The following is a 57,671-nucleotide window of genomic DNA, read 5'->3' as shown; positions in this document are numbered from 1 at the left end:
TTTGTTGATTTCAGCCAGCATAGCAGCTGCTTTTTTGGCTTTTACCTTTAAACGCTCGTTAAGCTGTTTAAGATTGGAAGGATTAGCTTCCACTGCGAATTTCTGAGGAATCAGATAATTACGTGCATAACCGTTTTTCACTGTTACCAGTTCATCCGGTGCACCCAGATTATCTACATCCTTGATTAAAACTACTTGCATTGTTGTTTGTTTAGTTCCGTAACCCAGTTTGGAAACTGTCTTCCTTTAAAAGGAGTTAGGGAAGGTGACTAAAATAAATTGACTATTTGAATAAGTCGGTAACATAAGGTAATAAAGCCATCTGGCGTGCTTTCTTAACAGCGTCAGATACTTTGCGCTGATATTTCAGGCTGTTACCAGTCAGACGACGAGGCAATAATTTACCTTGCTCGTTGATGAATTTTTTCAGAAACTCAACATCTTTATAATCGATGTAGCGAATACCGTATTTTTTGAAACGGCAGAATTTCTTTTTAGTTTTCTCCTGCTTGATCGCAGTAAGATACTTGATTTCGTTTGATTTTGCCATAACTTATGCTTCTGCTGCTTTTTCGTTACCGGTTGGTACGCCACTTCTCTTTTTCGCATTATACTCGACGGCGTATTTGTCGAGGCTAGTGATCATGTGACGCAATACTTGGTCGTCACGCAGAAACTGAATTTTAAGTTTCTCATTGAAGTCGGATGACGCACTGTACTCCAGAACCCAGTAAAGGGCAGTTGTTTTTTTCTGGATAGGATACGCCAGTGATTTAAGACCCCAGGGATTGCTGTGCGTTACAGTACCACCGTTTTCAGTAAGAAAATCAGTGTATTTTTTCTGAGCCGCTTTAAATTCGTCCTCAGAAAGCACAGGGGTTAAAATCACCATCAATTCGTAATTGTTCATTACCCTGAATTTGTTTTTGTTAAAAAATAAAATTAAGGGTGCAAAGGTAGTTATTTCGCCTAATACAGCAAAATAAAGATTATTCGTCTGCCTGCCAACGGTACTTGAAACAAAAAATAAACGCACCGTTTGAGGTGCGTTTATTTTTAATCATTCTTTATATAAAGATGATAATCAATTATTTACCTTTAGATAAAACTTCAGCTAAAGTTTTGCCGATATCAGCCGGGCTGGCGACAACCGTCACTCCGTTTTCTGCCAGAATCTTCATTTTGGCGGCAGCCGTATCATCAGCACCTCCGATAATGGCTCCGGCATGTCCCATCCTGCGGCCGGCAGGGGCAGTCTGACCGGCAATAAACCCGACGACTGGTTTACGGTTATTTTCTTTAATCCATTTAGCGGCATCAGCCTCCATGGATCCGCCGATTTCCCCAATCATAATGATCGCATCTGTTTCCGGATCATTCATTAAAAGTTCAACAGCTTCTTTGGTGGTGGTTCCGATGATAGGATCTCCACCAATACCAATGGCAGTTGAAATACCCAGACCGGCTTTTACTACCTGATCTGCAGCCTCATAGGTTAAAGTTCCGGATTTAGAAACAATCCCTACTCTACCTGCTTTAAAGATAAATCCAGGCATGATACCCACTTTTGCCTGTTCTGCAGTAATCACACCAGGACAGTTAGGGCCGATTAGACGAGCACTTTTCCCTTCCAGAAAGCTTTTCACTTTCACCATGTCTTGTACGGGAATACCTTCGGTAATACATACGATTAATTCAATACCAGCATTAGCAGCCTCAAAAACAGCATCAGCAGCAAAGGCCGGTGGCACAAAAATGATGCTTACATTCGCTCCAGTTGCCTTAACCGCATCCGCTACTGTATTAAAAACGGGGCGATCCAGATGGGTTTGTCCACCTTTCCCAGGGGTTACGCCACCTACGACCTGCGTACCGTATTCCAGCATCTGCGAAGCGTGGAATGTACCTTCTGTACCGGTGAAACCCTGTACAATTACTTTTGAATCCTTATTGACTAATACTGACATTGCAATATGTTTATTGTTTATGGATGTGCAAATTTAACGCAAAGACATTAGACCATCAAACCATTTCACGGGAATTTAGCGAATGACCAGACAGTTATCAGAAAAGTAATTTTCCATAAATTTTCAGAAAAGAAAAGCTGCAGATCAAACAGATGCTTATATTAAAATATTTTATATTATTTTACTTATAAGTATCCTTCAGATCTGCAGCTTATATAATTATCGCATAAAATACCCGGCAACGCTCGGGCCACTTTATCATTAATTACTTGGTTTTCCCTCTTTTATCTCGGGCCATCCTGGAATAGACGGACAGTCCGGGATCGAATAAAAACTTTAATAATAATATAGTATAGGACTTATGGGAACCCAGGCTTTCATAATACTCAGGAGCCTCTTTATGCAGTTTAGGCAGCTGATTCCAGGGCACAGACGGAAAATCATGATGTTCATTATGATATCCTACATTCAGGTTCACAACATTTAAAGGTCCGTAATAACTTTTGGTCTCCTGCTCGCCATGGGTTAAAAAATGTTCCTGGACCCAACGGGCACCTAATGGATGCAAACCCACCGAAAAGAAAAAGCTCACAAGCTGATACAAGATGGCCATCCAGCCCCAGAAATAAATTATCGCAGCCACATAAACAATCTGAATCAACCAATTAAGTATGGTTAAACCGTCAATGGCCTTAATTTCTTTGCTCATTCTAGCCAGACGAGTCGCCTGTACCACTGGATAAAAGAGCAGCCAGAGCCCCTTGCCTATTGTTGAATTGCCTACCAGTTTGGCCTCCCATTCTCCGGGCATATCCGCATCCAGATTCACAATCCCCTGAAAGGCATGATGCTTAAGATGATACTTTTTGAAGGATATGGAGCTCGCAAATACCAAGGGCAGGTTTGCAATCAAACTGGCCATCGTATTAAGGCCCCTGTTTTTGAAGATCAGATTATGGGAACATTCATGTACACATACGAACAGCGTATGATCTATAAAAGCCCCAAGACAATAAGCGGCCAACAGCATCCAATACCAGGCAACATCTTTGAGCCAGAAGGCCAGCATGGTCTGCAGTGCAACACAAAATAAAATTACAAGAAAAGTAATCCGGTTACGGCCAATCAGATTTCTGATTCCCGGGTGTTTTTGAATAATCTCTTTAGTCCTGAGCTTATGTGGCTCACATTCATCGGACCATGAAAACGCTTTTTTAGTCATTTTTTTAATATGGAGTTATGGAGTAAATTAGTTGGACAGGTACCTTACGTGATCTGTCTGATTTTTTGTGTTTTTTTGTTTTTGTTTTAATTGAATATTACAGGCACATTATATGTCTTAATTATTTATTATTTTAAATGGTTAAAAATCAAAATTTAATTTCTGCGCTTCAGCTAGGTTAGGTTGCCTAAATATTGTCAGGAATAAAATCCTTTTTTATTCTTTTTAGGCTTGCTAATGGTCTCTGCCGGCGATTTCTGTTGTTGTTTCCAGAGCTCATTAAATGTTTTTTGGCTGAAATTCAAATCCCCCCGGAATGTTGTCCAGTCAGTAAAAATACGGTTGACCATTTTATTTTTAAGGGTTCCATTACCCATATTCATTAAAGAACGGTGCATGCTGACTGTCTTCCAGGCTTTCCAGGCCATTTTCTCGGCCAGGGTATTGTCTCCTTCTTTTACAGCTTCATGGCGGTTTACCAGTAACAATTCATGCAAATCTATTCTGACAGGACATGCCTGTGTGCAACTACCACACAGAGAAGAGGCGTAACTTAAATGATTATATTGTTTCATCCCCTTTAAATGGGGTGTTATGACCGATCCTATCGGTCCGCTATAAGTGGCTTCATAAGCATGACCGCCAATATTTTTATAAATCGGACATGCATTCAGGCAAGAGCCGCACCGGATACAATAGAGCGCCTGCCTGGCTTCCGGCTTTTTCAGCATATTGGTCCGGCCATTATCCAGTAAAATAACATACATCTCATCAGGTCCATCTGTTTCACCGCTTTGTCTGGGCCCGGTAATCAGGGTATTATAAGAAGTCACTTTCTGCCCTGTACCATAAGTGGATAATAGTGGCCAGAATAAAGAAAGGTCCTGTAAAGTGGGAATCACCTTTTCTATTCCGACAATTACAATATGTGTTTTCGGGAAAGCCGTGGTTAGCCGCGCATTGCCCTCATTTTCCGTTATGGCAATTCCCCCGATATCTGCTATAATAAAATTAGCACCCGTGACGCCAACCTCAGCCTGCGTAAACTTCTCTCTTAACTGATGACGGGCAAAAATAGTTAATTGCTCTGGCGGCATATTGGCTGGAGCCCCTAATTTATCTGTAAACAGCCGGGCAATCTGTTCCTTATTCTTATGCATAGCCGGTGTGACAATATGATAAGGCGGTTCCTTGTCCAACTGCTGGATATATTCACCAAGGTCCGTTTCAATACTTTCTATTCCATTTTCTTCTAAAAAAGCATTCAAATGGACCTCTTCAGTAACCATGCTCTTACTCTTTACCACCGTCTTGCAGTTTTTTAGCTGACAAATTTCTCCAATAGCCGCCAGCGCCTGAGCCGCATCTTCCGCCCAGACAACCTTGGCGCCTCTGCCGGTTATCTGCTTTTCAAAATTCAGTAGTGATTCGTCCAAATGTTCAATAGCCTGCCATTTGGCATTCTTAGCTAATTGCCTGGCGCTCTCAATATCATGGAATTGCGTCTTGCCTTTAGGCACTGCCGCATTATATTTGGATATATTAAAATTTATTGTCTGGCGATGACTCAGATCGCCAGCCTTAACGGCCGCTTTGGCCAGAAAGGATGCTGCTTGTTCATTCATTGGGTTGATTATTCAAAATCAGGATGTTCTTTAAGTAAGATCTATAGAACTTCCTAAATTCAGGCTCAATATACAAAAATCTGAAAAAATCGGGCCTAAAACTCAATGAGAGTCAAAAAAATTTATTCCGGAACCTTCCCCTGTTTGGGACTCCGCATCAAAATTTTAATTAAAGAGCCAAATGCTCGCCTATAATATGTCATACAATTACACATATTTAGCCCTCTAAAAAGCAGTTATTACCTTCGAAAAAAAAACCTCAGTTTTCTCCCCAAAAACCATATCTTTTACCAATATTTACCCCATAACTATACGAAATTGACGAAACAACGGGTAAAATATGGCAATCCTTTAACAACGTACCCTACTTTTATCATAACAGAATCGTTTGCGCTTTAACACAGAATTCTTCTGAATTCAAGTAACTTTGCTCCGTCTTATTAAAATATATCACAATATTACAACTGATAAATTATGATTGAAATAGCCGTTGCTAAAGGAGATGGAATCGGCCCAGAGATTATGGAGGCAGTCCTTTCCATTTTTAAGGCTGCCGAGGCTCCGCTGCAGTACCATTTTGTAGAAATGGGTAAATGGGTTTTTGACAAAGGTATCGGGAACGGTATGACACCAGAAGCCAAAGCTACCATTGAAAAATTAGGTATTTTATTCAAAGGTCCGATGGAGACCCCTAAAGGAAAAGGCGTTAAAAGCATCAATGTCACCGCCAGAAAAACCTGGAATACCTATGCGAACAAAAGAACTTTCCAGACGCTTCATGGTGTAAATACCGTATTTAGTAAAGCGGGCATCCCTATCGATCTAACAGTTGTTCGTGAAAATATTGAAGACACTTATGGTGGTATTGAGCACCAGCTAACAGAAGACGTCGCCATTAGCCGGCGCATCATTACCCGTCCTGGAAGTGAACAGGTAATTCGTTACGCCTTTGAAATGGCCAAACAGAAAAAGGCACGCCGTGTAACCTGTGTACACAAAGCCAATATCATGAAGATTACAGACGGAATGTTCCTAAATACTTTCCGTAAAATAGCAGCCGAATACCCGGAATTAAACAGTGACGATATTATCGTTGACGATCTTTGTATGAAAATGGTTACGCGTCCTGAATCTTTTGACGTACTGGTATTAACCAATCTGCAAGGAGATATTGTGAGCGACCTTTGTGCGGGTCTGGTAGGTGGTCTGGGATTTGCGCCCAGCGCCAACATTGGAGATAATATCTGCATATTTGAAGCGGTGCATGGTACCGCACCAGATATCGCAGGCAAAAACATCGCCAATCCGACCGCCCTGCTTTTAAGTGGTATTGCGATGCTCCACCACTTAGGACTAACCGAAACAGCGGCTAAAATAGAAAATGCCTTATTGTATACCCTGGAACAGGGAATCCATACAGGGGACTTTGGAGATAAATCAACGGCATCCCTAAATACGACTGAATTTGCGTCTAAAATCATTGAAAACTTTGGTAGGCAACCCAAGCTAGGCGCTAAAACAGCGGAACCGGACCAACCCGTAACTGTTTCTGTACCTGAATTAAAAGAGAACCTGTTGATTCATTCAAAGGAACCTGCTACTAAAACCCTGGCAGGAGCAGACTTCTTTATTGACAGCATCCTGCAGCCTGATGCGATTGCGGCAATCGCTGAAAAGTTCAGCACCAAGGAGCTGCCATTAATTAATATCAGCAACCGCGGAACGCAGGTCTGGCCGACAGGCAGCAAATATACCGTACTGGTAGACAGCTATACCCTGCGATTTGAAGCACCTGCCAATGGAGCTATAACCCAGCAAAGCATCATTGATCTTTATTCCAGCCTGGCTACTGCATTCCAGATTACCTCTGTTGAAACTTTACTTGAGCTCAATGGACAAAAAGTTTATAGCCTGGCGCAAGGTCAATAATATTTATTTTAGGTTCCGATTTTTGTTTTTATAAGTGAAAGAAAGGCTGTCTGCAATCTCCCCTTCGGGAAATGCAGGCAGCCTTTCTACTTTATAAGAACTTAGCCGTTTTAAAATAATGTCTGAATATTTAATGGTAAGCAAGGTCAAGTCATTGCTTCAACCCTTAACCTTCCTGGTTATATCGCATTTTATCCGAAAGCTCAGTTAAGCGATCAATATCGCTTTTTTCAATTTTACCTACCAACTCCGGAACAGAGGCTAAAATATCCAGATGAGCAGCCTTGGTGGCACTGGATAGCGGCGCCCCCACCATAGGTGTAAAAAATAACCATGCTAATGCGATTGCTGCAGGCGTCACGCTATACTTAACAGACAGCTCCTTTAAAAGATCAATAATGGCAAGGCCTTCAGAGGTCAGGTATTTTTTAACATGTAATCCTCTGATGCTTTGACCCAGATCCTCTTTCGTATGGTATTTACCCGTTAAAAAACCGCCCGCCAGCGACCAGTAAGGGAACACAGTTAAATTATACTGGCTGGCCAGTTGTTGTAATTGCGCATCATATCCAGCCTTATCTACCAGATTATAATGGGGTTGTAAAGCCTGATAAGCAGGATAACTACCGGTAGACGCCAATTCCAGCGATGCTTTTAACCGGTCTGCCGGCACATTGGAAGCAGCAATATAACGAACCTTCCCCGCATCTATCAGCGATTTAAAAGCGCCCAGGGTTTCCTCTAGCGGTACCTCACCGGTATCAATATGATTGTAATATAGATCTATATAATCTACCTGCAATCTTCTTAAAGAATCCTCAGAAGCCTTTTGGATATAATCCGCTTTCAGCCCCTTTCTGCCATCCTTAAAATCCCACCCTACTTTGGTGGCAATTACCACCTTGTCTCTGTTGCCCCTGGCTTTCATCCATTTGCCAATAATGGTTTCTGATTCCCCACCTTTGTTTTCCGGGCCGCCCCAGACTGAATATACATCTGCTGTATCAATAAAATTAAAACCTCTATCCAGAAAACCGTCCAGAATCTTAAAGGATTCCGTTTCATTAAGTGTCCAGCCAAATACATTGCCACCCAAGTTGATCGGCATCACTTTTAAATCTGTATTTCCAATTTGAATGTTTTGCATAAAAAGAATTTTAAATGATTGCAAGTAAAATATTTTCACTGATAACCTAGAAGACATCCATGGCTTACCGGAAGCTTCTTTAGCAGGACTAAAGATAAGCAAGATACCCACCGGGGATTGTCAGAAAAATGTTAGTTTTTAAACTTTCCAAAATCAAGGCAACAACTTTAATCAATAAAATCACTTCAAAAGCCACTGTTTATTGAGTTATACAGTCAAATGGACATTAAAAAGCCCTTAGACATCCTAAAAATGCGCCTTACTTTCTGACAAGAAAGGCTCCATCAACTTCACAAAAAAACATCGGTGAACAGCTCGGTGAGTGTTTAGGTAAATGGTTTGACCCATCCAAAGATTTATCCAACCTTTGTTCCGGCATTATATCAGACACAAGATTCCTTAAATTCAAATTGTTCAGGTAAAATTCAAGATATGTTATCGCTATATGCCATTTTAAAAACAGTCCATATATTAATGGCCATTATCGCACTGGGAGCAAACTTAAGTTATCCACTGTGGTTATTTGTCGGGCACAAAAATCCGGCACATCTCAGCTTTGCCCTTAAGGGGATCCAGAAACTAGATGATGTAGTTGCCAATCCGGCATATATACTCAGCCTTTTGTCCGGCCTTGGATTATGCTGGTACCTCCATCTTAATCCGCTGCATATTACCTGGCTATGGGTTTCCCTCCTTTTGTTTATACTGGCTGCCGTAACAGGCATGGCCGTTTATAGCCCTCTTTTAAGAAAACAAATTGCCACACTTTCCAAGGAAGGCATGGGTAGCAAGAATTATCAGTCCCTGAATAAAAAGGGTTTATATACCGGTATTTTTATATTCCTCGTGGCTTTGGCAATCATATTTTTGATGGTAGCTAAACCTGCGTAAGAAAACTTCATGAAAGACAAGCAAAATATCAACTTTTTGATCTCTGTTCAAATGCCTATCTAATCAAAATGTACATAGATCAGTATCCCTAAAACGGGCTGACAGACTCCATCTGTTAGCCCGTTTCTATTATTTCAGAAAACGTGGCCTATCAGTTCTAATGCTTACCTTTTGGATTCAAAATCCACCCATTTTAAACTGGATGCCGCTTCTTTCAGGGAGCCTTTATACCTGTGAGATTCGTTGCGCTCAATTTTATGTCCAGGCCTGGTCCACTTTGGATTTTCACCCTTTGCATGAACGTTGGCATTTTCTTTTTCTATGACATTCCTTTTAGGATGCTTTTCGAAAGGGGCTTGCGGAACAATCCCTAACTCCTTAAATAATAATTTATCCTCATTGATATCCGGGTTTGGCGTAGTCAATAATTTATCGCCGGCAAATATTGAATTTGCACCCGCTAAAAAACAAAGGGTCTGCCCTTCCGCACTCATGCTGGTCCTGCCAGCCGACAATCTCACTTGTGTAGCTGCTATAACAATCCTTGTTGTAGCAACCATCCGTACCATTTCAAAAATGGAAACAGGCTTTTGATCTTCCATAGGGGTGCCCTCTACGGCCACCAGTGCATTAATGGGAACGCTTTCCGGCTGGGGATACATATTTGCCAGTATTCTGAGCATATCACAGCGGTCTTCAACAGACTCTCCCATACCAATAATACCGCCGGAACAAACAGTAATAGAGGTTTTACGCACATTTCCTATGGTTTCTAACCTGTCCTCAAAACCTCTGGTTGATATTACTTCCTTGTAATAATCTTCAGAGCTGTCAATATTATGATTGTAGGCATACAGACCCGCTTCTTCCAGTCTTTTTGCCTGGTTCTCCGTAAGCATTCCCAAAGTACAACAGACTTCCATATCAAGTTTGGTAACAGTCCGCACCATTTCCAATACCTGATCAAATTCTTCCCCATCCTTTACGTTACGCCATGCCGCTCCCAGACAGACCCTGGATATACCGTGTTGCTTGGCACGTAACGCCTGTGCTTTGACCTGATGTACCGGCAACAGCTCATGCATCTTTACTTCAGTATGATAGCGTGCCGCCTGCGGACAATATCCGCAATCTTCAGGACATCCGCCTGTCTTTATAGAAATCAAAGAACTAATCTGCACCTTATTGGGATCATGAAATTTACGGTGTACTACCGCAGCTTCATGCACTAATTCTAATAAAGGCTTATTATAAATAGAAAGAATTTCTTCTGTGGTCCACTTTTTTGTTTCCATAAAATTAGCTTTAAGAATATCGCCAAGATATTCCAATTGTTAAGCAACAAATGTAGGGTCTTTTGCATTCCATCCCATATAATTTTCAGAAAACTATATCACTCACTTTAATGCATTTACACCAGCTGTCTGGCATATTATTTATATTGCCTCTGTAACAGATCCCATTAAATCAGACATATTCAATAACTGAAATGTCCCAACGCTTTTTATTCAAATAGTACCTTTCTTTTAATTCAGCATATTTAGGTAGACGTAAAAATATATTTTTTTTATTTACTAAATATTTAATATTCAATTAATTAAATCAACTCAAAAGCCATTAGTCTACAATTTTAGTAGATTTATTTGGCTAGTAATCAGATGTCGCTTATTTTTGTATCCGCATCAAGAAGTTAAGCGATTACAATTAACGCCAACCGAGCGAGAAAAGCTACGGTGGTCAAACGATGAGGGTCAAACAAACCAAAAAAGTTGAATGTATCCAAAAGTTTTAAGCAGCATTCTTTGATGCAATATTTTTTAACTACAAAAAAATTATTGCAATGAATTACGAAGTTTTATTACAGGAACAAGCGCTATTGTTTAAAGCAGAATTTAATCATCTGCCGGATGAAGAATTAATCCACCGTTTCAACAAGCAGGTTAAGTGTCTGGGTGGAAACACCATTCGAAAAGTCTATCTCGCCGTTCTAAAAGACGAGTTATGCAAACGAAATTTTGATTGCAGTTTAATCATCAATAAATGTGGTCTGAGACTGCATCATAAAGTTAAGCTGCAAAACCAAAGGCTAGTTTATGCCTAATGTTCTTGAAATCGTCCATTAAGGAAGACGCAACCCCAATTTGGCGATTCCATTAAGTTTCATCCATTTGTATTGGAACCATTTTTCTTCAAGAATGGTTCCTTTTTTGTTCCATCCATTCCTTTAATCAATGAGCATCCCCGTTACCACTACTCTTTTTTCTCCGGCATATTGATCCGCTCTGGTGATATGCACATGCAGTATTTTAAAGGTAAAGAGTAAGGTATTTTCTTTAAACTGATCTCCTATAAGAATGGCAGGATAATTATCAGAGACAATATGCTGCAAAAATCGTCTGGCAAATCCTAGTCTGGGATGTTTAGGCACGCTTGGGTCTTCCTCTATTAGGACATCTTCCGCACGCACATCTCCTGATCTGGTCAGCGCAAATAATTGCAATTTTGCTTCCATTTGCAATAGGTTTAAAATTAAGACATATTCTTAAATGTATCCTTACCAAATATACGAAAATTTTCAAGGCAAAACTCAGTCAACTGATAGCTGATTCATTAAATCCCTTTCCCCAAAGCCATTAAAATTCCCGATATCGTTCCAATTTTTCCAGATATCGTTAACAAAATCGGCAGGAGCTAGTTCACCTTTGCATCAATTTTAAAAAAAGTCCATCACCATGTTTTATTCAAAAAAGAACAATCTCAAATTGTTCCTGTCTTTGTTATGCCTTCTATCCAGCCATATAGCTATCAGTCAAAAACAAATTTCAGGGCAAATTATTTCCGAAGAAGGTCACCCTATTGCCGCAGTATCGGTTCATCTTATTCATCAAAATATATATACCCTCAGCAACCAGCAGGGGTTGTTTAACCTGAAAATATTACATCCCTGTAAAGACACTTTAGTAATTAGTGCGGCTGGCTATAAACAAAACAGACACATATTACTACTCAATTCTTCAGAAGATAGCTTCCATTTAAACATCGTCCTTAAAGACACAACATCCCCACTAAAAACAGTTACCGTTCATACCAATTTACTACCCGACAATAAAAGTGTATTTGTTGCCCGCATGCCTCTAAAAAACCTTGAAAACCCACAAGTTTATAATGTAATAAGTCATACGCTTATTGACCAGCAACAAATCACAACTATTGACCAGGCTATGCAAAATGTTGCAGGCGTTGTTCCTAACAACAGCGCAGGAGGTTATTTCTCCATTACATCCAGAGGATTTACGACCTACGTTAATGCAAGAAACGGCACCAGTGTACCATCATATTTTACAAGTTATGAGCCTTCTAATCTGGAAAGGATTGAAGTGCTGAAAGGGCCGGCAGGCACCCTTTATCAGGGAGCCGCTTCATACGGAGGCGCAGTTAATCTGGTAACCAAAAGACCGGAAAGGGAGCCTGCAACCCGCCTTAGTTTTACAACCGGCTCCTGGGGGTTAAACAGGGCTACACTGGATTACAATCACCCCTTAGATTCCTCCAAAAGGTTCTTATTCCGGATGAACGCTGCTGCTGATCGTGAAAAAACCTTTCAGGATTTTGGGCATAGCAATATTTATAGTTTATCTCCAAGCTTCAGTTATACAGCCTCGGAAAAATGGCAGATTATAGCGGAATTTGAACTGTACAGCTCGGAGAAAACGCCCACCCCCTGGCAAAGTTTCGACAGCTACTACCAAAGTGTTAAAGATGTTCCTCTCTATAAAAAATCTTTTTATGATGATGATATGAAATCAAATCTCATCCGCCAGAATACCACCATTACCAGTGAATATCAACTAGATAAAAACTGGAAATCTTCCACAGTTATAGGTGCGCTCAATTCTTCTGTAGATCATAATTATTTTGCGTACAATTATTATCTTAGTAAGGACAGTATCAGGAGATTAGTGTATGATTATGATTACAATTACAGTTCAGTCAATATCCAGCAGAATTTTACAGGAAAGTTTAATTTGTTAGGTTTAAAAAATAAAATAGTAACAGGCATTGAATACGTATCCACTAGTTTCAATTATGCAGGTTATTCTACAAACTACGACACAGCCAATATCAATAATTTCACTCCTATAATGCGTAAAAAAGTTGATAAATTCATAGCGGAACGCCCAAGTTTCGCTGCAGCTAACACATGGACGGCCAGCAGATATGCAGCTTACGTTTCTGATTTAATGTACTTATCTGCTCAATGGATGGCCATGCTTAGCCTCCGGGCTGACCATTACCATTACACTTTAAATACCCCCTACAGTCAGACAGCCTTTTCTCCAAAACTAGGCATTGTGTATCAACCCATTAAAGACGAGTTCTCTATATTTGTTAACTATACAGATGGCTTTAGCAATCAAAACACCGCCAATAAAAGTGACGGATCCGTAGTCAAATTAGATCCAATTCATGCTACACAATACGAGGGAGGGATCAAGTGGGATGCCCCAGATCAACGTTATTCCGCCACTTTAAGCATTTATGATATAAAAATCCACAATGCCAACCTGTATGATGAACAAGGATTTTTCAATTCACAAGATGGGAAGCAACAAAGCAAGGGACTGGAATTGGAATTTAAAGCCTCCCCCACTGACAAACTCAACATATTATTGGGCTATGGCTATAATGAAAACAAATACACGAAATCCAGTAATTATCAGGGAAATTTAGCCGCCAATGCACCCAAAAACATTGGCAATCTCTGGATAAACTACACAATACCCTTCCATAAAAATCATTATTTTTCCGTTGGTACCGGGGGCAACTACGTAGACATGGCTTATACAGATGTATATAACCGTACTGAAATCCCGGCCTACTTACTGTTAAATGCAACAGCCGGCTACCATTTTGGCCAAACGCAGGTTGGCATTCGGCTCAATAATTTATCTAATCAAAAGTATTATTCCGGATCGGGAAATCCAATGCCACCAAGGAATTATACAGCCAGCATCAGCTTTTCCTTTTAGCATTAGTATTTGTTTATACACTTCTTTCATCCACCGCACATCGTTACATTTTTTGAATTTTTCAATAAGTAACCTTGAATGGTGGATTTTTTTTCTTTCATTTGCACGCTTTTGGATGTTAATCCCATTTTCAGTGCATAAAGGGCATTCAAAAAAATTACTTATATTTAAAGTGCAAAACAGATAACCCTTTTAATTGTTCATTATAATATGCGTCATCAAATTACTTTTATATTTCTGACATTCAGTTTTATACTGCTGGCAGGTTGTGGCCAGGCAGAACGGGAACAAAAGCTGGCAGCCCAGCAAAAACAGCTCATTCAACAACAACAAGAACTAGTTCTGAAAGCAAATGAATTGGCACTTAAAGAGGCGAAATTAAATGAACTGTCCAAGAGCATGGATAGCGCCCATATTAAAGAGGACTCTCTCAAGATCCAATTCCCGGAACTTACAGGAAAATGGGATGTCACCATGAACTGTACACAGGCGACCTGTTCCGGTTCAGCGGTAGGAGATACCAAGACCGAAAGCTGGACTTTTACGCTTACCGGAGGCTCGGTTATTGCACAAGCATACGCAAAAAACATTCTCAGCCGGGTGTATATTGGAAAATACCAGGATGGAATTTTACAATTATCCGCGCAGACCGCCGACATTACAGCGGACGTAGGTGCACAGATAAATGTCTATTTAAGACAGTCCAATGATTCATTATCCATGACAGGTAAAAGAACGATTATACGTCCGGATTGTCAGATAATATATAACATGACCCTTAAAAAGCACTAATCCTGAGCTAACCCTTTGACATTCATTGAAAAACAATGTTATGACCCTAATAACCGCATTAGATTTTACACTACCACTCACCAACCCGGTAATCATATTTTCCCTGGTATTATTTATCATTTTATTTGCACCGATACTACTGAACCGAATTAAAATCCCTCATATCATCGGACTTATCATAGCCGGCGTCATCGTAGGGCCTTACGGATTCAATTTATTACTACGAGACAGCAGCATTGTGTTGTTTGGAACCGTAGGATTACTATATATTATGTTTCTGGCAGGTCTGGAAATAGACCTGGTGGAATTTAATAAGAATAAATTCAGAAGTTTATTGTTTGGTCTTTTCACCTTCTGCCTCCCTATGATCCTGGGAACTATTGGCGGTTATTATATTCTGGGATATTCAATGACGACTTCCATATTATTTGCTTCCATGATGGCTTCACACACACTGCTGGCCTACCCTATTGCCAGCAGATACGGCATTAACACTGACCCATCCGTCACCATTACCATAGGCGGGACGATGATTACAGATATACTTGCCTTATTGGTCTTAGCAGTTATTGTGGGCATGTCTCAGGGGGAAATTGGTAGCAGTTTCTGGTTAAATCTGTCCATCTCCATGATTGTTTTTGCGTTTATCATCATTTTCATCTTCCCATTGATTGCCCGGTGGTTCTTTAAGCATTATGAAGACAGTATCGGTCAATACATATTTGTGCTGGCAATGGTATTCTTAGGTGGATTTCTGGCCGAAGCAGCCGGTATTGAAGCGATTGTCGGAGCATTCATCACAGGGCTTGCGCTCAATAAATTCATTCCGCATAATTCTGCCCTTATGAACCGTATCGGTTTTGTAGGGAATGCCATCTTTATACCTTTTTTTCTGGTAGGTGTCGGCATGCTGGTCAATGTGAAAGTATTATTCAGCAGCCTGGGAGGGTTGAAGGTGGGGGCTGTAATGATAGCCGTTGTCATTCTAGGTAAAATAGGTGCAGCCTGGTTTACACAAAAATCATTTAAATTAAGTAAAGACCAACGACGCATGATCGGAGGACTGAGCATGGCTCAGGCGGCTGCGACACTGGCTACCGTATTAGTGGGCTATAATGTTATTTTAGGGGAAGCCCCTGACGGCACCCCCATCCGCTTGCTTAATGAAGATATCTTAAACGGTAGCATCCTGACGATCCTTGTGACTTGTACCGTCAGTTCGCTGATTGTGGAAAAGGCCTCCAAAAGAATTGCAGATGCTGAACTAACGGCTAATACTGAAGAATCCACCGAAGATAAAGACAAGGTACTCATCTGTTTTGATGAACCGGACACCGTAAGCGATCTGGTCGATCTGGCACTCATGATGAATACCCGCAAAGAAGCACCCGAGCGCTTTGCCTTACATGTCGTGGAAGAACAAAACGATGATGAATCCAAGCGTAAAGAATCAGAAAAAATGATGAAAACCGCCTTGGAACAGGCGGCAGGGTCCGATACGGTCATCACCCCTATTATCCGCTATGACCAGAGTGTTTCCAAAGGCATTTTGTTTACCATCAAGGAACATTTAATTACGGATATTATTATTGGGGTGACGCAATCAGGGAGTAAAAAGAGCCAGATTGGGATAACTACCGATCAAATTTTAGGTCATACGGAACAAACCGTATTCGTACATCACTCTGTTCAGCCTTTCAATACGCTGGCCAGAATCGTAGTCGTCGTAAACAAACATGCGGAGTGGGAAGAAGGATTCAATCACTGGGTCAGTAAAGTGCTGACCATTTCTAAAGAAAGCGGATTGCCTTTGACCATATATTGCAACAGCACTATTAAAGACACTTTAGAGTCGATCAATCATGCTTCCGCCAAGCCGCTAACCATCAATTTTGAAAACTGGGAAGATTGGGATGACTTCTTAATTCTGAGTAGAGAGTTACAGCCTAATGACTTATTTATTGTTGTTATCTCCAGACCAGGTTATAGCTCTTACCATGCTAAATTGGCAAAAACCTCTTATTACCTGAATAAATATTTTGCAAAATTCAGTTATATCCTTTTATACCCGCAACAAAAAATCACCTATTCAAAACTCACGGATTTACATCATGAAGAAGGAACTATTCTGGATGTTTTCACGGAAGGTCGGAAGGTCGCAGAAAAAACGTCCAACCTCATTGGTAATCTGTTCAGAAAAGACGGCGCCAAACAAGAAGACAATCAACCAAAGGATTCGGACAAATAAATAAGCCAAGCCTATTCAATCCTGATATAAGGTTGGTTAAAGGCAGTTGGGACACCTGCATTTTCCTGATCAAGCTTTATATCGGGATTTACGCTGACGGCCTGACTTCTGAAAACAGTCCTGCCAACAGGCCATATATTTATTCCTTCACGGCTGAGCAGCTCTTCAAATAATGCGATATCTTCCCGTTTATTTCGTACCACTACCAGCAATCCTCCACTTGTCTGAGGGTCAGCCAGAATCTGCTTTTGTCTTTCAGTTATATTACCGATAAATCTGCCATAGCTATCCCAGTTACGCTTCGTCCCTCCCGGCACGGCTCCTTGTTCCAGATAAAAGTCCAGGTTATCAAGCACTGGAACATTCTCAAATTCAATGACAGCATTTATATTACTGGCCTGACAGACTTCTTTCAAATGTCCCAGCAGTCCAAAACCTGTAACATCGGTCATAGCCCTAACCGCTTCCATTTCCCCCAACAAAGCCCCTATTTTATTTAGACTTGTCATATTGCGTAATGCAGCTGCACTGTCCTGTGGGCGGACCAGTCCTTTTTTCTGCGCAGTGGATAAAATCCCCACCCCCAATGGCTTGGTTAAATATAAGCGACAGTCCGGTTCGGCAGTCTGGTTCATTTTTAAATGGCGTGTCTGGATAAGTCCATTTACTGCCAGCCCGAAAATGGGTTCTGGTGTATCTATACTATGGCCGCCGGCCAGCGTAATGCCAGCTTCTCTGCAGACTTCTCTGGCCCCATCCAACACCTTTCCTGCTAATTCAATAGGTAATAATTTTACAGGCCATCCCAAAATGGCAAGTGCCAAGACAGGACGCCCTCCCATAGCATAAACATCGCTGATCGCATTTGCCGCAGCCACTCTACCAAAATCAAAAGGGTCATCCACTATGGGCATAAAAAAATCCGTTGTGGCAATCAAGGATTGGCTTTCATCTATCTGCCAAACAGCAGCATCATCCCTTTGATGATTGCCAACAAGCAACCTGGCATCTTTTAATGCCGTCTTCTGATCTTTCGGCAATATAGCATCCAAAACTGCCGGGCTTATCTTGCAGCCACAACCCGCTCCATGCGAAAAAGCTGTAAGTCTGATTGGCGTGGAAGAGTCCTGAGTTTCATCAGTTGCCGTTTTACCAGTTATATTATCCCCTGGGTGTTTATTATCAGCTATTATCATTTTAGCCATTATTTATATAATTACACGGTTTCTCCTATCCTATCCAAACTGATTTCATTTCTCTGTTTGGTCTTTCTTAATCATTTTTGGCAACAACAGACTATTGTGATCAACCGCCGCCTCTAGAAGTAATTTAACAACCGTGGGTAAATCTTTGGGATTATCAATTTTCAGTACTTCTGCCCATTTCCTCTCTTGAAATGGTATTTTGCTCTTTTGATATGCTTTATCATAATAACCTAATACTCGACGAATAAAACTCCGCATTTCGCCGTTTTCGATATCTGCAATTGCGGCCCTGGTCTGATCCGGGCCCAATCTTTTTTTTATCTTCAAGGTTGCCTCCTTCAAAAACTGCTTATCCAGTAAACCATATTGAGGGTACAATACTTCCATGCGGCTCTCCAAAGGGACATCCAGTTCCAGAACTGGGGCGGAGCATAGTTTTAACCATAACGTCCGGGGGATGGCAACACGCCCAATGGTCATACTCTCATCTTCTACCCATACGGGAACATCTGATTCGAAATTATTTAAACAAATAGCCAGATTATTCTCAAATTGTTCCTGCGAGGGTTGTATCAGCATTCCCATGCTCCCATACGCTGACCCCTGATGGCAGGCCAAGGCCTCCAGATCCAGCACCTGATAGTGCTGATTAGCCATATAACGCAGCAAACCAGTCTTATTTGCTCCGGTTTTACCGGAAAGGGCGATCAAATTTATCGAGCTGCCAAAAATTCGATAACACCACCTTCGAAAACTTTTATAACCTCCTTTAATAACAAAGACATCAAATCCATATAAGTTTAACGCCCAGGCCAAAGCTTCACTGCGCATTCCACCACGCCAGCAATGCACAATTACCTTTTGATTCGGAGCTTCCTCCAGGGCAGATCTAATAAACCCTGACCATTTGGGTCCGGTAATATCAAACCCCTGCAAAATAGCGGCTTGTCTTCCCTGCTGATGATAGATCGTACCAACAACATTTCTTTGCTCATCCGTAAATAAAGGGAATGAAACTGCGCCTGGAAGATGTCCCTTTGCAAACTCTTTCGGGCTTCGTATATCCAGTATTGGAATCTCTTTAAAAGGGCTATCCTTCCTTAAAATGTCTTCAATATGAATTACCTGGATCATGGTAAATCAAAGATAGCAACTATCTGGGCAACTTTGAGGCCCCAATCCTAAATAATACCTTCGCTAATCTTATCAGGCCGGCTTATGAACATTAAGGCTGAACGAGAAGGTCTCTGTATTTTTTAAGTAATTTAAAAGTGCAGACAATATGGACAGCCAGCAATACATCGAAAACAATAAAGAAAATCATAATATTTTTCATACTAGCATATAAATTCTCAGGAGAATAAGCGCTTGCAGCTCCAGGCTGCATATCCTGCACCTGATTTAACAGCTCCTGAAAATTGGCCATTACCTGCTTTTTCATGGCCAGCAAATAAATCGCACTGACAATAACCTGCAAAACAAAGAAAATAGCCACAAAAGCATTTACACGGATCCAGTCCCTTACACTTGCCTTGGCAGGTATTCCCGGTTCAATATTACGTCTGTAAAACTGCGTAGATTTTACCATATATATGGTCACACAAATCAGAACAAAGGCAGCAAATAAAAAGGCAGGATTAGAAAAAGCAGCCATCAAAAACAACATGCCAAAAAAAGCCAGAATAAATACAATGGGCATTAATATAGCACTCAGTATACGATAAGTCTTTTCTAGTTTCATAATCTCTTGTCGGTCAAAGAATGTAAGGACCGTTTTCTTTAAATTTATGGATACTGATTTGATTAATTGGAGGTGTCCTGAATTTCAGTCTCCGTTTCAGTTTGCTTCATGAGATTCAGGAACAAATCCAGTGCTTTCATTTTATCTTCGGTTACCTGATAGCTTATCTTTTCCCTGTAATACGTTTCCAGATCAAAATAGCCGTAAGGATTCTCCTTTGATACGGCAGCTAAATTATCTAGTCCCACTTTATTGGCCAAATCAAAGTCGTGAATAAAAGCCGCTGGGAGGGGTTTATTGGCTATCCATGCAGCCATCATAAAAGGCAATCCGGTGAATGAAGTCCAGACTTCAGCCAGATCATAAATATATTTTTGAGGATGCAGACCATATTTTTGTTCAAAAACCCGGTCTCCGATAATCACTCCCGCAGTCGTACCTTTAATCTGATCAATATAACCAGGTGTCGCCTTTTGATAGGTCACCTTTTTTTTCCAGAAATGAGCAAAGATGACTTTGCACAGATTAATTGAACTAAAACTCTGGTAATCTAAAATAACGGTTTCAATTTGTTCGACCGGCACTTCACTGAACAGACAAACGGTTTCCACCGGGCCTACGGAGCCAATGCAATAATTGGATACTATTTTCCAGTCCTTCAGTTGAGGTATGTAAGCAACGGGAATCAACCCCAGATCTACCTCATTGTCTACCAACATCTTACCAATTTTTGAAGGAAAATCCTCAATCAATTCCATCTGGGACAACAAGGCTGGTGATCTTTTTACACCATATAATAAGGGCTTTGTATTCAAATAACTAACGGCTGCGACTTTAATCTTATCCAAATGCTGTAAATTTGTCCGCAAAGATAAGATTTATCAAAATAATCAAACGTTAGCAAAAACAAAATAGAATGGATCTCCACCAGCTCACCGCTATCTCTCCGGTAGATGGCCGTTATCATCCACAGGTTAGTTCACTTGAAGGATTTTTCTCAGAATATGCCCTTATTAAATACCGCGTGTATGTAGAAATACAATACTTTATTTTCCTGGCAGACAAGAAAATCTTCAAATTATCCGCTAAGGATAAAAACAAATTACTGGAAGCGGCTGATCAGTTTAGTCTGGAGGATGCCGTTCGTATTAAAGAGATTGAGAAAACAACCAATCATGATGTAAAAGCTGTAGAATATTTCTTAAAAGAAATTCTGGACTCTTTGGGTATCAGCGCTTTAAAAGAATGGATTCATTTTGGACTCACCTCCCAGGACATCAATAACACAGCCATTCCTCTGGGCTGGAAAGACGCCATTGAATCCCAGTATCTTCCAGCTTTATTAAATCTGCAGATGCATCTACACCAAATGGCCACAGACTGGAAAACAATACCGATGCTGGCAAAAACACATGGCCAGCCAGCCTCCCCTACTACCCTTGGAAAGGAATGGATGGTATTTGTAGAAAGAATCATCCATCAGATCGATTTGTTAAGCGCAGTACCCTATGCGGCTAAATTTGGCGGAGCTACAGGAAATTTCAATGCCCACCATGTTGCTTTCCCTAAAAAAGACTGGATTAAACTGGGTAATGAATTTGTAGAAGAACGCTTAGGTCTGCAAAGAATGCAGTTCACCACACAGATCGAGCATTACGATTTATTAGCAGCACAGTTTGATGGCATTAAAAGAATTAATAATATCCTCATTGATCTTTGCCGCGATATCTGGACTTACGTATCCATGGAATATTTTAAACAAAAAACCAAAAAAGGAGAAGTTGGTTCATCCGCGATGCCCCACAAAGTCAACCCTATTGATTTTGAAAACGCAGAAGGAAATCTAGGTATTGCCAATGCCTTACTGGAACATCTAAGTGCAAAACTACCCATCAGCCGTCTGCAAAGAGACCTGACGGATTCTACAGTATTGCGCAACCTGGGCGTTCCTGTTGCACATACGTTAATTGCCATTCGTTCTATCGAAAAGGGACTAGGCAAATTATTGCTCAATGAATCTAAGCTCAAGGCTGATTTGGAAAACAACTGGGCGGTCGTGGCAGAAGCCATACAAACCATCCTGAGGAGGGAAAATTATCCAAATCCTTACGAAGCATTAAAGGATCTTACACGCGGTAAAGCCTCCATTACCAAAAAGGACATTCAAAAATTTATTACCACCCTGAAAGTATCCAAGGAGATAAAAGATGAGTTAAGAGCCATTTCTCCGGAGAATTATGTGGGTATTACAGCTGCTTATTAAGTTCAAGAGGCGTATCATCACCTCATATGCGTGCTTAACCGCGGCAAAGTTAAAAATGGTATTAACCTAACAAAAAGGCCTCCTTCAAATACCTGCCAATGGCTGGTATTTGAAGGAGGCCTTTTTTATCACCTAAAAGACGATAGATCTTTTAACAAGCTCCTGAATTTAACCTTCCTGGAACTGTTTTGCGATTTCCTGAAGACAGGCCAGGTCACCGTCCTTTACGTTCCCAAAAAAAGAAACGCCGCCCGCTCCGTTTTGCAAAGCATACCGAATCCCGTCTTTTAAATCTCCGCTACTTTTAAAATCCGGCAAATATAAGCCTGCGTAAAGCGGCATTTTTCCATGAAGAAAATGAATTCCTTCGGCGACTGCGTCCCCGATCCATCTGGTATTCTCTTTATAAAAACCGTGGTAAATCATCGGACAGACACCGTCTATATTCCAATTTGTCCAGTCCTGCCGCACATTACGTCTGGCGACTTCGGGGGTCGGGAAAACGGCAGCTGTAATTTTTTTATTTACCTGGTGAGCAATGTCTGCCAATTGATTGACAATATGATTGATTTGATTATAACGAAACTGCCGCCAGGACAAACTGGCCTCAGGAAATTCGATGTCCTGCAGTTGCTCCCCCGCCCACTTGTTGAAACCCTCTTTACAATGATCGCAATAGCAAAAATCATAGTCAGGCAATTCCTTTGTCTGATCCAAATGATAATGACTCCATAGATTAACCGGCAAAATCACATCACAATAGCGAACATAATCTAAATGAATGCCATCTACATAATCCAGTGCCAGAATATCCGTAACCTGCTTTTTAAGATAAGCTAATGTCGTCTGCTTTGAAGGACAAAGCCACCGGTAATAATCTACATAGGGCGGCTCGGTTGAACAACTTTTACCCGATCTTGAAACGGCGTACCAATCAGGATGGGCAGCCAACAGTTCTTTTTCTCCCCGGTTCATGGTCCACATCCAGCGGTGTGTTTCCAGGCCCTGCTTTTTGGCGGCTCTAAAATGCTTTTCACTGTCTTGTTCAAAAAAGACACCGGTAATTCCCGCCTTTACATAACTGCTGTAAGTCGCTTCCATTTCTGAAGCTGTTTTTTTAGGATCAGGATTAATCCAGACCCAGTTTTTGAGTGTGCGTTTTGCAAGGCTTGTCTTATTTGCCCGAACAAAACCGTCTGCCTTATTACCCGTATTTGCTGCGACTAATAGAGGCGTTGCTGCCATTGCTGCAGATGCCATCATTGCTTTTCTCAGAAAATCTCTTCTGTCGTCCATTACATTGTTTTTTTTTAAGTAAGTGTATATTCAGCCAAGACTATTTTCTTTGAACGGATACATCTACAAGGCCATTTTGATCCAGGCTAAGTATCCTCCTGAAACCAGATGCAGGACTTAGCAGTGATAATCTGAACCAATCCTTTCCCGCTGTTAATTGCAAGGAATAAGAAAACTTACCTTTAGAAGCAGGATCTCTTAGTTCAACTGTTGCACTGACTCCAAGCTCTGCTAAAGTTAATGCAAATTTTCCATGTTGCATCCGGTAAATTTGCTGCCGGTAGTAAATGTCCCAAAGCGCTTTCTTTTGTATTTCTACTAGCGGTAATTCCGGTTTGGTAGTGCTGTCTGTTTCAAAAAATAAATACCCCCATCTATCGGGTGCATGCATATCGATAATGCCTTGCGGCGACCAAACCCAGTTATGTTCTCTGAGCAATTCACCATTTTCCCCTTTATTACGCTCCCATCCGGAAGTTCCATTATGGCCATCCCATTGCACCCTGGAAAAATTAATTCGCCAATAATCACCTGCTTTAGGGCTTTTTGCACCAAAGGGTAAAATACCCGTGTAAGGAATAGCCATTTCCACTGTCCAGCCGGTATCCTTGTCCTGGGCATTATTTAAGGATCCCTGTAAAGCAACGGCCAGTTTTAGTCCTTTTAAATCCCAGTGAATCAATGCATTTCCCCCACTTCTATAAGGCTTAGGCATCAAAAGATCCAGCAAAGTCCCAAGTTGATTTACTTCTAATTCATAATAAGTGTTTACCTCCGGGCTCGTTGTGAAAAATACCTCAAAATCATTATCATGATAAATAATCGTATCTCTTTTGTGCAGGGTTGCCTGCAAATTAGGATCCATTAACCTTGCGCCGATATATAAATAATGATGATCCCAACAGATTTTAACCTGGGTAGGCAAAATCCTGGAAACTGAATCTTTACGGGTTCCTTTGATAATGGAAAGGCCGGCAATATCTTCAAATAAGTCTGACCAGGGCGCTTTTTGCCAGGCTTTATCATTTAATTTCCCATCTATATCTAAAGGGTAATCAATTCGGGGTGCCACATATATTTTGCAAGATGCGAGTAGTCCGGCCGGTAAACTATCTGAAATCGAATTTGCGAGTACAGTATTCACTTGTGGCAGTCCTAATAATAAAAGGAGCAGCATTACATAAAATAAATTATGCATTACTTTTCGCAACCGGCCGCCCCCTGAATAAATATTAAAAAGACTTGAAAAAATCCGAGCTGTCTGTCCCATAGCAATACTTGATATTTATTAGTTAACTCCTTTTCTACAAAGTGTACTTACACCAAATATCTACTTCGAGTGTTTGTTCACCTGAAGATGCAAATTAAAATGAAGTTCAAAAAAAATAGCCGTAACGAATCGTTAACGGCTAGAATATATTTTTTCTGACAAATACCGTAGAACTGCCAGAAGCAATTCTGTCTTTCGAGCGGTATTTACTCTTTATTCCAGTTTACCCAATTGGCCTCTGCCTGGATAGCTAGCATAGGGTATCCATTTTGAATCCTGGCCCCATTTGCCTGACCGTTTTGTAAAAAACGGGTAAGCGGTGGATTATAAACCAGGTCGTATAAATAGTGTTGTTCCGTCAATAAATCATAGGCAATATCCGGAGCCTGCTCTTCCTTAGGATAGGTGCCCACCGGACTGCAATTAATGATGACGGTATACTGTTTTAATAATTCCGGCGATTTTATTTCCTCATAGGAAAATTGCTCATTGGAAGGGCTCCTTGAAACAAACTTATAGGCTAAGCCAAGCTTTTCCAAAACATAACAAACAGCTGAAGCCGCACCACCCGTGCCGAGAATTAAAGCATAATGATCATTTTTATTTAGTTGTGGCACAAAAGACTGTTCAAAACCAATCACATCTGTATTATAGCCTATCAATTTGCCTTTCTTAATCTGCACGCAGTTGCAGGCATCCATGGCCCGGACTGCGTCTGACATTTCTGTCAGATAAGGGATGATGGCTCTTTTATAGGGAATAGTAATACAAAAACCCTTCAAATCAGGATCTGAAATAAGCGTTTTTACCTGATCAATCGTTTCTAATTCATGATTTTCAAACACACAATCAGACAATGCTTCTTCAGCAAATTTATCCTCAAAATATTTTTTTGAAAATGAATGACCGAGCGGACGTCCGATAATTCCGTATTTTTTCATGCCTTATTAATTATAAATACTTACGACCAAGAGATTAATAAGCACTTTGCTGGTCCTTATCTAAATATAAATGGAAGGTATCACTTCTAAGGCCTATACGCATTGTCTCCAGAGGAATAATTTCAGTAGGAGCAATATTTCCTAAGTTAACATTACAGCCACACAGTTCCAGAAAATAAAGCTGCTGATTTTTCTGAGGAGCTTCCCAAATAATTTTTTCTTTTGGAATCTTAGTAAGTATCTCATTAACCAGACCTTGCCTTACTTCCCCGCTATCGCGGTACAATCCGACATTGCCCGCTTCTCTGGCTTCTGCAATTACATAAGAGGCTCCGGCAGAAAGTTCATCCTGCATCAGTTGTATCCATCTGTAAGGGGCCATGATATTGGTTGCATCTTTACTGCCCACTTCGCTCAATATTGTTGCGTGCTGGGTCAGTTTTTCAATATAACCACATTTTTCAGCGTGTGGAATAGAAATGGAACCATCACTTACTTCCATATACTCGATACCATAATCCTTGCAAATGGCAATATAATCCTCTATCTGATTACGAATTAAAAAAGCTTCAAACAAAGTACCTCCAAAATAAACAGCAATATTATTGGAACGATAAATATCAATTTTTTCTTTCAGATTCGGTGTTACCATTGAAGTCCCGAAACCTAGCTTTACAATATCAATATAAGGCTTACCTATACTTACAAAATTTTTTGCTTCTTCAAGACTCAGGCCTTTATCCATTACCATAGTCAGGCCGTATGTCCTTGGTGATATTGTTCGCTCAGGGATCTGGGATAATTTAAAATTCATCTAAGAAAGTTTTTACTTTGGGCGCAAAAATAAGCTTATTGATTGAATTCTACCTTCAAAATGATTAAATTCATGTCCTGCTTACTTCTTGGGCTTTTTAAATTGAGCCAATAAATTAACAACCCGGTGATTTTGTAAAATCGCAGGATTGAGTTCAAGTACTTTTTTAAATTGCTTTGGAGAGGACATCAGTGCAGATTCCAGGTTAATCAACGCATCAGCCACTCTGCCTTGTTCATACTGGGAAAAAGCCGTAAAATATAAAAATATTGCCTTGCCTCCGGTCACCTCATAGGCAATGGCCGCCTGTTCCTCCGCATCTTCATAGGCTCCTGCCAGGTACATGCATTTTATCAAATTTGACCAGCCCGTAATGCTCTTTCTGCGGTGTTTAACAACCGTTCCAAAAGAGAATATGGCTTCAGTATACTCTTCCATATTCATCAGACATTCACCTTTTGCCAGCTCATATTCATAAGCATCCTGATTGAAAGCCATGGCTGTGTCTAGCGATTTTAAGGCCTGCGACCATTTCATCTCATCCATATAAGTTAACGCTATTTTATAATAGAGTTTACTCTCTGTAGGACTCATATGAATAGCCTTCCTGAAATAAAACCTAGCATTTTCTCCATTGAGCAGCCGATGATAACAATAACCAATTGCCTCATACACCACACTATCGGGCTTGGATAATTCCAGTGTTTTTTTAAGCACCTCTATTGCTTCTTTATAACGGCGCATATGAATAAGCGCGTCTCCCATATTGCGATAGGCGTAATCAAATTTATCATTGATGGCTATGGCATATTCATAAGCATCCAGGGCTTTTTCATAACGCTTAATACATTGATAGGCTGCACCTAGGTTAAACCAGGCGAGATCATTATAAGGATAGGCATCAATAATTCGTTTATAAAGCTGAATGCCTTCATAATGGCGATTGGTAAAATCTGTCCAGAAACAAATTTTATAAAGAGCCTCTTCATTATTTGGATCTATTTCCAAAATAGAAGCCAGGCAATTAAATACGTCATTATACATCTCATAATCATCAAAAACATCCGCCAGTTCAAAAAGCAAATCGGCCAGTTCTTCACCTTCAAATAATTCCGCAGCAGTTTGAAGCACCTCTTTGGCCTCCATATTCTTTTTCATAGCCAATAAGGCTTCTGTCTTAAGAATATATATATTAACATCCTGGTTATCATACAAAATAGCCTCATCCAGAATGTCCATTGCTTCATCTAACTGCTTATAAACAATCAGATAATCTGCTTTTTTGACCAGTAATGGTGTTGAATGGGGATAATATTGTAAAGCGATATCTACGGCTTCCATGGCTTTTTTAACCTTATCCAATTCATCAAAGTATTCAATAACAGCTAAAAAGGCGTCTTCTTCCATAAATATCTGCTCAGTTCCACTACGAAGTTTTTCATAACTATGTAACCAATCTCCTAAATATTGTTCTTCATCTCTGAAATTATCTTCTCGCATAGACCCCTCCTTTTATAAAGTTCCTAAATTAGGGCGATTAGAATGCTCAAACCTAAAACCGGCAACATTCTTAAGTATGCCCCGTGGTTACTCTGGACAGCCCTAAAACCTGCAATATGTATCATAATCCTTAGGGTTGCGTACTTTTAAAATAATTTTATCAAAACATTCAACAACACTTGTTCATGTTAAATTCAATATTCACTGATAATCAAATAAATACAATCAATCTACCTCAAAGTATGATACTATTTTCAACCGTCTAAGGGCTTTTAAAGCCTATAAAACTCTATACATCTAATGTAGGGCAGGAAATTGAAATAACCAACATTAAAAAACCCAAATGTGAATATCTGGATAAGTTATAACTGATTGATAATTACCATTGAAAAAATCCACATTTGTTCATAATTTCTTAACGTAAAAAAGAAAAATAATTTTTGCAATCTTTAACAAAGGTCGTACCTTTGCGGTAATGTTAGGAAAGATATTAAATATTAAAGTCATTTTTACGCTGGTGTTCAGCACCATGGTAGCTATGTCTTTTGCCTCTTTCAGCAGCACAAACGCCTACAATCGGGATGACAAAGACAAGGATAAAAAGAAAGATAAAACGGAAAAACTGAGTCTCAAAGACTTGCAGAGTCCCGAACCTTTCTTCTCTCTATCCTCCATTTCTTCTGGTAGCGGTGATGTCACCAGTTTATCCAGTCTGGGTAAATTCAGGTTTGTAAGTCCTGGTGGTTCCTTTCCGGAAAACACCCAACAGGCAAATACCGGAAGCAGTGTTGAGGTCAACTCAAATATCAGAGTAAAAAATGGTAATCAGGTAGTTATATATCCATATAGCTATAAACTGAAATCGTCACCATTCTCTATATTCAAAACTCCAATGGATCGTTAAGCATAGGTTGGTAATTTTTGAGAAATTAGTCCGAATATTTTTTCTATTTGGGTAAAATGATTTACTTTTGCCCACCTTTCACAACAAAAGCAGTTAATGGTCGCTGTTTTGTTTTAGAGTAACTATATAGTCAAATTATTAAAAAAAAGAACTGATGAAACGTACATTTCAACCACATAACCGCCGCCGTAAATCTGTACACGGATTCCGTGAGCGCATGTCTACCGCCAATGGCCGCAAAGTATTGGCTTCACGTCGCGCTAAAGGCCGTAAAAAATTAACGGTTTCTGATGAAAGGAAATTAAAATAGTCGATTAAGAGCAATTCTCTTTTAGCAGCTAGAATAAATCACTAGCAACAATATTAATAAAGCGCTGTAAAATAATTTTTTATAGCGCTTTTTCTATATAAGTCCTTAAAAATTGAATCAGAGTAGGCCATTTAATTCAAATTACAAATAGGGATATCTTTGTAGGAGCGTCTAATTGCGCTATTTACTCTACACTATGCCCCCTATCCGAACAAACGATAAATTGGTTTCATGAAAAACACTTTGGGTAAACAGGAGAAATTAAAAAGCCGTAAACAGATTGATGAGCTGTTTAAGGCCAGAAAATTTGTCACCCACTCTCCCATCAGGCTTTTTTATCGGATCCAATTAGCACAACCGACCGGTCAGCATAGCCGCCCCCTGCAGGCAGGCTTTAGCTGCAGTAAGAAGTTTTTTAAACATGCCACAAAAAGAAATAGAGTCAAAAGGTTACTCAGAGAATCTTACCGCTTACAAAAGGCACCCTTACTGGATTTATGTAATCAATACCATATTCAATTATCATTATTTTGGTTGTATGGAGATAAGTCGCTACCTACGCAGGCAGATATTCATCAAAAGGTAGAGGCCATCCTGCATGATTTAATGGTCATTGTACAAAAAAAAGTGCACCATCCTTCCTAAGGTTTACAAATCTCTAAAAAAGCCGGTTTCTACTTTTCCACTAACTTAACCGTCGAGGACCAATACTGACATATCTTTTACACTTTCTTTCAGGAAGGTATATTACCTTTGATTATCATTTGAAGCGCAAGGGATTGGAACATAAGGAGTACATATCCTTGATGATTAGTTAGTGGAATCTAATCAGCAGCCATGTCGGCTATCTCTTTCTCTTGGCTACTAAATCAATTATTATTAAAGCAATACTTAAAATATTAGGCTATCCGTTTATTTTATTGATAAGGATTTATCAACTTGTCATATCTCCAACTTTGCCCGCTACCTGTCGGTTTACCCCTACCTGTTCTCAATACGGCATAGAGGCATTTAAAAAATATGGTCTATTTAAGGGAGGTTGGCTCACGATTAAACGAATTGCCAGATGTCATCCACACGGGGGCAGTGGATACGATCCGGTTCCCTAATGAATTAATAAGCATTGGTTTAATATCACTCTTTAAACAAAAAAAATGCGTATTGGAATTGTTTGTTACCCAACATTTGGCGGCAGCGGCGTACTGGCAACAGAGCTAGGCAAAGCGCTGGCTCAGGAAGGGCACGCTGTTCATTTTATTACTTATAGGCAGCCCGTCAGACTTAATGAATTTAATGCGAATATATTCTATCACGAGGTCAGAGTTCCTGAATATCCTTTATTTGAATATCCTCCCTATGAACTGGCTCTTTCCAGTACGTTGGTAGATGTTATCATCAAATATGACCTGGACCTGTTACATGTCCATTATGCTATCCCCCATGCGTCGGCAGCATATATGGCAAAACAGATTGTAAAAGAAAAAACGGGCCGTGATGTTCCTTTTATCACCACCTTGCACGGCACAGACATCACACTGGTGGGCAAGGATAAAACCTACGAACCCGTCGTCACCTTTTCCATTAATGAAAGCGATGCCATTACAGCTGTTTCTAATAATCTCAGAGAAGAGACTTACAAATACTTTAATATCAAAAAAGATATTCAGGTTATTTACAACTTCGTAGACATTAACCGTTTTGATAAAAAACCCATTGACGCTTTTAAAAAAGCCGTAGCACCTAAAGGGGAAAAGATTATGGTGCACGCCTCTAACTTCAGAAAGGTCAAAAGAGTTTGTGACGTTGTCAGAATTTTTGCAGCAACACAAAAAGAAGTTCCCTGTAAACTTTTAATGGTCGGCGACGGTCCGGAAAGGCCTGTATGTGAAGAGGCTATCAATAAATTAGGACTCGAAAATGAAGTCCGTTTTATGGGTAAACAGGAACAGATGGAAGAGATTCTGGCAATATCTGATTTATTTATCCTTCCTTCCGAATATGAGAGTTTTGGCCTGGCCGCTTTGGAAGCCATGGCCGCACATGTTCCGGTCCTCAGTTCCAATGCAGGTGGCTTACCTGAAGTAAATATAGATGCAAAAACCGGATTTTTATTTAATGTAGGTGATATTGATACAGCTGCTGAGAAAGCCATACTCTTATTTAAAGATGATCAATTACTTGAACAATTTAAGGAAGATGCTTATCAACATGCATTGACTTTCAATATCAATAATATCATTCCAATTTATGAAAAACTCTATAATAGATTTTGCAGATGTGGATGTCCGGAAGAAGAAGAATAACTAAAGAATTTTTTTTTATTTTTTTCCATAAAAAGTTTGCTAGTATAAAATTTTCTTTTATTTTTGCACTCCAATTAACCCAACAAGGTTACTGAAACACAGAAACTTAGAAGGGGAAAAAGGTAAGATTCCGTAGCTCAGTTGGTAGAGCAATACACTTTTAATGTATGGGCCCTGGGTTCGAGTCCCAGCGGGATCACAGAAGGCGCTAATAATAGCGCCTTTTTGCATTATTATAGCGCAAATACAGCGTATTTTATAAATAAATAGGTCATTTTTCATCAATTCTAATCAATCTGACTGGTGCCCAAACTGGTGCCCTATCAGAAGCCCTAAATTTAGGGCACCAGTATCTTTTAGAAAGTGGTTTGCGATACGATTTAAAGAGCAGTTAAATGTTCATTTAAAAATTGAAACGATGAAAAGTAATCAAAAATTGACGCTCTTATTATGGCAGCGCAAATCAAAAGCGACCGCAAACGGCTATGCTCCTATTTACTGCAGAATGAGTATCGACGGCAAAGAGGAAGAGCTAGCTACCGGAAGTAAAGCCCATTTAGACGAATGGGACAGCGCAACAAAAAAAGCAAAAGGATTCCCCGACAGCAAAAGAACGAACCTAAGGCTAAACCAAATAACAACGGATTTAGAGCGGCATTTTACTCTACTGCAATTAGAATACGATGAGGTAACACCCCTCATGCTTAAAAACGTATATAACGGCCTCCCTGCCATGCAAAAAAAAGGAGCCCCAAAGCCGGAAATAAAGGAAACACCAACTCTTTTGCAAGTAGCCGATATGAACATCAATTCATTGGAAAAAATGGTTAATAAAAACCTTAGGTCCAACGAAACATTGAAACAATGGAAGGCGACCAGAAAAAAAATTGCAGCTTTTATCAAAGAGGTCTACCGGGACATCCATCTAAGAATAGATGAGATTGACTATTCCTTTGCCACAAAATTCTATAACTACCTGACGATTGACAGGAACCCCATCCTAAGTGAAGCATCCGCAAAAAAGCAAATCAAAAACACCAAGCAGATACTTTCTTTTGCTGAGACTCACAACTATATTGACAAAAACCCCATTCAAAAATTTCGTTGCGGAGGCGATGATACTGATGTACCCCCATTAGAATTCCATGAAGTAAAAACCTTGTGGGAAAAGAATATATCTATTCAACGTCTGGCAGAAGTCAGGGATGCATTTATATTCCAGTGCTTCACCGGATTTGCCTTCCAGGATGTCTACGGACTTACCGGAGACAATATAATTAAAGTCGGGCTAAAAGGCGAACTCTGGCTAAGCAAAGAAAGAGGGAAAACCGGAGTTTCGGAAATAGTACCAATCATGCCCATTGCAGCTGAAATCATTGACAAATACGCCAACCACCCTTGCAGAGTCAACGACGGGCTTTTACTGCCAATAAACAGCAATGCCAGATACAATGGCTACCTGAAAGAGCTGGCTGCAATCGCCGGAATTAACAGAGACCTAAATACGCATCTTGCCCGACATACCTTTGCAGACATGATGCTCAACATCTTTGAGTTCTCATTAGAGGAAGTGAGCAAAATGCTCGGACATAAATCAATTAGGACCACCCAGCGGTATGCAAAGGTCAGAAAACATAAAATAAGCAAAACATGGTCAAGAGTTCGTAACAATGTTTTTACTAAATCAGGCAAATTACGTCAAGAGATAATATAAAAATAAAATCTGCTAATAAGGTTACACCCCGTTGTGAAGCTTTAATCAAAAGGATATTTGAAGTAGAAGAGATTCCGGAACTGGCCTATAGAACCTGTGATGGCCTTTTAAGCTTGCAAAAGAAAACAGATCCTAAAGTCTTTGAAATGGCCTGAACTGGTCGCAAATTGCGACCAGTTCATTTGGGATTGAACACAGCTCAATGATACTGATCGCCGTTACGATTATCGCGATTGGATTGACCAAGGCCAAACGACAGGAAGCGGATAGCGTACAATTCAAAACAATAGCCATTGGTACCTAATCCCCCTTTTAATTATACTATTTTCAATTCCCTAGCCGTTTTCGCCGCTCATAAGCCGTCCTTATTTACGGTAATTCCGTGAAGAGGCAGCATCTATGAACAAGCAGTTTCGCGATTGTTTATTGGTTAACTATCTGGATGAAGAACAAAAAGAAGTAAAGGCTATTCAGAGGAGTTGCAGGTGGCTTGAGGTCACAAATTGTGACTCCAAGTTGTCATATTTCTGATTGGTTAACCGAAAATGAAATTCTTCTCATTGATCCGTGATTCTACCACGGAATTTCACCTCCATCGGGGTTGGTTTCTTCACAAAAGAATTTTCCGGAAGGACCGTTGTGGTCAATCAAAACATATTTGGTGATCCGACGGCCAGCCGCTTCTAGTGTTCCTGTACCTCTGTTATGGTTAAAATCGGTTTTAGTGAAGCCGGGACTCACCGCATTTACTTTAAAGGGCGTTTCTCTTAGTTCATAAGCCAGGTTGATCGTGTACATGTTCAGGGCCGCTTTGGAGGAAAGATATATCGAGCCTTTGAAATCATAGTATTTATAGTTGGGATCAGAATGCAGCGTCAAAGAGCCCTGGCTCGAACTGACATTGACGATGCGCGGCTGTTGCGATTTTTGCAATAAATCAAAAAAGGCCTGTGTCACACGCACTACTCCATATACGTTCACTTCATAAGCAGCCTTAAATTGCTCGATACCCGCTTGCAAAGCAGACTGCGGCATGCCGCCGCTGATGCCCGAATTATTAATCAAAGCGTCCAGACTGGCCGTCTTCTCCCCCAGTTTTTGGCGTGCCGCCTTTACAGATGCTTCGCTGGTTACATCAATTAGAATCATCTCCACTTGATCTAGTCCCAGACGCTTTAACTTTTCGACGGCCTGGCTGCCAAGATGCTCATTTCGACTGCCCAAAAAAACATAATAGCCTGCCTGTAACAATTGTTTTGCCGTTTCAAAGCCGATACCTTTATTGGCTCCGGTAATTAGTGCTGTTTTCATCATCTTTGTTTTTTCTGATACAGCAAAAATAAACGACTTACCAGGCTTCCTCCCGGACAAATCTTTTGAAAAGCAGGACAAATTCTATTTTTCCGATAAAAATTCGCTGATGCTCCTGCCTGTATTTTTCTTAAAAAGCCTGGAAAAGTAATCGGGGTCATTAAAACCCAATTCATAAGCAACTTCTTTGACAGAAGTCCCTGAATATCGCAGTCGTCTTCCGGCTTCCGTCATCAGCCGGTGAATCATAAATTCTTTGGGTGACAGGCCGGAAAACCCTTTTACAATGCCATACAGACGATTAGTACTCACGGCTAACTGTTGCGCAACCTCTTGAACGGAGTTTTCAGCCGACAAATTGTTTTCTACCGCCAGCTTAAACGCGATGTACTTTGACCATTTGGCATTCCCGGCTCGCAAATTGGGACGGCTGGTCGCATAGGTACAGTTTATTTCGGTCAGTAAGACGTTTAAATGTGCCAGAATAATTTCAGGGGCTACCTGAGCAGTACTATAAAGTAGTTTATTCAGTGTCTGGAATATCGTGACCAGCCGAGTGCCTTGCTCCGGGTCAAACTGCACTTTCTGGCCTGCATCCGGCGTCATCAGAAAGGCAAAGGTCTCTGGTAAAAGCGCCAGCGTCTTTTCATCGAAACCCATTTTAAAATAGCGGCTATCACTTGGGGCACTGGCCGGAGGCGTAAAGATCTGGTTAGGCAACACGAAAAGCAACTGATTATCTGAAACGTCCATTTTATTCATATCCACTGTGTAGGTCAAAGATCCGGTCTGTACAAAAACTAAAAAAAAGAACCGCATCCGGTGCGGACGTAAAAGTAGCTGATACTCTTTTTCCGTAAGATGATGATTATCATCAGAACTAATCCTCACGCCCAGCCCGGATTCCCCGCCCTTATGTTGAAGAATCTCTTTGGAATCTTGCATAAATTACAACTACTGTCAATAAAAGTATAACGATATTAATGCCAATTTCGCCGATCTCATCTCTTAGGATATGGAACACCGTGGCTGAAATCATCAGTAAAGCTACCGATAAAGCGACATAAAGTGATAATTTGGCGCCGTTTTTAAATAAAGAAGGCACGATAATTCTGATTTCTCACATGAGGTCCGGAACGCCGGTGATGACCACCAGGCTGGGGTGTTCCGCGTTCCATGGTAACATTTTAGCCAAGTGGATTTTCGGCGTGCCTAATTTAGTATAGCCGGCCCATAGTATGGTTATGGACAAGAGCACTTGTATCAGCCATACTGCGCGGTATAAAATTTTTGATTTTATTTTTTGCTATTGTTATTATTGTTTTGAGTGAGCCGTACAAAAACAGCTATCTTTAGACCTTAAGTGACGCTACTAACATTGAGGATAGTTTATTATGCCTATTGCGGCGGACATTATTGATCGATACGCTGATTATCCTTGCCGCATCAAGTAAGGGCGTTTACTACCAATAAACAGCAATGCAAGCCACAACGGCTATCTCAAAGAATTAGTAGCAATCCCTGGAATTAGGACAAGACATAATGACCCGTCCTAATATAACTATACACTAAAAAATTAGTGTATATGGCAGAAAATTTGGGAATTGAGCAAAAAGATGGAAAACGTCCAAGGTTTAGTCAGCAAAAAATCATGGATATTGTTAAATCTATTGAACGAGGAGCAACCCGAAAAGAGATTATTGATCGATATGAGTTGTCGGCAAGTACGTTAAGTGGCTGGGTCAGAGATTATGCCAGTCCTGGTTATTTGGAAGGCATAGAGCCTTTGAGTGCTTCTCAGCGGCGATCACTTGTAAGAGCAGTATTGGAGAGAGGTATGAGCATTAAAGAGGCTCAATCAGCCTATGGATTGCCCAATGTTCAAGCTGTAAGAAGATATTTAGAGGCTGCTAAACGAGAAAAGGCCGAACTTAGTGAAATAACAATGAGTATGGCAAAGAATGAAACAAGAGCAGAGCCCATATCTCTGGAAGATGCAGCAGCGTTAAAGAAAGCCCTGGAAGAGGCTGAGCTCAAGATTAAGGCACTCAATACTCTTATAGATGTAGCTGAAGAACAATTTAAAATTCCAATCAGAAAAAAAGCTGGTGCCAAGCGGTCGAAAAAATGAAGCAGGACTATCCAGATATCAGTAAGGAAGCTCTGTGCCGACTGTTTGGCAAAACCCGGCATGCCTATTATGATCATCTATGGCGGGAGCAGGACAACAATTTAAAAGAGGATCTTATACTGCAATGCATACAAGAAATACGAAAAAGACTGCCACGTGTGGGTGTTCGTAAATTACATTACTTGTTACAGAACAAGCTAGGACATCATGAGTTTCATATTGGCAGAGATTACTTATTTGCGCTATTGCGCAGCCATAAAATGCTGATCAGACAGTATAAAAGAAAAGCAGTTACTACTGATTCCCGACATTGGATGCATAAATATGCGAACCTGATAGAAGGTTTAACTGTTACACGCCCTGAACAGGTTTGGGTAAGTGACATAACCTATATTAGAATTGGTAGTAGCTGGAGTTATTTGAGTTTGGTGACAGATGCTTACTCCCGTAAAATTATGGGTTTTTGTTTTCGGGGTGACCTGTCAGCCCAAGGCTGTGTAAATGCGCTTAAAATGGCGTTAGCCAATCGCTGTTACGAAGATCGTCTTATTCATCATTCAGATAGAGGGTCTCAATATTGCTGTAAAGAATATGTAGAATTACTGCAAAATTCAAACATAGCTATAAGTATGACGCAGTCGGGAGATCCTCTTGAAAATGCGCTGGCAGAAAGGGTTAACGGTATTATTAAAGAAGAATTTAATCTGCATTCATCCAGCTTTGGTTTTGAACAAACATATAAGCACATCAAGGAAAGCATATCCGCGTATAACTATTTTAGACCGCATAGCAGCTGTGATTATATGACTCCAGACCAGGCTCACGAGCAAGGAGTTCTTTTAAAAAGAAAATGGAAGAACTACCCAAGATATAAAGCCAGTATTTAAAGCAGTCAGCTCCCAAAAGAAGACATATAATTTACGGAATCACATACTTAAAAAGTGCCCGGCACCTAAAATGGTTTTAATGAGATGAAGCGAAGCGTAATCAAATTAAAACTATTTTAGGGGGGCACTAAATAAAAAATGTATCTTTATAATACTTCTTTAACATAAAATTTTTCCTGTAAAGTGTTTTTAGGATGAAAAAAGTCGGTTGTATAACATTTTCAGGATTTATCTATTCACCTGTATAGCTATATTAGGACGAGACATAATGTGCGATAATAACACAACCCTGTTCGGAAACGAACAAATCTAGAAATTCGAAAAAAATATTTATGACTGGTTATCAATGCAATATGAGACTGGCATAATGGTTGAAATCCATGTTCAATTATCATTCTCTATAATTATGTGGAAGTATTTTATTAAAAGCGTATTCACAAACATTAAGCGAAATAAAGTCTTCAGTTTCTTGAATATATCCGGTCTAGCTATTGGAATTGCTGCTGCTATGTTGATTCTACTCTGGGTTGAATCTCAATTTTCCTGGAATAAGCAATTTAATAATCTTTCGCAGATTTATCAGGTTGAACGCCATATCCCACAAAATGGCGAAATTAAAACTACATCCGTTGGTCCAGGTCCCCTAGCCGAGGAAATAAAAAATAAGATCCCTGAGATCACATTTGCAGCGCCAGTTGCTACGAGAGGGGGACTGTTGGTTAGCGATGGAAACAAGCATCTATATTTCGACGGAAAGGCGACGAATCAGGATTTCTTTTCCATCTTTAACTTCCATCTTCTCAAAGGAACACTAAAAAATATTTTTAGCCACCCTGATAAAATTGTAGTTACAGAAAAGGTAGCTAAAGCTTTTTTTGGGGAAGGGAACCCAATAGGCCAATCATTGAAATTGGATAATGAAACATCTTATACAGTACAGGCAGTTATTGAATCGCTTCCGGATAACATGGATTTTGACTTTGATATATTGTTGCCTTTTGATCTTAATGAACCGCGTTTTAGTTGGCTTAAAGATTGGGGGAACAGTAGCCCTAGAACCTTTGTCAGTATTGCACCTAATGCCAACGTCCTTAAAATTAATAAAGAACTCAGAAAAGCATTGAAAGGCAAGCAGGATCAGAATTTCTTCTCATTGTATCCGTTTAAGGATATGCACTTGTATGGAGAGTTTAATAGCATGGGACAACCTTCTGGCGCTGGAAAAATTACGATGGTCAGGTTGTTCTCATGTATCGCACTGGCCATTCTTTTGATCGCCTGTATCAATTTCATGAATTTGTCAACTGCGAGAGCTACCCAAAGAGCGAAAGAAGTTGGAATAAGAAAGGTGCTTGGTGCTAAACGTAGGATCCTTATCTTTCAATTCATGGGAGAAGCAATTGTGTATGCCACTATTTCGGTCCTGTTTGCGCTGGTAATTGTCCGGTTAGCACTGCCTTCATTCAGTCAGCTCATAGGCGTTCCTCTGCTCATGCAATTATTTGAGCCGGCACATCTATTTTTTATTGTTGGTATATGCCTTTTTTGCGGTCTGATTGCCGGAAGCTATCCGGCGCTTTTCCTATCTGGTTTTTTGCCCATCAATAATTTAAGGAAACAAAAGATAAATGGCGCTGGGTCAGCAGGTCTTTTGCGCAAAACTTTGGTAGTATTTCAATTTTCGTTGTCTATTATTCTTATAATAGCCACTTTCGTCATATACCGGCAGATCCAATTCACAAAGAATCGTTCTTTAGGGTTTAATCAAGACCAAGTATTATCTATTCCTCATGCAGAGGACATCGAAAAAAAATACCCCCATGTAAGACAAAGCTTATTAGCCATAAATGACGTGGAAAATGTAAGCATGTGTACATCAACACCATATTCAACTACCAGGACTACAACAAATCTGTACTGGAAAGGGCGCCCGGAATCAGTTAAAACAACCATTGCTGTTAACTTTGCAAGTGCGGATTTTCTGCGCACATTAAACATCCCTGTTGTATCGGGAACCCAATTTCAGCCAAGCAAAACAGACTCCACAGCAGTAATTATAAACGAAGCCATGGCTAGACAGATGGGAAAAGAGGGAAAGATTGGGTCACTTATTCAATGGGGAACTGAACCGACAAATGACAAATACAGGATTGTAGGCATTTGCAAGGATTTTGTCCACGATGATATTCACGCTCTTCAACCTGGGCCGATGGTTCTGATTGACGACGAGAATGGTGAAACGGGAAAATCATTGTACATCCGACTACGAAAAGAGACTAATATACCAGCTGCTCTGGGTCAGATAAAAACGATATTTAGCTCAGCCTCTCCTGACTATCCCTTTGAATACCATTTCTTAGATGAGGAGTTTGATGAACTATTCCAGGCACAAACGATCAAGGGAAACTTGTCTATGCTCTTTGGGGGCTTATCTATTTTTATTTCATGCCTGGGCCTTTTCGGCTTGACTGCTTTTATGGCAGAACAGCGAACCAAGGAAATTGGCATTCGAAAAATACTTGGAGCGTCCGTGTTTTCGATCCTAAGGATGCTATCGGGCAGTTTCCTGAAATTGGTCTTCCTGGCCGGTTTGATCAGTATTCCGGTGGCGTTATTGTTTACCCACAATTGGCTCCAGCAATACCCATACAGAATAACCGTTCGCTGGTGGCTTTATGGAAGTGCGATTTTATTAACTGTCATTATTGCCGCTACAACCATCTTCTTCCATGCTCTAAAGGCGGCAAAGGTAAATCCTGTAGAAAGCCTACACTCTGAATAGCCAACACAGATTTTTTCACTAATAAATTAATTTAGTAAACGATTTCAAGACCCGCCTCCAAGCGATAACTCAAAATCATGTTTCATTCCTTAAAAATTGCTACACGAAGCGCTTTCGGCCGCAAAGCTGATACCATTATCAATATGCTCGGATTAGTCCTAGGCATTACATTTAGCTTGTTCATTTTCTTATGGATCAGAAATGAACGACAAACTGATCATAATACGGTGGATAACAACCGCGTTTACATCATCTACGAAAGTTCATATGTTGGCGGACAAAGAAATGGAGAGTATTCAACACCAGGCATACTTGGCGCAGCACTCAAAAAAGAGATTCCAGAGATTCAATATGCCGCCAATGTCTCTTGGTTAAAAGATACACCTGACAAAGTACTATATAAAGCAGGTGACAAAAGTCTGATTTATGACACCTACTATGCAGATTCAGACTACTTTAAAATGATGAATTATCCCTTTATCATGGGCAATAAGGCCAACGCATTAGCATCTCCACAAAGCCTATGTATTTCTGAGACAATGGCTAAAGGTATGTTTGGTAGTGCAGAGACAGCTTTTGGAAAGTCAATTCAAACTGAGGACGGCAAGGAGTTGCAGGTAACGGGAATTTTCAAAGATCTACCGAGCAGTGCATCCGCAAAATATGATTGTATGGTTAACTGGTCAGTTTTCCTGGAAGAATCCCCTTATACTCAAGTGTGGAGCAATACTGGTCCCAATACGCTGATCATGTTGAAAGAAAATGCGGATCCACAACAAGTGGCAAAAAAGCTAGATCATTTTCTTTATAAATACACCGAGCATTCAGAGCAACATCATACAGAACTCGGCATGCAGCTTTTCAAAAACAGCTATCTTCAGGACCAATTTGATAACGGGCAATTGGCCGGTGGACGGATTGAATTGGTTCGCCTATTTAGTATAATTGCTATTTTTATTATCGCAATTGCCTGTGTAAACTTTATTAACCTGTCAACGGCACAAGCGACGAAAAGAGCGAAAGAAGTCGGAGTGCGTAAAGTGGCAGGGGCTTCACGGCTCCATTTGATCATGCAGTTTATGGCGGAATCCATGCTTTTGGTTTTTATCTCCCTTATAATGGCGCTGTTGGTTGTAAATTGCTTATTACCTTCCTTTAATACTTTTGTAGGCAAACAAATACTATTTCCCTTCGGAGATATACAATTTTGGTTGAAAGTCCTGACGTTGGCACTTGTTATAGGGATCGCAGCCGGATTATACCCAGCCATACTCATATCCTCTTTTAAACCGGCGCTGGTTCTAAAGGGTAATATGGGCGTACCTAAGGCGAATATTTTCAGAAAGGGCTTAGTGGTATTTCAATTTACTATCGCCATTGCACTCATTGTTGCTACCGTTATTGTCGACCAGCAACTGGATTATATGCAAGAGACCGCCTTAGGCTATAACAAAAAAGATTTACTGGATATTCATCTTCAGGGAAATATGGCCAAAAAATACACCTATTTTAAGCAAAAAGCGAGAGCCATTCCGGGAGTTAGGTCATTATCAACCATACAAGAAAGCCCGACAAACATTGGCAGTTGGACCACCGCGGTCCTATGGCCGGGAAAAGATGTAAACCAGATCACGTCTTTTACACAGTCTTATGTTGGATATGATTTCATCCAGACAATGGGCCTTCATCTTATTGCAGGACGCGACTACATCCCCGGGAGAGCAGCTGATACCACCGGATTCATAATTAATGAATCAGCGCAGCACGCCATGGGGCTGAAGGATCCAATTGGGCAGCTCATTACCTCAGGGCGCCAAAAAGGAGAAATCATTGGCGTCATTAAAGACTTCCATTTTGCTTCCTTACATGATGCCATTAAGCCATTGATTTTACATTGGTCCAATTTGGATTACGGGCATACATTAATTCGTATAGAGGCAGGAATGACAACCAAGGTTATGGCAGATTTAAAACAACTTCACAAGGAAGTAAACCCGGGGCTACCATTTAATTACGCCTTCATCCAAGATGACTATAATAAATTATATCAGAACGAAAACACATTGAGTAAAATTTCCGGATGTTTTTCTTTTTTAGCTATTTTTATATCCGGCCTGGGCTTACTGGGCTTAATATTGCATTCCGTTTCAAGACGTAAAAAGGAAATTGGCATTCGAAAAGTCCTCGGCGCCAGAGTGTCAGCAATATTGATACTTCTATCAAAAGAATTTATATATCAGGTACTGATTGCCTTTATAATCGCGACCCCTGTTTCCTGGTATCTGATGAACCGATGGTTATCCCAATATGCATATAAGATAGATATTAGCTGGCGGGCATTTTTAGCGGCAGGTGTAGGTGCCATGCTCATCGCATTACTGACGGTAGGATTACAGGCTCTTAAAACAGCCAGAGCGAATCCGGTAGAATCTATTAAATCAGAATAAAAGGTAAGGCCATTCTAAAAAACTATTTTCACATCTGTCAGCCAACTTCTAAAACCAGTCTCGGCCCGAAAAATATGAGCAATTTCTAACAACCACATAAAGGAATAATTGATACATAAATTTTAACACAGGCTAACTGCGTTTCCCACAATAAAATCACCCCTACTTAACTCATATAGTTATAAAGGAATTTTGATTATCATAATTGTTTATATGCAAATGTTTTGTTTTGAATCAGGACTGTGTCACCCGGCTTCAATAGGTTTATAGTTGGAGGAAAATGCCTTTTCAGTGAATTGCTGATTAATCCCCAACATCCCTCCGAACTATAAATTAATACAGTGAAAGCATGAATGACTATTTGTCCATTTTTTTGTTCAATAAGAAATTTATTACGTCCTCGATATATGAGAGAAGTTACATCAACGCCACCATGTATTCTGTACTTACGGAAATCCAAGGTATCAAGCATGCTTAATTCGATGGCGCTGCAGCCAGCTGCGTAGTAATCTGATGAATCTCTATTAGTGAGGGTATATGTACCATCAGAATTTGGTGTGATATCACAGATTGTTGAGTCTTTCACGACAGGGAAATTTAGTAATATAGCAATTTGTCCAGAAAGAATTTTGACAGAGCTATTTGCAAACGGGTTGTCCAGTGTTTGGTAATCAGGAATCAGTTTAAATTCATTTTTTGTGAATCCGATAATATCATTACCAAAGAATTCTTCATTTGCAAAACGGTTTAGTATCGGGCTAATAACGCTGGTATCCGATGTAACTGTATGTCTTGTATACAGCCTCAGCGAATCAAAATAAACCGTATCAGAAAGATAATAAGAGCCCATCCGTAATTTTATTTTCTGATTGTCGCTGTTTTTCGAGCAGCCAAAGCAGGCTACTAGGACTACGTACAATAGAAATAAGCAGTTCCTTTTCATTAGTTTATTTAAGACACAAATATACATGCAAATATTTTAAATCTCCAGCAAGTATAAAAATCAACCCGAGAGGCTAAAACTGGCAAAACATTGTCAAAACACAATCTACCCTTTGACTGATTCGAGATTTGCAAAAGAAGATTACTTCAGGGGCTCGGTGTACACAAATCATGCTTTGTTAGTTTAAGTCCATAAGGATCAGCGCCTTACTTAAACTCGGTACGTTCTCATGTTTACCATTGACAATCGGTGTTATATAAGATATTCGCTAGAAACGAGGAGAGCCGGCTGATTAAACGACCTGCTGTTGTTCGTCTAGTCCGTTCTGTAAAAAACACAGTCGACTTATTCCTTATCCGATATTCATACAGGAGCAAATACATTGTTAAATTCTCGTAAGAATTTGACGTACCTTCAGGACTAATTAGTGCCCGTTAGTTATTTGGAAAAGATAGGATTTTTCCTCGTCCTGAATGCTGGATGTTCTGCGAGGCTTATTGTACTCCCCAATGTTTAGACAGAAATTTTGGGTTTTATAATTGGTGTTGTAAAGATAACTGCTATTCATTTTGATGTAGCTTTTTCCATGGAAAATTTTTAGGCCGTCAAGCCCCCAAAGCTTGACGAGCCGTATAGAAAATTTTCTGTGGTAAAAGCGGTAGGATCATTAAGACCCATATATACAGCCTTTGGCGTTTTTTCTTCTAAACTTTGGTGCTTGCGCTCTTCGTTGTAAAATGCCATATATTCCTTAATGCCGGTGTATAACTCTAAGCTACTTTTATAGCTGTACAAATAAATATTCTCATATTTTAAGCTTCGCCAAAACCGCTCGATTGCGATATTGTCCGTTGCACGACCCTTGCCGTCCATACTGTGACGGATACCATACCCCTTGACCATCGTTACATACTCTTCCGAGGTAAACTGACTGCCTTGATCCGTATTGATGATCTCCGGAACCCCATATCGGTCGATGGCTTGCTGAACGGCTTCAATACAGAAATCTGTAGTCAGTGTATTGCTTAAAGTCCAGGAAAGAATGTAGCGACTTTGCCAATCAATAACCGCACACAAGTACATAAATCCCCTGGCCATAGGTATATAGGTGATATCCGTGCTCCAGACCTGATTGGCGCGTTCAATATCCACCCCTCGTAGCAAATAAGGGAACTTTTCGTTCCATTTACATGGCTTGCTCGTGTTGGATTTGGGATAAATGGCCTCTAGCCCCATTTTGCGCATTAGCCGGCGTATTCGTTTCTCATTTAATGGACGCTGGGGAGTGCTCAATTCAGCACGCATACGCTTTACGCCGTAGTAAGGATGCTTCAAATGGGTTTTGTCTATCATATCCATAAGGTCTAGGTTTTCAGCCGTTTCTTCAGATGGGGTATAATAATAGCTGCTCCTGGGCAAGTCTAACAGTTCACACTGTCTTTGGATGCTCAAGCGCTTCTCAGCCTTATTTACCAAAGCCAGTCTTCCAGTTTTTGCCAAAGACCTGTTCAGATTTTTTTTTCAGCCAGTCATTCTCAATTTTGAGCTGACCGACAACTTTGTATAATTCATCCTTTTCTTGTTCCAAATCTGCCTCCTTATGGGCTTTCTTACCAGTCTCAAAGAGCTCCTCGGACCCGGAGAGTAACTGTTTCTTCCACTCGGTTATTTGCGTCGGGTGAACTTCATACTTACTGGCCAGTTCCGCCAGAGTGGACTGTTCCTTCAAGGCCTCCACGGCCACTTTTGCTTTAAATGCTGCGCTAAAATTGCGTCTTCCCTTTTTGCTCATTGTCATGTAAATTTAGTCGATTTTGCCTAAATTCACTGTCCAAGATTTGGGGAGTATTATAGCTCTAAGTCAAGTTTTACTGCCTTTTTGATATTTACGTGATAAGTGTCTTGTGCGTCGATAGTCAATTCTGCGACTCCACCATTTGCCAGGCTACTGGTATACGAGACAACACCGACATTAGGATAGGTGATTCCCAGCCACACAACGAACAAACAAATATTTTTTAGCTGGATCCGATGCTAATTAACGGCCTAATTCATCTTCACTACAAAGATAATAGCTGCCGGCGCCAAGATCAGGCGGAAAGAAAAAAGCTATCCCACCGGCATATGTGCCGTTTCTCTAATCATCTTCTTGATAAATGGACTTAAGTGCTATGCACCATGCATTAGCCGACAGGTATTGTTTAGAGCCACTTGCAACCGCTATATAAAAATAGTGGCCTAGGCTCCAACCGATATCTTCCTATTATTGGCAGAAATATGGTTATCACTTTTACCACAGCCCAGACTGATGAAGGCTCCTAAATAAATGACGAAAAACGTTGTTCTACCCAAACAAATTAAGCGAGTCACAAATGGTTTTTAAATGATGGTGCAGTTGAATAAAAAACAAATTCTGGTTAAATTAAAGCAAATTATGATGTGAATACAATTTCAAATTTCTCAGCACAATGGCTTAGCCTGCAATTAATATTTCCGAATTATGGCAATAAATAACCTGAGACTAATCCATGTAAACTAAAGATTTTATACCTATTGATGTATTGCCGCACTACACTAAAGGATCAATTTCTTTTAAGTCATTCGGAATTCCTTGTTCTTTATAAGGTGAAAAGATGTTAAGTTTGATAACTTCTCTATCTTCGGAAAAAGAAACCAACCAATGAAACATTATGCTTGCACGAACCTTTAAACTATCACTGTTAGGATCATCTCTTCTTTCACTGCCAGAAGGTTTACTTTCAACTTTAGATAGTAAAACTATAGAAGAATAAATCCTAAGCTCTTCATTAATTGATTTTAAGCCGAATTCATCAATTTCCTTCCCGTCTAACTCCTTAAATTCAATAGCCGGTAAATCCTTTTCCCTCAAAATATAAATTTCATTTCTAATACCAGGCCCCAATGCTCGTATTTCTTTCACCATAAATCCATGCTTTTTAAAATCAATATCAAGTTCATAATCCCTATTGATCAAAATTAAAACAAGATCATCGTTGCCATTTCTAATCTTTGTCAATGTAGCTATTAAATCATTCATTTTAACCAGATATCTTTTAGTTGCAGCCACTCCAAAACTTCCTGGTATTTTAAACTTAATTAAACGTCGGCTAATTGAATCTGCCAATATTCTGTCGAAATTCAAATGCGGGATATCTCCTTCAACAAAAGCCGACTTTGACAGCAACACAGACGTTCCTTCAATTGTTGATGCAATAAATCGATGTCCACTAACTAAATGATCAGTAAACACTCCAGCTAACCTATATTCAGATACAGCCTCGCTTAGAAGCATATTTGAGGTAAGATTAAATTGTTCTATTTTTTCTTTTGATAATTTCGCATTGAGCTTTACCTCCTTTGTTTTATCTTTAATTCGATCTTCAAGATTAGTTAAGAATTGGTAATATTTTTCTTCTAAGGAAGATATAAACGATACAGTTTCCAGTAATCCCTTATTTTGAATAACAAAAGCTAAACAGCTTTTAAAATACGGTAGACAATTTTGTAAATCCATCAAGTCTACAATCTCATTTGGCAATACCGGCTGATCTGTAAATTTTTGATAAACATAGTGTGCATCAATAAAGAACTGCCTTACAAATAAAAGAGCAATATAGCGACATATCCACATTTTTACACCATCACCGTTACCTAAATTATTCAAGCCGGGAAACGGATATTTGTACTGAAGACGACTATCAAAAGAAAAATCATTGTAAAAATATTCAAACCAATAAAAAATACTAGTCATTGACTGAGGAAACAGAACGTAATTTGGTGGGGTACTTTGTGAATATTCGAAAATATACTTCAAAGAAGCATATTGTGACCTATAAAGGAGTAGTCCTCCCAAGGCTAAATGAAATTGGATAAAAATTCGTCTTTCTTCCTCTCGGATTCGAATCTCATTTTCATTGACGAGCTCCCTACCTCTATATTCTTCGTCAATCGCACGTAACGTAAACATATAATAATTAAATGAATTCGCCCAAAAACTCCGAATCATGGATTTTTTTTTATGAATAACAAGTAGGTTACGCCATAACCAATTATATGTTTGTTCGGAAATTTTGACATTTTCATTTCCAAGCAACCAACTACCACTTACTGCTCGGTCTTCTATTGCTGCAAGTTTATTTTTCTTAGTATTAACGCTGATTTCAGATAACTTATAGGTCATAAAATAAAGATCTGATGGGTATATTAGATCCTCACTCGTTTTGCTATTTCTTCTGATCCTAGAAAAGAGGCCATAATAGAATTTCAACAATGTTTCTTGAAGGTGTTCATCTTGTTTTTCAACAGAATAATAAGAAAGCTCATTTATGCACTTTAGATAAATAGACTCATCATAATTTCCGTTATCAAATTTGTAATATTGGCTTATTACATGTTTAAGAAGATCTGTAGATTTCCCAGTATACAATCTCACTAAATCAATAAATTTGATAAAAGTAAACAATAGAAATCCCGTACACACCAATACTATAAGATCTGCAGAATTATTAATAACCCAACAATTAATAAGAATAATTGGCTTCATAGGGAAAATCAATAACAAAAACGAAATTAATGTGATCCCGGAAATCAAATTAACACTCGAACTATTTTCAAAGGAAGTAAAAACTTTCTTTTGAGGATATTCTAAATTAAAGGCATTTTCAAGATACTCAGATCCATATCTATCGCCAAAATTAGACAGTTTATCAAGGATAATTGGATAGGCTATACTTAATATAGCTATATCCAGAGGGATACAGATATCAATAATATTTGCAAGAGGCATCTCTAATATTTAAACCAAATTTAATCTTTTCTAAATAAATTTCACAACATTTCTCAGATCTTTAAATTACAACCACCGGAACAAAGTTATAAAAAACTCATGATCCAATTCCACGCCACCCTTTTCCAATTTAGCACCGGTTTATTCCGCTTTCCGGTCCAATCTCTGTTACTGTAGTATTTGAAGAAATCCAGCGCATCACGCTCACGTAACCCCTTCTGAATAAAATAGATAACAACATGCTCTTTTAAGGGCGGTATTTTATTCCCAAATCCATCCATATCAATAATTTATTTTTTCGCAACTTTAGATTTCTCAAAAAGAGCCATAAGATCATCGCGATCATAATATATATTGCCTCCAATCTTCGAGAACGTGAGCAAGCCACTATCCCTGACCACCTGAAGCTTACCGGGAGAAAAACCCAGTAATTTACGTGCCTCTGAAGCCTTAAGCCATTTTTTTACAGGTTGCTCACTTCTGCCAGCAAATATCTGTCGCATGTTAACCAAAAGTTCCTCCTTCAAATTCTCCAAATCATCAACAGTAACCAAATGATCATTTCGTAAATATCCCATAAAATCTCCCAGCTTTTATCAACCAAAAATTAAAAAGTAACAATCCAAACCATTCCACAACCACTATGTTTGCTTAGGCCGACACATCATCCTGCAAAAATGGGACACTAAATAAAAGAACTCAGCCTGACAGAAACCACAGAGCGTCATTTAAAGAAACCCGGCTCCAACTGCCCAGTTCCAATGGCCAAATATTTATCTGCAACTTGGCTTTAAAACGGCCTATTCCAAATCATCCAAATGAACAAGTTCATTTGGTCCAACTCCCTATTTCGCAACTACCTATAAATTATAAGCCCCGACCTTTACTTATTTGCTTTGACCTTTTAACCCGTCTTTTCGTATTGTTTAGGGAATTCCTCAGGGACATATCAGGCTTTAAACCATATCCCGCTAGCATCCTGGTAGCGATTTGAGAATACTGCATAGACAACTTCCGGTCAGATTCATGAACTATATGATGCTCCATTATTTGCCCGGCAATTTTCAGAATATCTGAGCCCTCCTCAATCCTAAATACCTTCCTCGATTCCGGCTCACTAAATACGGCCGCCATAACCGGAGTTCCGTCGCTTTCCCTGCGAACAAACTTTTGTTGAATAAGATGGATCGTAAATTCCTGATCCGTAGGTTTATCTTTTAACCCAATGAGGTCTTTATCCCCTCCAGGGACAATTTTGATCGGCAATCCTCTGTTAAAGCCATGCTTGCCAATCTCCCCAAATGCCAGCTTATCCTCATCCGGAAACGGAAACCTAAACAAGAACCCGCTATCCACCTCCAGGCACCTCGCCGGATGAACACTGAATTCAGAAGGTGTCAGTAGTTTCTGATCGAATGCCTCCTTGAATTTAGGGTAGGTCACATAATACAAACTTTCACAGGTGCCTATCTTGACTTCAGCCCCTTTATATTTTACATATTCTCCCATAATTATAAATTTTAATCACATAATGAACGATCGCTTCCCAGCCATTCCCTTTTTTCAGAAACGCTCTAATGCACTTATGACTATCAATCCAACTATCTATACATAAGCAGCAACCCTACCTCTGTCACCCCATTGACAGCCCCTTATCTCTATGCCTGCGGGTATTCACCAAGGATCCGTCAACCGTCAATTGCGGGATTTCCATACGCCTCCCCGTTTCATCAAAAAGAAGAGCGCTTTTAGAGGCAGGATCAGCCTGGATAAAACAAGTAGCTACTTCAGCATTATTAGTCAATTTGACCGCCTGTAAATCCCCGTATTGTAACGACCTGATCAATTCCCGGTTCTGCACAAAATTTCCAGCCGCCATCGGTAACTTCTTCAAAACACCGCCCAGATCATAATTAGGTAAAATAACCTGCCCACCAGAAAAGAAAAACTGTAAATCTTTGCTTTTCGCACCGTTCTCCGCTTTAAACCATCCATTCTTTTCAACGCCATCCATTGAAACATAGGATTTCAGCACAGAGCGCCCTTCCAACAAATTAATAGCCTCCTGAAGACTAAACACATAGCTTCCCGCCGCATTAAAAGTCCGCTCAATACCAGACCGGGCCTTATCACCAAGCTTTTTTTGAACGCTTTCACCGGAAATGAACTTCCCGTCATAAGTAGACAGAAAAAGCCCTTCTTTCCCTAATTCATAGTTGAACACCAAAGAAAGGTTTCCCTGATCCAGCTCTTCCTTTAGTTTAAAGGAGGTAGTATCCCCGAGTCTCATTCTACCGGAAGTAGATTTCAGAATAGCGGCCCACTGATCAGAGGCCAGCACCCCCTCAATTCTGTCCGCTACCTGCTTTGCATTTGTAGTCATTTACTTTTTTTATTCATTCAAATTATTTCCAGGAGTTTTACCTATTGTCAGCCTTTACAAGCGACAACGAGTCCCTGCACACAAACTAAATTTATTCTCCCGGGCTTCCTGTAAACCTCCGGTTAATTAAGCACCTTACATACACCGCTATCCTGCTCCAAAATGCGCCGGGTCCATTAATTCCAGATTTGCACCTCTTAGATCCAGTCGACCCGCTTTCGCGTTGACAGACAGAAAGGCACTTTGCTCCACGCCACCCACAACAGCCGTGACAGCGGTCATATTCCCTCTTTTCAGGGAAGCGATCAGCCGCTCCACATCCTCCTTGGCCTCCCTGATCTCCACTGGCAATTTGCGCAGCTCCCCTTGAATCGTAAACGGCTCCCTATAATAGTTTTCGTGATATTGCAACAGCGGATAACTGCCATACAGATCCTTTTCGGACGTGATATCCAGGGTAATAAAAGAGCGATATTTCACACCCTCCCTATTGAAAAGAGACTTTTCTACCCCCGAGCTAATTCCCCATTTAAGCAGATTATAAGCTTCTTTTGCCGTAATCCGCAAAAAACGGGGAAACTGCTGGCTGCGCATCTCGCCACTTTCTTCTATAAGTATGGCATACATATCATTCAGATAACCTTTCTTTTTAACCTTATCTATCCGGATATCCATTTTATAGTCCATTTTATCCTTATCAATTTGCAAAGACTGGCTAAGAGCAAACAGCTCCTTCCCCGAAAGCACCTCACGAGCAAGCTCCTCATTAAAATAATCCCCAAACCCCGCCATCTTCACATTTTCCTGTAATTCGGGAAGATTCAGAATAAATTGCTGTATATCATTATCTTCCTGCTTTCTCATTTCGCTTTCCATAATTAATTTTTAAAACATTGTGTAACTAATTTCAACGGCCCCCTCTGTGGATCTCCATTTTCTGGCTTTTTTCCTGGCCTTTGCTTTTTCGTCCCAGGTCATTCACCCACCGTTCAGGCCGGCTGCTATTTTCCATCTGTTGCTCCTTTGATTTTGCAACAGAAGGCTCCGCCACATTTACAGCCCCATTAGCAGAAATAACAGACGTTAACCCGGCAGCATTAAACAATTCCCGATTCTCCGGTTTAGCGCCGCCATTAACAAGTCCTTCCACCTTCCGCCTCGCAGCATTCCATGCACGCATGCCCACTCTCGCCAAAGCGTTAGGATAAAGTTTAAGCTCAATTTGCTTATACTGATGGCGCAGCATCTGGTGCAAAGCCTTCTCATCCGACGAAAGGCTGGTACCTTTATATTTTCCATAAAGCACCTGATAAGTCTGCATCTTCAGCTTCTGGAAGCGCCTGCTCTTTACCGCCTCGTCATTATAGACATTTCCACAAAGACTCTCCGTGTTTTTCCAATTCCGGAGTTCTGTTAACAGGGTTTCCTGTTTAGGCAAAAACGATTCCTTCATATGCTTTTTTATTGATGATAAAGTTCTTTTGTCTTCCGAAACTTCCGCTCCTTTAAGTCCAGGGAAATAGCCCGGTCACCATCCCTCTCCATAAGCTCAAGCGTCAGTTTCTTATTATCCGCTATCGTAAACCTGGGAAGTGCCACTACGATCATTTGCCCGGTATCATCCTCAGGCATCCCCCAGGACTGCGTGTATAAAGGCTTAAGCTCATTATCCTGCATGGCGGTCCGTTTCGTCGTTTTCAAATCCCGGATAAAAAAGTTGAGAGAAGAGCGGATATAAGGAATACTGGAAGCGTTATGCAACCTGAATTTAAAAAACAGCACCTCCTTTTGGATATAGATACCCTCCAGTTTAAAATCAAGGCCATATTTTTCCCGATGAACACGCTTAAAAAAAGGCGCACGCCCCTTCGCTGCCGCAGCAGAACTAACCATCTCAGCGCTATTTAAGGCTTGCTCCTTAAAGCGCACCGGAGCCTCCCCTGACAAATCATTTCTAAAATCCAACACCAAACACGCCGGACTTGCCGTATAAGTGACATTAAAAACATACACCTGACCATCCGCAGTAATGACCGTAAGACTCGAAGGATCAAAATCAGGTCTTCCCGCCTTCACTTTCAGCACATTTTTGGAACCCTTCACTCTTTCCGCCAGCACATAAGCAGCCCCCCGATCCGCACTTTGAATTTCAGCCGGAAAAACCAGCATACTGGTCTTATTACAGCTAATACTTAAGTTTCTTGAAGCAATAGCCACCGCATCCTTCCCATCAGAGGCTATATGACCACTTTGTGCGAAGACGCCAAATGGGATCACCGCAATAAGCAACATAAACAGCACCCGGATATATTTTATCATATTCTGTCCCTTTTATTAGGTTATTAGATGAGGCAATTGACGGTTATCAACGCCTTTTATTGAATCTCCTTTTGAAGTCCCTGCTCGTCCAGTAATAATATCGGATAACCCGCCTTTACCGTTACCCGGATAAGTTTTACTTTTTTGCTGAGCAGCCCTTTGGTGACCTCAATACCCGCCGCTGCTGCCTGAGCCGTTATACCGGGATCCAGCGACATCATTTGCACACTTTGCAGGGCCCTGTCCGCCCCCTCTTTAGAAGCATCCCGACCAATAGCACCGGGGATGCGTATCCCCTCCATGCCATCCAGGTCATATACCTTCATGTCTACCGGGAAAATCTGATCTTTAAAACGGATATGGCTGATCGTCACTTTCAGCCGCTCACCATTTACAGTACCCGTACCATAAACAAAATTGTCTTTTGGTATCCGTATCCCATTTATAAAAACATCGGCCGTTAAACGCATTTTGACCGCAGCCCCACTTACCAGCGTCTGCGACCCGGCAATAACCGCCTGCACTGTGTAATGCGCCTCCCTCTTCACCGCATCATCCGGATCGATATCATAAAAAGCACAAGCACCAGTCGGTGGCTGAATACTGAAGGGGACACTGGAGAGCCCTCCGGCACCCGACCCTTGCCCCGGCCCTTTACTCGACACCGTACTCCCCACAGTCACAGAACCCACAGAGTCCACAGAATCAGTATTCATCATAGGCTTTACCAAAGGCTTCCCGCTTTCAGGTTTTAAGGCAGACTGCAAAACAGGAACCTTCCAATACTCAGGTGCAGATTGCATACTATAAACACGTCCTTTATCCGCCCCGGATCGCTTCTTCAAGTCTTCAGCAGCCTTATCAGGATGCTGGATCGCTAATATCTTATCCAGCATGGTATTAACCTGCTGCATATCTCCATCCTGGCCTTCCCCATCATCATTATCATCACCACTACTACCAGACGCCGCTGATCTTGCTATCAGGTCATTTAATTGATTTAATCGACTGATCTGTTCTACGCCTTCGTCTGGAGGATATTCACCTGGTTGTAACCCATAAGTAGCAGGATTAATAGAGGGTACGGAAGCCATGCCCTGTTGCTGCAAACTACTGGATGCATCTAATACCTTTTGCAGATCAGCCAGTTTCTGCTCGACCTTTAAACTATTCGGGTCCTGAACTTCCTCCTCCAAAGGGCGAATATTCCCCATCACGCTATCCTTCCCTTCCGGGTAACTAAACCGACCTAAGGCTTGCATTCTGGCCTCCTCCTTCCTGTCTGCGTCCAGATAGGCGCTCATTTTATCTTCCGGTCTGAAAGAGACATTCGCCTCAGGGACATCCGAATTAATACCGACGGCGGAAGGCTGCGTATTGTCATCTTTCCCGCTGCCTTTCCCACCACCCAGTGCCCAGAAGGCCAGCGTTACAAAAGGAAGAATAAGTAAAGGGAGTACAAGTAATAATTGTCGCCGTTTTTTTAGCTGCTGACTAATAGGATTGATCTCAGTCATGACTATTTAATTTTAAAGGTGAATAATCCGTATCGGTAACGGTTTCTGGTATGGCTTTCTGCGGCCTTTTTATATACCGCTGCCCGGAAGATCTATTATTCAATTGTCTTAGGCTTGCCCTGCTGCTATCAACAGTAAAAGGGAGTACAAAGGAAGCCGGAGGCTTTCTTATCGCCGTTCCCAAGAGGTAAAACAGCCAACTGCTCCAACAAACAAGTCCAAGGTAAAAAAGCCATTTACGCTGCCGGGTACTCAATCCGGCATCTATGCGCTCCAGATGTTTAAGTATCGATAACTTCCAATTATCAAATTGTTTTTTCAACTGACGGAAGCGGCATTTGATTCCCATAGTCCCTAATGTCGAACGATCAATCCTCCTTTGTTCTGGATTGTCTTTTTTTGAATTGCCCATCATCCTGTTATTTTCGATTCATTAATAATTATCCTGTCTACCGGAGGAAATACTGCGCTGAGATGTTTTTAAATCCTTATTCTCCAGCACCCGCCAACGTTCAATCAAAAATCCATGTGGATTATTATCGCTTCGGGAAACACTGCGCAGAAACCCTTCCGTTATCAGGCTGCGGGTAACAACAACGGTGGGTCGGATAATCTTTTCCTTTCCGTAGTACTTAAAATAATAAGGATAAGTATCCATGCTGAACGCCATACTATCCATCACCACCTTCTGACTTACATTACCGGAGATAATCCCGGAATAATACCGGTCCTCTTTCAGGTCATCATATTTCGATTTGGCGGAACCGTCCGCCAGATTCAGGGCCCGGACAATATGCTCGTGAATCACCTTTTCATCCGGATCCAGGCTAAAAAAGTAGTGATGAAACATCTTGATATGATCTTTGGCCTCCACCGGTATATTATCTTTTCTTTCAGCAGAGAACGCCTCTATGGCCTTGCCATTTGCCAGGAGATAAATACGCCGCTCCGCCCGGGTAACCATTTGATAGCTCTTGGCAATGGCATACCCACAAATAGCCATACTTGCCAGGACAACAACAATTGTCAGCAGTCTCACATGCTTAAATGCCTTATCAATATTTTTCAATTGTTGAAACACAAGAAATAGGTTTATAGATTTTGTAAATGATAAAGTTTAGACTCCAGCTATTGTTACAATCCTGCTTTGCGCGCTGCCGCCTTACCGGCACCCCGGGTTAAGGCATTCACCTTATGAAGCAGCGTGTCCCTGCCACCCACATGAACAATATGACTGGCTATATTAGGCACCGTCGTATAACCTACAATAGAGATAATCATAAAGATGATATAGGCAGTACTGCTAAAGAAGTCCTGATCCAGCGTCATCATATTCTCCAGAATCTTTGACGTGATGCCACCAAATATATTGGCCACAGGTAACCACATATAAATATTAATATAGCGCGCAAACCAGTTTGGCAGCGTATGCTGAAAGCCATCAAAGACACTTAAGCCCAGTACAATCGGGCCCAGTATAACCAATATAATCAGGTAAAAAGTGCGGATCGTGTTAATACAGAGAGAAACCGCTTCATACAGCAGATTAACCAACCCAGTGACGATGGATTTAAAAATACTTTTAATGCTAAAAAAAGAAAAAGCACTTTTAAGCCCGGTGGAAAAACCACTTCCATCGCTGCTGCCGTCCGGCTGCTCATATTCGGCAGTCCCCCCAGTTGACGGATAAGCCCCTACCGGTGGCGGCTCTTTGAGTGATTGCTCTTCCTGGGCTATATGTAGGAAAATTGCCTGTTGACTATCTCCGGCGAGCGCCCTTGTGCCCACCACCGTAGGCTGAAGAATTCCATTCATCAGGTTCACCAGTGGCAGAAAAAACAAAATAGCGAGTCCCAATGCAAATGGGCGCAAAAGCGGATAGAAATCAATGGGTTCCGCCCTTGCAATATGCCTCCATACGCGGGCTGCGATATACCACAGCGCAGCAAAACCCGCAATGGCCTGCGCCACGCCTATCAGCCGCCCAGCGAGGGGAATCATCTCCTCAAACAGCTTATCGAGCACTCCATTCAGCCCCCCATTAGGACCGATACTATTCGCACTTACCGCCTGCGCGTGCACATATAAGGGTATAGCCCCCAGCAGTAACAACCATCCCCTTTTTAAATTATACTTCATTTATCTTTCTTTTTTATTTACTTGGCCCTTGCAACTGCTTAAGATTAACCATATCCAAGTCTTGTCCACCACGTTGCGCTACCAACATTGACACATTACTATTGAAGCCTATTAAAAACTGCAGCATCTGATGCGTATCATGATAAAGCCTGTTAACTTCCGTCAGACGTTCATCATCTGTCATATTCAGTTTTCCAGCAGTGAGTACCGTGGCAAGGGCATCCAGATTGTCCACGCTACCTTTCACCAGGTGACTATATACTTTGCTTAAATAATCCAACTCACCGGGGCTTAACCAGCCACTCGATTTAAAATACTTAAAAGCAGTCTTGTACTGCGATACAATAGCTTTTTCATCAGTGATGATATCCGCCACACGCCTATACTTAGCGAGTGAAGGATTCACCATCAGTAACCCATCCATAAAAGCCTTATGCAGACTGAAATTTCCTGCCGCTATATCTTTAATCGTACTATATCCTTTATTCAGGATACCATAACTCGTTTGCAGATCTTTTAAAAGCTGCTTAAACTGCGACAATTTTGTTACGTCCAGCAGTAATTGCTGCACTTCAGCCGACTGCGCTTTCACCCCTGACGTTGTCATGCTCCCCAGAAAACCCAGGGCCATCATTATGTACATGATTACTTTCATTGTAGCTGCTTTTTTACTCCGATGCCTTGTATAAATCCCTTTCTAAACATATTTTACATTCCCTAAACCTAATCTACCGCTGTCCATGTCGCTGTATTTTCCATTAGGATTAAGAACAGCGATTTATTATTGACCGTATAACTGTTTCAGAACCTTGATATCACTACTGTGCTTTGCTCTGCCAGCCATCAGCGACCGAACATTTTGAGCAAGGAGCAAAACCCTTCCCAGTTTATTT

Annotated in this window: 51 protein-coding genes, 1 tRNA gene, 1 pseudogene and 1 riboswitch (2 of these 54 cut by a window edge); of the genes and pseudogenes, 18 read left to right on the top strand and 35 right to left on the bottom strand. The window is 40.6% G+C overall.

What is annotated here, in order from left to right:
* The 6 genes from rplI to BLU80_RS09445 all read right to left on the bottom strand — a co-directional run.
* Positions 1-201 carry the start of a 50S ribosomal protein L9 gene (rplI, locus tag BLU80_RS09470; protein ID WP_091397186.1) on the bottom strand. It extends 249 nt beyond the left edge of the window, so only the first 201 of its 450 coding nucleotides appear in the window; its start codon is at positions 199-201; its stop codon lies off the left edge, out of view.
* Positions 202-283: 82 nt separating this feature from the next.
* Complete coding sequence (gene rpsR / locus BLU80_RS09465) at positions 284-550, bottom strand: 30S ribosomal protein S18 (protein ID WP_091397181.1); 267 nt, start codon at positions 548-550, stop codon at positions 284-286.
* Between the two features lie 3 nt (positions 551-553).
* Positions 554-910 (bottom strand): 30S ribosomal protein S6, encoded by a 357-nt coding sequence (rpsF, locus tag BLU80_RS09460; RefSeq protein WP_091397342.1) that lies wholly within the window; start codon positions 908-910, stop codon positions 554-556.
* 178 nt (positions 911-1,088) lie between these two features.
* Positions 1,089-1,967 carry a succinate--CoA ligase subunit alpha gene (sucD, locus tag BLU80_RS09455; protein WP_091397177.1) on the bottom strand — a complete coding sequence of 293 codons (879 nt, stop codon included), beginning with the start codon at positions 1,965-1,967 and terminating at the stop codon, positions 1,089-1,091.
* Between the two features lie 265 nt (positions 1,968-2,232).
* A complete protein-coding gene (locus BLU80_RS09450) occupies positions 2,233-3,189 on the bottom strand; it encodes a fatty acid desaturase (RefSeq protein ID WP_091397172.1) in 957 nt (318 codons plus the stop codon).
* Positions 3,190-3,386: 197 nt separating this feature from the next.
* Positions 3,387-4,814 (bottom strand): LutB/LldF family L-lactate oxidation iron-sulfur protein, encoded by a 1,428-nt coding sequence (locus BLU80_RS09445; RefSeq protein ID WP_091397168.1) that lies wholly within the window; start codon positions 4,812-4,814, stop codon positions 3,387-3,389.
* Positions 4,815-5,288: 474 nt separating this feature from the next.
* Here BLU80_RS09445 and BLU80_RS09440 point away from each other — a divergent pair, with 474 nt between their 5' ends.
* Positions 5,289-6,743, top strand: a complete 1,455-nt coding sequence (locus BLU80_RS09440) for an NADP-dependent isocitrate dehydrogenase (RefSeq protein WP_244518849.1) — start codon at positions 5,289-5,291, stop codon at positions 6,741-6,743.
* A gap of 166 nt (positions 6,744-6,909) precedes the next feature.
* Here BLU80_RS09440 and BLU80_RS09435 read toward each other — a convergent pair whose 3' ends face one another.
* On the bottom strand, positions 6,910-7,890 hold the full coding sequence (locus tag BLU80_RS09435) for an aldo/keto reductase (RefSeq protein ID WP_091397164.1): 981 nt from the start codon (positions 7,888-7,890) through the stop codon (positions 6,910-6,912).
* A 432-nt stretch (positions 7,891-8,322) separates the two neighbouring features.
* Here BLU80_RS09435 and BLU80_RS09430 point away from each other — a divergent pair, with 432 nt between their 5' ends.
* Entirely contained in the window at positions 8,323-8,781 is a 459-nt protein-coding gene (locus BLU80_RS09430; protein ID WP_091397159.1) for a DUF2269 family protein, read from the top strand.
* Positions 8,782-8,945: 164 nt separating this feature from the next.
* Here BLU80_RS09430 and bioB read toward each other — a convergent pair whose 3' ends face one another.
* Positions 8,946-10,076 carry a biotin synthase BioB gene (bioB, locus tag BLU80_RS09425; protein ID WP_091397155.1) on the bottom strand — a complete coding sequence of 377 codons (1,131 nt, stop codon included), beginning with the start codon at positions 10,074-10,076 and terminating at the stop codon, positions 8,946-8,948.
* A gap of 379 nt (positions 10,077-10,455) precedes the next feature.
* Positions 10,456-10,559: riboswitch (SAM-I-IV-variant riboswitch) on the top strand.
* Between the two features lie 62 nt (positions 10,560-10,621).
* Between bioB and BLU80_RS09420 the strand changes: the two genes are divergently transcribed.
* A complete protein-coding gene (locus tag BLU80_RS09420) occupies positions 10,622-10,882 on the top strand; it encodes a hypothetical protein (RefSeq protein ID WP_091397150.1) in 261 nt (86 codons plus the stop codon).
* 123 nt (positions 10,883-11,005) lie between these two features.
* On the opposite strand, the gene BLU80_RS09415 is transcribed toward BLU80_RS09420, so the two are convergent.
* A complete protein-coding gene (locus tag BLU80_RS09415; RefSeq protein ID WP_091397145.1) occupies positions 11,006-11,293 on the bottom strand; it encodes a hypothetical protein in 288 nt (95 codons plus the stop codon).
* Between the two features lie 220 nt (positions 11,294-11,513).
* Here BLU80_RS09415 and BLU80_RS09410 point away from each other — a divergent pair, with 220 nt between their 5' ends.
* The 3 genes from BLU80_RS09410 to BLU80_RS09400 all read left to right on the top strand — a co-directional run bounded on the left by BLU80_RS09410 (position 11,514) and on the right by BLU80_RS09400 (position 16,851).
* Positions 11,514-13,811, top strand: a complete 2,298-nt coding sequence (locus tag BLU80_RS09410; RefSeq protein WP_091397141.1) for a TonB-dependent receptor — start codon at positions 11,514-11,516, stop codon at positions 13,809-13,811.
* 210 nt (positions 13,812-14,021) lie between these two features.
* Complete coding sequence (locus BLU80_RS09405; RefSeq protein ID WP_091397138.1) at positions 14,022-14,603, top strand: hypothetical protein; 582 nt, start codon at positions 14,022-14,024, stop codon at positions 14,601-14,603.
* A gap of 40 nt (positions 14,604-14,643) precedes the next feature.
* Positions 14,644-16,851: a cation:proton antiporter gene (locus tag BLU80_RS09400; RefSeq protein WP_091397134.1), complete on the top strand. Its 2,208-nt coding sequence runs from the start codon at positions 14,644-14,646 to the stop codon at positions 16,849-16,851.
* Positions 16,852-16,949: 98 nt separating this feature from the next.
* Here the strand turns inward: BLU80_RS09400 and selD are convergent.
* The 4 genes and pseudogenes from selD to BLU80_RS09380 form a co-directional block, all read right to left on the bottom strand.
* Positions 16,950-18,056: pseudogene (gene selD, locus BLU80_RS09395) on the bottom strand (selenide, water dikinase SelD); the annotation flags it as partial.
* Between the two features lie 45 nt (positions 18,057-18,101).
* Positions 18,102-19,190 (bottom strand): tRNA 2-selenouridine(34) synthase MnmH, encoded by a 1,089-nt coding sequence (gene mnmH, locus BLU80_RS09390; RefSeq protein ID WP_091397130.1) that lies wholly within the window; start codon positions 19,188-19,190, stop codon positions 18,102-18,104.
* Between the two features lie 91 nt (positions 19,191-19,281).
* A complete protein-coding gene (locus BLU80_RS09385) occupies positions 19,282-19,797 on the bottom strand; it encodes a hypothetical protein (protein ID WP_139188119.1) in 516 nt (171 codons plus the stop codon).
* A gap of 62 nt (positions 19,798-19,859) precedes the next feature.
* Complete coding sequence (locus BLU80_RS09380) at positions 19,860-20,645, bottom strand: menaquinone biosynthetic enzyme MqnA/MqnD family protein (protein WP_091397333.1); 786 nt, start codon at positions 20,643-20,645, stop codon at positions 19,860-19,862.
* A 68-nt stretch (positions 20,646-20,713) separates the two neighbouring features.
* On the opposite strand from BLU80_RS09380, the gene purB reads away from it, so the two are divergent.
* Positions 20,714-22,060 (top strand): adenylosuccinate lyase, encoded by a 1,347-nt coding sequence (gene purB, locus BLU80_RS09375; protein ID WP_091397122.1) that lies wholly within the window; start codon positions 20,714-20,716, stop codon positions 22,058-22,060.
* A gap of 168 nt (positions 22,061-22,228) precedes the next feature.
* Here the strand turns inward: purB and BLU80_RS09370 are convergent, their stop codons facing one another.
* From BLU80_RS09370 to BLU80_RS09350, 5 genes are all read right to left on the bottom strand, one after another.
* Positions 22,229-23,356, bottom strand: a complete 1,128-nt coding sequence (locus BLU80_RS09370; protein ID WP_091397119.1) for a family 10 glycosylhydrolase — start codon at positions 23,354-23,356, stop codon at positions 22,229-22,231.
* Between the two features lie 40 nt (positions 23,357-23,396).
* Positions 23,397-24,554 carry a carbohydrate-binding family 9-like protein gene (locus BLU80_RS09365; RefSeq protein WP_170831194.1) on the bottom strand — a complete coding sequence of 386 codons (1,158 nt, stop codon included), beginning with the start codon at positions 24,552-24,554 and terminating at the stop codon, positions 23,397-23,399.
* A gap of 278 nt (positions 24,555-24,832) precedes the next feature.
* Positions 24,833-25,567, bottom strand: coding sequence for a shikimate dehydrogenase family protein (locus tag BLU80_RS09360; protein WP_091397114.1), 735 nt, complete (start codon positions 25,565-25,567; stop codon positions 24,833-24,835).
* A gap of 34 nt (positions 25,568-25,601) precedes the next feature.
* Positions 25,602-26,381 (bottom strand): phosphosulfolactate synthase, encoded by a 780-nt coding sequence (locus tag BLU80_RS09355; RefSeq protein WP_091397111.1) that lies wholly within the window; start codon positions 26,379-26,381, stop codon positions 25,602-25,604.
* An 81-nt stretch (positions 26,382-26,462) separates the two neighbouring features.
* Positions 26,463-27,881, bottom strand: coding sequence for a tetratricopeptide repeat protein (locus BLU80_RS09350; RefSeq protein WP_091397108.1), 1,419 nt, complete (start codon positions 27,879-27,881; stop codon positions 26,463-26,465).
* Between the two features lie 475 nt (positions 27,882-28,356).
* Here BLU80_RS09350 and BLU80_RS09345 point away from each other — a divergent pair, with 475 nt between their 5' ends.
* From BLU80_RS09345 to BLU80_RS09315, 7 genes are all read left to right on the top strand, one after another.
* Positions 28,357-28,785: a hypothetical protein gene (locus BLU80_RS09345; protein WP_091397103.1), complete on the top strand. Its 429-nt coding sequence runs from the start codon at positions 28,357-28,359 to the stop codon at positions 28,783-28,785.
* A gap of 154 nt (positions 28,786-28,939) precedes the next feature.
* Positions 28,940-29,095: a 50S ribosomal protein L34 gene (gene rpmH / locus BLU80_RS09340; RefSeq protein WP_091397100.1), complete on the top strand. Its 156-nt coding sequence runs from the start codon at positions 28,940-28,942 to the stop codon at positions 29,093-29,095.
* 231 nt (positions 29,096-29,326) lie between these two features.
* Positions 29,327-29,740, top strand: a complete 414-nt coding sequence (gene rnpA, locus BLU80_RS09335) for a ribonuclease P protein component (protein WP_091397097.1) — start codon at positions 29,327-29,329, stop codon at positions 29,738-29,740.
* Between the two features lie 212 nt (positions 29,741-29,952).
* Positions 29,953-30,204, top strand: coding sequence for a membrane protein insertion efficiency factor YidD (yidD, locus tag BLU80_RS09330; RefSeq protein WP_394331866.1), 252 nt, complete (start codon positions 29,953-29,955; stop codon positions 30,202-30,204).
* Positions 30,205-30,249: 45 nt separating this feature from the next.
* Positions 30,250-31,398 carry an N-acetyl-alpha-D-glucosaminyl L-malate synthase BshA gene (gene bshA, locus BLU80_RS09325; RefSeq protein WP_091397094.1) on the top strand — a complete coding sequence of 383 codons (1,149 nt, stop codon included), beginning with the start codon at positions 30,250-30,252 and terminating at the stop codon, positions 31,396-31,398.
* A 126-nt stretch (positions 31,399-31,524) separates the two neighbouring features.
* A tRNA-Lys gene (locus BLU80_RS09320) sits at positions 31,525-31,597 on the top strand.
* Between the two features lie 219 nt (positions 31,598-31,816).
* Positions 31,817-33,112: a site-specific integrase gene (locus tag BLU80_RS09315; protein WP_091397090.1), complete on the top strand. Its 1,296-nt coding sequence runs from the start codon at positions 31,817-31,819 to the stop codon at positions 33,110-33,112.
* Positions 33,113-33,685: 573 nt separating this feature from the next.
* Here BLU80_RS09315 and BLU80_RS09310 read toward each other — a convergent pair.
* Together BLU80_RS09310 and BLU80_RS09305 are read right to left on the bottom strand one after the other, a co-directional pair.
* A complete protein-coding gene (locus tag BLU80_RS09310; RefSeq protein WP_091397087.1) occupies positions 33,686-34,423 on the bottom strand; it encodes an SDR family oxidoreductase in 738 nt (245 codons plus the stop codon).
* A gap of 84 nt (positions 34,424-34,507) precedes the next feature.
* Positions 34,508-35,368, bottom strand: coding sequence for a helix-turn-helix domain-containing protein (locus tag BLU80_RS09305; protein ID WP_091397083.1), 861 nt, complete (start codon positions 35,366-35,368; stop codon positions 34,508-34,510).
* Positions 35,369-36,008: 640 nt separating this feature from the next.
* Here BLU80_RS09305 and BLU80_RS09300 point away from each other — a divergent pair.
* The 4 genes from BLU80_RS09300 to BLU80_RS09285 all read left to right on the top strand — a co-directional run bounded on the left by BLU80_RS09300 (position 36,009) and on the right by BLU80_RS09285 (position 42,670).
* Positions 36,009-36,554: a transposase gene (locus tag BLU80_RS09300; protein ID WP_091397080.1), complete on the top strand. Its 546-nt coding sequence runs from the start codon at positions 36,009-36,011 to the stop codon at positions 36,552-36,554.
* Complete coding sequence (locus BLU80_RS09295; RefSeq protein ID WP_091397076.1) at positions 36,551-37,441, top strand: IS3 family transposase; 891 nt, start codon at positions 36,551-36,553, stop codon at positions 37,439-37,441. Before BLU80_RS09300 ends, BLU80_RS09295 begins: the two co-directional genes overlap by 4 nt.
* 469 nt (positions 37,442-37,910) lie before the next feature.
* Positions 37,911-40,223 carry an ABC transporter permease gene (locus BLU80_RS09290; protein ID WP_170831193.1) on the top strand — a complete coding sequence of 771 codons (2,313 nt, stop codon included), beginning with the start codon at positions 37,911-37,913 and terminating at the stop codon, positions 40,221-40,223.
* A gap of 77 nt (positions 40,224-40,300) precedes the next feature.
* Positions 40,301-42,670 (top strand): ABC transporter permease, encoded by a 2,370-nt coding sequence (locus tag BLU80_RS09285; protein WP_091397069.1) that lies wholly within the window; start codon positions 40,301-40,303, stop codon positions 42,668-42,670.
* 199 nt (positions 42,671-42,869) lie between these two features.
* On the opposite strand, the gene BLU80_RS09280 is transcribed toward BLU80_RS09285, so the two are convergent.
* The 15 genes from BLU80_RS09280 to BLU80_RS09205 form a co-directional block, all read right to left on the bottom strand.
* On the bottom strand, positions 42,870-43,520 hold the full coding sequence (locus BLU80_RS09280) for a hypothetical protein (protein WP_091397065.1): 651 nt from the start codon (positions 43,518-43,520) through the stop codon (positions 42,870-42,872).
* 690 nt (positions 43,521-44,210) lie between these two features.
* Positions 44,211-45,405, bottom strand: a protein-coding gene (locus BLU80_RS09275; protein WP_244518845.1) for an IS3 family transposase whose coding sequence is annotated in 2 segments (ribosomal slippage) — positions 44,211-45,126 and positions 45,125-45,405 — 1,197 coding nt in all. Because the reading frame shifts where the segments join, the coding sequence is not laid out codon by codon here.
* Positions 45,406-46,182: 777 nt separating this feature from the next.
* Positions 46,183-48,420: a hypothetical protein gene (locus BLU80_RS09270; protein ID WP_091397061.1), complete on the bottom strand. Its 2,238-nt coding sequence runs from the start codon at positions 48,418-48,420 to the stop codon at positions 46,183-46,185.
* Between the two features lie 290 nt (positions 48,421-48,710).
* Positions 48,711-48,998: a helix-turn-helix domain-containing protein gene (locus BLU80_RS09260; RefSeq protein WP_091397055.1), complete on the bottom strand. Its 288-nt coding sequence runs from the start codon at positions 48,996-48,998 to the stop codon at positions 48,711-48,713.
* A 289-nt stretch (positions 48,999-49,287) separates the two neighbouring features.
* Positions 49,288-49,929, bottom strand: a complete 642-nt coding sequence (locus BLU80_RS09255; RefSeq protein WP_091397052.1) for a hypothetical protein — start codon at positions 49,927-49,929, stop codon at positions 49,288-49,290.
* Positions 49,930-50,053: 124 nt separating this feature from the next.
* Positions 50,054-50,803, bottom strand: coding sequence for a hypothetical protein (locus BLU80_RS09250; protein ID WP_091397049.1), 750 nt, complete (start codon positions 50,801-50,803; stop codon positions 50,054-50,056).
* 147 nt (positions 50,804-50,950) lie between these two features.
* Entirely contained in the window at positions 50,951-51,679 is a 729-nt protein-coding gene (locus BLU80_RS09245) for a hypothetical protein (RefSeq protein WP_091397047.1), read from the bottom strand.
* A 31-nt stretch (positions 51,680-51,710) separates the two neighbouring features.
* Positions 51,711-52,256 (bottom strand): hypothetical protein, encoded by a 546-nt coding sequence (locus BLU80_RS09240; RefSeq protein WP_091397044.1) that lies wholly within the window; start codon positions 52,254-52,256, stop codon positions 51,711-51,713.
* 8 nt (positions 52,257-52,264) lie between these two features.
* On the bottom strand, positions 52,265-53,122 hold the full coding sequence (traN, locus tag BLU80_RS09235; RefSeq protein WP_091397042.1) for a conjugative transposon protein TraN: 858 nt from the start codon (positions 53,120-53,122) through the stop codon (positions 52,265-52,267).
* A gap of 56 nt (positions 53,123-53,178) precedes the next feature.
* The gene (gene traM, locus BLU80_RS09230) at positions 53,179-54,639 is read right to left on the bottom strand and encodes a conjugative transposon protein TraM (RefSeq protein WP_091397039.1); all 1,461 of its coding nucleotides are present in this window, start codon (positions 54,637-54,639) and stop codon (positions 53,179-53,181) included.
* Positions 54,632-55,054, bottom strand: coding sequence for a hypothetical protein (locus tag BLU80_RS09225; RefSeq protein WP_139188118.1), 423 nt, complete (start codon positions 55,052-55,054; stop codon positions 54,632-54,634). The genes traM and BLU80_RS09225 overlap by 8 nt, the downstream gene beginning before the upstream one ends.
* A gap of 18 nt (positions 55,055-55,072) precedes the next feature.
* The gene (traK, locus tag BLU80_RS09220; protein ID WP_091397033.1) at positions 55,073-55,720 is read right to left on the bottom strand and encodes a conjugative transposon protein TraK; all 648 of its coding nucleotides are present in this window, start codon (positions 55,718-55,720) and stop codon (positions 55,073-55,075) included.
* A 53-nt stretch (positions 55,721-55,773) separates the two neighbouring features.
* Positions 55,774-56,778, bottom strand: a complete 1,005-nt coding sequence (traJ, locus tag BLU80_RS09215) for a conjugative transposon protein TraJ (RefSeq protein WP_091397030.1) — start codon at positions 56,776-56,778, stop codon at positions 55,774-55,776.
* 13 nt (positions 56,779-56,791) lie between these two features.
* A complete protein-coding gene (locus BLU80_RS09210; protein ID WP_091397028.1) occupies positions 56,792-57,433 on the bottom strand; it encodes a hypothetical protein in 642 nt (213 codons plus the stop codon).
* Positions 57,434-57,559: 126 nt separating this feature from the next.
* Positions 57,560-57,671, bottom strand: the 3' portion of a protein-coding gene (locus BLU80_RS09205; protein WP_139188117.1) for a hypothetical protein. Its footprint extends 530 nt past the window's final position; the window shows 112 of its 642 coding nt (coding positions 531-642); its start codon lies off the right edge, out of view — the gene reads right to left on this strand; it ends in the stop codon at positions 57,560-57,562.

This window comes from Arachidicoccus rhizosphaerae (genome assembly GCF_900107765.1).
Lineage (GTDB): Bacteria > Bacteroidota > Bacteroidia > Chitinophagales > Chitinophagaceae > Arachidicoccus > Arachidicoccus rhizosphaerae.
Note: the sequence above shows the minus strand (reverse complement) of the source record. Positions and strands in the feature narration are given on the sequence as shown.

Bases quoted from the DNA above. Each gene is read 5' to 3' on its own strand.
- rpsR (WP_091397181.1), bottom strand. From the start codon at position 550: ATGGCAAAATCAAACGAAATCAAGTATCTTACTGCGATCAAGCAGGAG.
- rpsF (WP_091397342.1), bottom strand. From the start codon at position 910: ATGAACAATTACGAATTGATGGTGATTTTAACCCCTGTGCTTTCTGAG.
- sucD (WP_091397177.1), bottom strand. From the start codon at position 1,967: ATGTCAGTATTAGTCAATAAGGATTCAAAAGTAATTGTACAGGGTTTC.
- BLU80_RS09450 (WP_091397172.1), bottom strand. From the start codon at position 3,189: ATGACTAAAAAAGCGTTTTCATGGTCCGATGAATGTGAGCCACATAAG.
- BLU80_RS09445 (WP_091397168.1), bottom strand. From the start codon at position 4,814: ATGAATGAACAAGCAGCATCCTTTCTGGCCAAAGCGGCCGTTAAGGCT.
- BLU80_RS09440 (WP_244518849.1), top strand. From the start codon at position 5,289: ATGATTGAAATAGCCGTTGCTAAAGGAGATGGAATCGGCCCAGAGATT.
- BLU80_RS09435 (WP_091397164.1), bottom strand. From the start codon at position 7,890: ATGCAAAACATTCAAATTGGAAATACAGATTTAAAAGTGATGCCGATC.
- BLU80_RS09430 (WP_091397159.1), top strand. From the start codon at position 8,323: ATGTTATCGCTATATGCCATTTTAAAAACAGTCCATATATTAATGGCC.
- bioB (WP_091397155.1), bottom strand. From the start codon at position 10,076: ATGGAAACAAAAAAGTGGACCACAGAAGAAATTCTTTCTATTTATAAT.
- BLU80_RS09420 (WP_091397150.1), top strand. From the start codon at position 10,622: ATGAATTACGAAGTTTTATTACAGGAACAAGCGCTATTGTTTAAAGCA.
- BLU80_RS09415 (WP_091397145.1), bottom strand. From the start codon at position 11,293: ATGGAAGCAAAATTGCAATTATTTGCGCTGACCAGATCAGGAGATGTG.
- BLU80_RS09410 (WP_091397141.1), top strand. From the start codon at position 11,514: ATGTTTTATTCAAAAAAGAACAATCTCAAATTGTTCCTGTCTTTGTTA.
- BLU80_RS09405 (WP_091397138.1), top strand. From the start codon at position 14,022: ATGCGTCATCAAATTACTTTTATATTTCTGACATTCAGTTTTATACTG.
- BLU80_RS09400 (WP_091397134.1), top strand. From the start codon at position 14,644: ATGACCCTAATAACCGCATTAGATTTTACACTACCACTCACCAACCCG.
- mnmH (WP_091397130.1), bottom strand. From the start codon at position 19,190: ATGATCCAGGTAATTCATATTGAAGACATTTTAAGGAAGGATAGCCCT.
- BLU80_RS09385 (WP_139188119.1), bottom strand. From the start codon at position 19,797: ATGAAACTAGAAAAGACTTATCGTATACTGAGTGCTATATTAATGCCC.
- purB (WP_091397122.1), top strand. From the start codon at position 20,714: ATGGATCTCCACCAGCTCACCGCTATCTCTCCGGTAGATGGCCGTTAT.
- BLU80_RS09370 (WP_091397119.1), bottom strand. From the start codon at position 23,356: ATGGACGACAGAAGAGATTTTCTGAGAAAAGCAATGATGGCATCTGCA.
- BLU80_RS09365 (WP_170831194.1), bottom strand. From the start codon at position 24,554: ATGCATAATTTATTTTATGTAATGCTGCTCCTTTTATTATTAGGACTG.
- BLU80_RS09360 (WP_091397114.1), bottom strand. From the start codon at position 25,567: ATGAAAAAATACGGAATTATCGGACGTCCGCTCGGTCATTCATTTTCA.
- BLU80_RS09355 (WP_091397111.1), bottom strand. From the start codon at position 26,381: ATGAATTTTAAATTATCCCAGATCCCTGAGCGAACAATATCACCAAGG.
- BLU80_RS09350 (WP_091397108.1), bottom strand. From the start codon at position 27,881: ATGCGAGAAGATAATTTCAGAGATGAAGAACAATATTTAGGAGATTGG.
- BLU80_RS09345 (WP_091397103.1), top strand. From the start codon at position 28,357: ATGTTAGGAAAGATATTAAATATTAAAGTCATTTTTACGCTGGTGTTC.
- rpmH (WP_091397100.1), top strand. From the start codon at position 28,940: ATGAAACGTACATTTCAACCACATAACCGCCGCCGTAAATCTGTACAC.
- rnpA (WP_091397097.1), top strand. From the start codon at position 29,327: ATGAAAAACACTTTGGGTAAACAGGAGAAATTAAAAAGCCGTAAACAG.
- bshA (WP_091397094.1), top strand. From the start codon at position 30,250: ATGCGTATTGGAATTGTTTGTTACCCAACATTTGGCGGCAGCGGCGTA.
- BLU80_RS09315 (WP_091397090.1), top strand. From the start codon at position 31,817: ATGAAAAGTAATCAAAAATTGACGCTCTTATTATGGCAGCGCAAATCA.
- BLU80_RS09310 (WP_091397087.1), bottom strand. From the start codon at position 34,423: ATGAAAACAGCACTAATTACCGGAGCCAATAAAGGTATCGGCTTTGAA.
- BLU80_RS09305 (WP_091397083.1), bottom strand. From the start codon at position 35,368: ATGCAAGATTCCAAAGAGATTCTTCAACATAAGGGCGGGGAATCCGGG.
- BLU80_RS09300 (WP_091397080.1), top strand. From the start codon at position 36,009: ATGGCAGAAAATTTGGGAATTGAGCAAAAAGATGGAAAACGTCCAAGG.
- BLU80_RS09295 (WP_091397076.1), top strand. From the start codon at position 36,551: ATGAAGCAGGACTATCCAGATATCAGTAAGGAAGCTCTGTGCCGACTG.
- BLU80_RS09285 (WP_091397069.1), top strand. From the start codon at position 40,301: ATGTTTCATTCCTTAAAAATTGCTACACGAAGCGCTTTCGGCCGCAAA.
- BLU80_RS09280 (WP_091397065.1), bottom strand. From the start codon at position 43,520: ATGGGCTCTTATTATCTTTCTGATACGGTTTATTTTGATTCGCTGAGG.
- BLU80_RS09270 (WP_091397061.1), bottom strand. From the start codon at position 48,420: ATGCCTCTTGCAAATATTATTGATATCTGTATCCCTCTGGATATAGCT.
- BLU80_RS09260 (WP_091397055.1), bottom strand. From the start codon at position 48,998: ATGGGATATTTACGAAATGATCATTTGGTTACTGTTGATGATTTGGAG.
- BLU80_RS09255 (WP_091397052.1), bottom strand. From the start codon at position 49,929: ATGGGAGAATATGTAAAATATAAAGGGGCTGAAGTCAAGATAGGCACC.
- BLU80_RS09250 (WP_091397049.1), bottom strand. From the start codon at position 50,803: ATGACTACAAATGCAAAGCAGGTAGCGGACAGAATTGAGGGGGTGCTG.
- BLU80_RS09245 (WP_091397047.1), bottom strand. From the start codon at position 51,679: ATGGAAAGCGAAATGAGAAAGCAGGAAGATAATGATATACAGCAATTT.
- BLU80_RS09240 (WP_091397044.1), bottom strand. From the start codon at position 52,256: ATGAAGGAATCGTTTTTGCCTAAACAGGAAACCCTGTTAACAGAACTC.
- traN (WP_091397042.1), bottom strand. From the start codon at position 53,122: ATGATAAAATATATCCGGGTGCTGTTTATGTTGCTTATTGCGGTGATC.
- traM (WP_091397039.1), bottom strand. From the start codon at position 54,639: ATGACTGAGATCAATCCTATTAGTCAGCAGCTAAAAAAACGGCGACAA.
- BLU80_RS09225 (WP_139188118.1), bottom strand. From the start codon at position 55,054: ATGATGGGCAATTCAAAAAAAGACAATCCAGAACAAAGGAGGATTGAT.
- traJ (WP_091397030.1), bottom strand. From the start codon at position 56,778: ATGAAGTATAATTTAAAAAGGGGATGGTTGTTACTGCTGGGGGCTATA.
- BLU80_RS09210 (WP_091397028.1), bottom strand. From the start codon at position 57,433: ATGAAAGTAATCATGTACATAATGATGGCCCTGGGTTTTCTGGGGAGC.